Source organism: Psychroserpens sp. Hel_I_66, assembly GCF_000799465.1.
Lineage (GTDB): Bacteria > Bacteroidota > Bacteroidia > Flavobacteriales > Flavobacteriaceae > Psychroserpens.
In genome coordinates this window covers 230,687-288,357 of sequence record NZ_JUGU01000001.1, presented here as the reverse complement: position 1 = coordinate 288,357, position 57,671 = coordinate 230,687, and the positions used below count along the sequence as shown (strand labels likewise).

Sequence of the window (57,671 nt, the reverse complement as noted above, 5' to 3'; positions counted from 1 at the left end):
TGGTTGAGGATTTTTTTGAACCAGATTTTGTATTCTCCATACTAAGTATCTATTTTGTTGGGACACTAGTACCATGGCTGGCATTAAACGTGAGACGATTACACGACATCAATAAAAGTGGAACTTATGTGTTTATCAATTTAATTCCAGTAATAGGTCGCATTTGGTATATCGTTCTTGTTGCTACAGAAGGTGATTTTGGCACCAACAATTATGGTCCAGATCCAAAATTGGATTATTCTGATGACATTGATGACATTGGTAAGATTGAGCAAGAATATTAAACCTTTTTAACAATGCTTAACGTTTGCTCAGCAAATTTTGTGAATACTGAAACAGAGTTTGACGTTGTTAAATCGTATCTTACATATGAATCAAAAACATAGAAATCATGGGAATTATAAAAGATAATAAAAAATTTAATAGAAAAACGGAACAAACAACTCCAACTAATCCAGATGGAATTGCAAGAAAAACAGATACCAATAAATTTGATATCGATAAAAAAACGATAAAAGACCAGCAGAATAAAAAGTAATTTTTATTGCTGATCAAAGTAAAAGCCTAAATTATTAATTAATTTAGGCTTTTATTATTGTATGGCACTCAACATCGTTTTATTTGAACCAGAAATACCTAACAATACAGGTAATATTGGCAGACTAGCTTTAGCAACTGGCTCTAAATTACATTTGGTAAAACCATTTGGATTTGAGATTACAGATAGTAGATTGAAACGAGCGGGACTTGATTATTGGCAACATTTGGATATCACGACCTATGAGTCAGTTGAAGATTTTTTCCGAAGACATAAAAACGCAAAATTTGCATTCTTTTCAAGTCATGGCCATAAACTACATTGGGAAATTTCTTTTGAGGAGGATCTTTTTTTAATCTTCGGAAAAGAATCTGTTGGATTACCAAAATCGATCATTGATGCATATAAAGACCATCTCTATAAAATCCCTTTATATAGCGAACATATAAGAAGTTTAAATCTTGCTAATGCTGTAGCAATTGTCGTTTACGAAGGCTTAAGACAGCTATCGTAATTAATTGTTAAATCCTAAAGAATCACGTTAGGATTCATTACATTAATCTATAAAATTTAAAGAACAGTCATGAAATATCATATTATAATAAATAGCGTAAAAACCGTTGAAGAATTTAAAAATGCATGGACCAATGAAGATTACATTTATCTGTTAGACAAATTTGGCCTTGAAGATTCTGGGAATGCATCTACTCAAGAACTATTGGAATTATTGCAAATGGCAATTTCCGATTTTGAGCCAAATGAAGCTGCTGCTATTGTTTTGGAGTATAAATTGAGTGATGATCTCAACGATAATCAAATTGATCAAATGTCTCACGATATGTTGCTTGATAAAATTTCCGAAGAATACGCAGATATCAGTTTGCACCATCAATTATTCAACATCAACCAACTGCTCCATAAAGCTTACAATGGCACATTCCCAAGTGCAAAAGCCACTGTAATAGAATTTGAGATTACGCCAAATAAAGAGGTTACTAAAGAAGTTATTCTTAAAGCATTTGATAAAACCTTGGCTGGAAACAATGTGATTAAACGCCTATTCTCAAATCAATTAGCAGGAAAAGAATCTTTTGAAGAAGCTGAGGATATAATTTGGGACTTAAAAGCTACTGGAGATACGTCTTATGTGTTGACTACATCAGAATATTGGATAAGCAGAGATGAATTTAAAGACGCAGAGTTTGACGCTACAGTTATAGAATTTGGGGAAGAAGATGAAGATTAAAAACCTTAAAGCTAGCTAATAAAATTATACGTAAAAAAAAGCTCCCAATCGGGAGCTTTTTTTTTATAGTCTGTTGTTGTTCTTTAGCATTTTTAAATACATATCTTCAACTTTCGTTCTTGCCCAAGGTGTTCGTCTCAAAAATTTCAAGCTCGATTTTATAGATGGGTTATCGTTAAAACATCTAATTTTTATTTGATGTCCCATATATTCCCAACCGTAATGCGCTTGCAAATCGGTAACGATTTGTTCCAATTTTATACCGTGGAGCGGATTGTTCTTTTGAGTTTCCAAAATAGTTAGGCGATCATGTTTTTAATTTTCAATGCTTTCTCGAAATGATCAAGTTGGTGTTTTTCTATCCACCATGTTGCAGCTTCCATTAATAATTTAGGATTATCATTTTTATTTTTAAAAAAAGCATAAAATGAAATCCCAACGTTTTCTCCTTTTTGAGCCATCTTTTTATGGCAAACCTCTAGAATTTTTTCCTTTAATTCTGAAGTCATGCCTAGTTTCTTCTATCGTTACGACGTCTAGAATTACTGCTTTTATTTCTATTTCCACCTGTATTTCCTCCCGAATTTCTAGGACTAGAATTACGACTTCGGTTTCTGTTTCCGCCACCTTGTCTGCCACCACCTTGCTTAATTGGCTCGGTTGAAGCATTAGGATCTGGTTCAAAACCTTCCACAATTTCGACTTCAATTTTTTCGCCAATCAATTTTTCAATATCGCGTAAATACGTTGTTTCATCTGCACTCACCAACGATATGGCTTTACCATCTGCTCCTGCTCTACCTGTTCTACCAATTCGGTGAACGTAATCTTCAGAAATATTTGGCAGTTCAAAATTCACAACATGTGGCAATAACGGGATATCAAGGCCACGAGCTGCAATATCGGTCGCAACCATAACTCGTACTTTACCAGTTTTAAAACCTTCAAGTGCTTTGGTTCTCGCACCCTGGCTTTTATTTCCATGAATCGCTGCAGCTGTAATTCCTGAGGAAATAAGCTTTTTAGTCAATTTGTTAGCGCCATGTTTTGTTCTCGTAAAAACGAGTGCTTGTTTCCAGTTTCCTTCGGAAATGAGCTTCACCAACAAATCTGGCTTTTTCCCTTTAGCAACTCTAAACACCTTTTGTGAAATGGCTTCTACAGTTGTATTTTCGGGAGTTGCCTCAACTTGCACAGGATTATTTAAAATACCATTGGCAAGCTTTCTAATATCTTTTGAAAAGGTTGCAGAGAACATCAAATTTTGGCGTTTCTCTGGCATGATCTTCATTACGCGCTCAATGTCCCGTAAAAACCCCATGTCGAGCATACGGTCTGCTTCATCTAAAATAAAAACCTCAACGCGGTTTAGCGCTAATAGATTTTGATTGTGCAAATCCAGCAAACGTCCTGGTGTAGCCACCAAGATATCCACACCACGACGAATCGTAGCTGCCTGTGGTTTTTGATTGACACCTCCAAAAATCACAGCGCTTCTAATTTCCAAAAACTCACTATAATCCTTAACACTTTCGTGTACTTGCGCAGCAAGCTCACGGGTTGGTGTTAAGATCAATGCGCGAATTGGTCTAAACTTTGCCTTTGGGTTTTCAGAAAGATAATGTAATAATGGCAATGTAAAACCAGCGGTTTTACCAGTACCTGTTTGTGCTGAAGCCAATACATCGCGTCCCTCTAATACTGGAGGAATCGCTTTTTCTTGAATTGGACTTGGTGTAGTGTATCCTTTTTTACTAATAGCTCTTAGTAAAGGCTCAGATAAGCCTAAATCTTTAAATGACATATAATAGTTTGGTCAAATTAGTGTTTAAATGACCGTCTGTTTGATAAGCGTCATTTTCTGTTTGGCGCAAAGGTAGTGTTAATTTATGCGATAGCAGTCATTCTCTTGACTTTCTCAAAAAAATAGTATAACTTAGTTTAGAGATTTGTTAAAAAACATTGAAACGATTTTTGATCATAGCATTAACAGTAATTAAAATTAAAATAATGATAAAAACTAATCTATTTAAAACTCATTTAATAGCTCTACTTACTTTGACACTAATTAATTGTAATAGTGATGACTCTTTAAATAATGAGTATGAAAATTATACAGGAAATTATGAAATTATATCATATAAATCGAACGTCGCTGTTGACCTAAATAATGACAATATCACTTCTTTGGAACTTACAAATGAAATAGATTCTTTTGGTTCTAATGATTTAGAAATTAAATCAAATATTATATCATTGTTCTTACCAAAAACATGGATAACTTTTCAATATCCTAGTAGTCCCGAGGGCAGTGTTGAATTTATAGATTATGGTTTTGGAACTAATTATCAATATGAGGACAATTCATTTTTAATTGAAACCAAAAGTTATGTTGAAAAATCCTATATAGATAATATCGAAAATGATAAAAATGTAACGCTTACAAGTAATTTAAATGTGGTTGACAGTAACCATTTAAAAATGTCTATCTCAAAAGAATATTACGATTTTAGCACAAATGAATGGATTATGTTGAACATTGAAATTGTCTTTGAAAAAAATAATATTTAAATCATAATACTAGTAGCAATAAGGTGCATAATTAATTGCTTTGGCAGGTGCTTGTTTGTAAAATTACTTCGGAATTTTCTTGCATTCGTTTTTGTTTACTAAATGAGTTTCTTAAACATAAACAAATTCGCTAAACAAATTTCCCAAGATTAAACATCTAAAAAACGCTCTTCAAAAGCAAAATCGCAAATAAACTATGCAAATTTTTAAATTTCCGAAGAAAAATAACATCTCAAAATACACTTGATTATCATTTATTAGTGAAAATCAATTGATTTGTTAAAACCTATACCATTTCCGTCTTTCTACAGAAAATTGTCGAACTTCGTGCAGTAGAACTGGAGGTATTTCAGTAAAATCAATACAGAAAATATAACATATCATCTCATGAGGAGTTTTAGCATTATTTTATTAACTCTTTTCTTCAATTCTGAAATTATGAGCCAAGAAAACGAAATTACCATGGTATGTGACCCAGTAACTGGTCTCTGTGAATTACCAGATTTTGAGTCTGAAGCAACCAAGCAAGACTGGAACGATGACGAGGAGATTTTTTACATTGGTGATCCCATGTGTAGCTGGTGTTGGGGCATTTCCCCTCAGGTCAATGCGCTTAAAAGGTTTGCGAACCAGCAGCATATTAATATGGAACTAATTATGGGCGGTTTAAGACCTGGTGGTGGACAAGAATGGGATGCGAAATTTAAGAGCTTTCTAAAGCACCATTGGCAGGAAGTGAATAAACGAAGTGGTCAACCTTTTAACATGGACTTACTCGATAAAGAGGTTTTCCATTATGATACTGAGCCTGCTTGTCGCGCAGTTATAACGGTAAGAACGGTGTCTCCAGAAAAAACACTGCCTTTTTACGAACTTGTACAATACTATTTTTATGCAGAATCCAAAGATCCTAAACAACTAGACTTTTATAAACCTATTTGCGAAAAATTAGATATCGATTTCACTGCTTTTAGCGAAAAGTTCACATCTCAAACTATGAAAGATGCGACTCGAGCAGATTTTATAAAAACCAGAGAATTGGGTGTGAACGGTTTTCCCTCAATCGTTTACAGAAAAAAGGATAAATTCTACACGATTGCACGAGGATATACAGAATTTGATGACATTAAAAAGACAATTTTAAAGTTACGAAACAATTAATCATACTTTGTCTTTTCAGAATATATTGAAAAAACAATAGGCTTTTAAGATGATAAAGCCTGTTTTTGGACAAGTGTTAATACCAACACAAAATCGCATTACAATGCTTCGAAAAAATCTAATAATTGTACCTTTGCATGACCATAAAAATTGGACATTATGCAAGAGAATCATTTACTAAATTATATAAAAGACGTTATAAAAAACATCCCAGAAAACTGGCGAAATCTAACTACACACAGACTAGATATTTATAACGAAGACTTAGCTAAATTTGAGTTTTTACAAGAATTCGAATCTTTATATAAAAACGATAATGCCACGACATCTGCATTAGAAAACTTACCAACCGCATACGATTATATACGTTTAGGCCATCCTCTATCTTGTGTATTAGAATGGACGATCGCAAAACAATACCAAATCAAATCAAGTACAGTCATCAGTTTTGATTCTAAGACCATACCTGTGCTTGCTATTTTGAGAACAAATCTTTTAGAGCATAAAAACACACGTATTCTATATAGTGGGCAACTACCTGAACAATTTGATCCTGAAATCTTAAGACGCGTCTATGGTTACAGTTTTGAACTCCAGCAGGTGAAAAGTTTAACTGAAGTAAATAAATTTAAAGGGAGCACTGTTTTCATTTCTAATCAAACTGAAATAAACCAATTAAATCTTAACCCAAATATTGATTTCTACATCAATCTCTATGATTATTTAGGAAGTGTTCTCATCGTAAATGGAGAGCAAAATGACCATTACATTTCAGAGATTCAACATGTAAGACGTCGCGAGACTGTTGCAATGACCCCAACCAACTCTCTAGTGCTACTTAATGCGTTAGCAGAACAAAAACCTCTGGTATTTAACCGACCAAATATAGAATCAGAGAAAAAAGCGGTCTTGCATCATATTTCAGAAATCACCAATACACCTGAAAAACCTTTGGTGGCTTCAAGCGGGTTATCGATTCAATATGCGATAATGATGGGCTTGATACACGATGCTTTAGACAATCATAAAGGTAAAGCTATAAAAATAATTGTTCCACCAAATTGTTATGGTGGCACAAATGACCAGGCGAGACGTGTTGCTGCGTGTCTTAATAATGTGGATATTGTTGATTTACCAGTTGATGGCGATAATGATATGGTACAAAGTATCCATAGGGTTTTAGATGCTATTGCGAGTCAAGATGCTATCCCTTTTATCATCGCAGAGATTCCAACAAACCCAAGAGTTGAAGTCCCTAATCTTAAAGAACTACAACAGGCATTAACAAAAGAGCGTAAAACATTAAATGACGATATAGCGATTGATCCCGTGTTTATTTTGGACCAAACGTTTTGTCCAAATGTACAATTTTTGGGCAAGGGCAATATATTGTCTTCTGTAAGAACGATATCTTATGCGAGTGGATCTAAATTTCCGAGTGGTGGACGATGTACTGCTGGTTATTGCGTAGGGAATAAGCTTTCCAAAACATTGATGCAAACCATTGAAAAGCATTTGATACTTTGCGATAATGAAGCTACCGTTTTTCAATATAAAATCTTGGCAGAGCAAATGCCATCCATGATTCAAAGAATTGAAGATGCTTACAAAAACACCCGCGAGTTTGTGACTTTTATTGAGCATGCATTGCCACAGGCAAAGATTAATTTTGTATCTCAAGAACTAGCAAAACAAGGTTTTACACCTTCAGTATTTTCACTGGGTCTTCCTACAAAAGGCGATACCGAAGAAGCGCGTGAAGCTTACAAAAGAGAACTTAACTTAAAGCTCATTAATTTAATGATTACTGAAATTCCAGAGGAAAGTAAGTTTTGTGTAAGTTACGGACAATTAAAAGGCTGCTACTGGACGGTTCCCGCCACCTCTACCCAAGGCACCACCAAAGAAGGTGATAAAGATTATATCGTTCGTGCATCGGTATCTCCAGATTTGGATTTAGCAAAGCATAAAACGGTCTTTATAAAATTTGTGGAAAGTATCTTAAATTAGATTTTAGCTTTTTTCTTTACTTCGGAAATTTGAAAATCAACTTTTTAATTTTGCCTTTTGTCTCATCGCTCAAGCCCAATTGCGAGAATTCATTAAACAAAAGCGCATAAGCTAAAGGTTTGACTTTCTCAAAAAAATAGTCGAACTTCATCCAACTACGGATATCGACAATTGACACAGTTGATAACCAAATGCATTAGCATTAATTCAACAGAACAACTTGAAGTAAACTTAATTGTTTACTTTTTTTATTTTTTGTAAACACATAAGATTACTTTTTTGTATTTTTGTAAATTCATATGTTTACAAATATATTGTTTTGTAAACTTAAAGAGTTACAAAAATGAGAAATAAGCAAAAACTTTTAATTGAGCAATTGGACCAAAAACTTCAACCATTCTCTGAAACTAGAAAGGTCCTGGTCCCAGAACGAGGATGGATAAATACAATTCGGACATCACTTAATATGACAATGGCACAACTTGGTACCAAATTAAATATAACAAGACAAGGAGTAAAAAGAATAGAGGAAAGTGAAGCTAATGGTACGATAACGCTTAATTCTTTAAAAGATGTAGCCAATGCAATTGATTTGAAATTAGTATATGCACTGGTCCCACTAAATGGGACCATAAATGATTTAATTCAAATAAAAGCAGAAAAGCTGGCCCGAAAAATAGTTTTAAGAACTAACCAAAATATGAAATTAGAGGACCAAGGAATTGGAGATGAAAAGATAGCCAAAACCATAAAAGAGCTTGCTAGCGAAATAAAACGAGAGATGAAAAAATCATTATGGGATTAGAATTCGATTATAAAGATGGGCAAACACCTTTAGACGAAGAAGAAAAGGAAGGTCTTAAAATAAAGTCTATCACTACTCAAGGAGAACTAGATGAATTTGAGCAATTGAACATTGAAAAAGCAGTTGAATGGACTATTCATTCAAAATTCAAACTTAAAAAAATTTTAACTGAAAAGTTTGTGAAAGACTTACACAAAAAAATGTATGATGATGTATGGAAATGGGCAGGAGAATTTAGAAAGACTGAAAAGAACATCGGAATTCCGTGGACACAAATTGGAATTGAATTAAAAAATTTATTGGACGACACTAAATATTGGATAGATAACAACACTTTTCCACCTGAAGAAATAGCTATAAGATTTAAACATCGCATAGTATCCATTCATTGCTTTCCAAATGGAAATGGAAGACACTCAAGGATGATGGCTGATATAATTATGGAATCAATATTTAGAAATGAAATATTTTCTTGGCATCAATCAAATATGGTTAAAGCTAACGAAACAAGAAATCAATATATAAAAGCTTTAAGAGAAGCTGATAAAGGAAATTTAAAACAGTTAATTGAATTTGCAAAGAACTAATGCCAACAACGTATAAAATTAATTGCTAGTTTCTAGCCTGCTTACGAAAGTCCTCGCAGACTTTCTATTGTGATTTATTTGCTAACTTTAGTGTTAAACCACGTAACTAATATTATTCACAACACGTTAGACGAAACCCAAAAATTATCTTTTACCATTTCTATACTCCAAAAACTTAATAAAAGGATTGGTGTCCTTGTTTTTGGCACCATGAATTCCGCTACTAATGGCTAAAATTCCAGCAGCAGCAAAAGCAGTATAAGCAATTACAGTTTCCGAAGACATATTAGCAACTCCAATGGCTACAAGTGCCCAAGCACCAACGAGCGCGAATTCTCGCATGTTGCGTTTACAAGTAATGGTTAGATTGATAACTGTTGCGATGGCAATCATGATGAGCGTCCAAATTTCCGCAGAAATCCCGAATCCGTTCCAACCTATTTTTACCAAATAGGCAGAGACGTTTGCGATACTTGCTACGGTCACCCAGCCACTGTAAAATACAAATGGCCACCATAAAAAAGCAATTACCGTGATTGGTGCGTCCCATAATTCCATACGGTTGTTCCACACTATTTTGAGCAATGAAATAAGTAATAGAAATATGAATACGCAGGACAGACCTGTATAACCGTAAATCCAACTTACAACCCAAAAACTGTTTGCAATGCATGAGATTACGAACCACCAGCCTACCCGTAAAACAAAATCATCGTCACGAACGTTCACAAATAGACTTCTGCCCTGATAAATAGCAAACCCTAACAGCATTATATAGATCAATCCCCAAATAGAAAAGGCATAACCTGCTGGTGTAAAAAGTGTGTTTAATCCTCTGGAAACGTCTCCAATAGTTGTTCCGTTCATGGCACCTGTATTAGAGAGATAATTCATCGCTATAGTAGCTATAAGTGCAAAACCGTTGGCTATTTGTAATATTTTTTTCATAAAAATTGAATGCCACAAAGGTGACGTTTTGGTTGATATTTTCTACTTCGGAAGATATGCATTTCCCAAAAAAAAATGAGTGATTTTAGGCAAATACTTGACAAAATCAGCGCGTCTATTCTATTGGAAAATCAAAATAGGTTTTTGGAAATGGTTCCCAACGCAACGTGAAATGCCACCACTCTTTAGGATAATTTCTAAAATTATATTTAAGCATAACATGTTGCAGTAATTGACGGTTTGCCTCTTGCGTTTCGGTGAGATTTGGATGTTCGACCCACGATTCTTTTCCGAAGAAATCATAAGGACTTCCCATATCTAAAGGTTCACTCGTGTTACCATCAATTATTGTCAAATCTACTGTACTCCCGCGACTATGCCCAGATTTTGATGCAATATATCCATCTCTAAATAAATGTCTTTTGTTCACATTTGGGTAAAATTCCTGCTTTTGCAGTGTGTCATTCAAAAGTCTAGCCCATGACGAAAAATGGTCAACTGCGCGTTGCGGTCTAAAGCCATCGTAAACCAGTAAGCACAGGTTTTGTTCCTGCAAATGGGCTTGCACTTTTTTTAAGGCTTCTGCAGATTGCTTGGTCAAAATCAATGTATTTGCATTGTAACCCGTGATGGTATCTCCAACAAAATTGTGTGATGAAAAGTAGCGTAATTCTACGTTTAAATCTGGAATGATGTCTTTGACGTGCACAAAACCTTCGGGTAGCTTATTTTTCTGCGGAAATGTAAATCCGAAAACAATAAACACTGAGATTAAAAACAAAATTTTGTGGATCTTCATGATATAGCTAATTTAGATAAAAATTAAGTGATGGACTTATTTTCCGAAGAAAAAAGACTTTTTAATCTGCCAAATGCCCAATTGATCTACATTGAAAATTTTTACGATAAGGCAAAGGCAGATACTTATTTTGAGAGATTAAAGACTACTGTGCACTGGCAACAGGATGACATTAAAGTCTTTGGAAAAACCTATCAACAGCCAAGATTGACTGCTTTATTTGCCAATAACAACAAGCCTTACAGCTACTCCAATATTACGATGCAACCGAAAATTTTTACTTCGGAATTACAACAAATCAAAATGGACATTGAAAAAGAAGCACAACATCATTTTACTTCTGTACTTTTAAATCTCTATCGCGATGGTAGTGATAGCAACGGTTGGCATGCAGACAACGAAAAGGAACTTGGCAAAAACCCTGTGATTGCCTCATTGAGTTTGGGTGAGACGAGACCTTTTCATTTTAAACATCGTCGACTTAAGGACGAGCGTCATAAAATTAATCTCGATCATGGAAGTTTATTGATTATGAAGGGTGAAATGCAGCACTACTGGTTGCATCAAATCGCAAAAACAAAGAAAGATGTTGGGGAGCGCATAAATTTGACTTTTAGAACAATTATTTAGAACAAAAGTGTGTAAACGAAAAAACCAAGGTCCCTCAACCTTGGTTTTCCTAATTTGCTTTTGTTATGTGTAGATTTAGGGTCTCTAACTCTCGTCACATGCAAATATTAATTAATTAATCCATTGAACTAAAAACTAAATCTTAGTACACTTCAAATATAAAATCCTTTTTCAATATGAACGATAAAAAACATTATTAATCGATGAAATACACTTAATTTTAACATTTAAAGTTGAAATATTGCATTTCATCGATGAAATACAATCAATTGTTTTTTGTTTTGGAGGTCATTTCTAATGAATTTCAGTCAAAAATCTCTTTAATTTTTAATTAACTTTGGTACATGTATTGCATAACAACATTAAAATAACTATCATGAAATATTACTTAAGTCTCTTATCGCTTTTATTTTGTTTATATCTAAATGGACAAGACACAATGTTTACCTCTCAAGATATAGAAGTAAATGAATTTGTAGATGGCACTTTATTGCTTCCTAATAATACAGAAAAACCAAAATTAGCTATCATAATCGCAGGCTCTGGACCAACCGATAGAAACGGAAACCAGAATTTCATGAAAAACAATTCCCTAAAAAAACTTGCAGAATCCCTAACAAACAAAGGCATTGCAACCTTTAGATACGACAAACGTATTGTAAAGCAAATACGAAAGAACAAAGTCGATCCAAATATTAAGTTTGACGATTTTGTAACAGATGCCAAAACGGTAGTTGATTTTTTTAAAGATCAAAACACATACTCCCAGGTTTATGTGATAGGTCACAGCCAGGGAAGTCTGGTTGGGATGCTGGCTGCAAAAGATAGGGCAGACGGATTTATTTCACTTGCAGGCGCAGGACAAACCATTGATGAAGTGATCACAGAGCAAATAAGCGCTATGGATCCATCGCTTATTGAAGGCACAAAAAAAGCATTTCAAAGTATAAAGGACGGAAAACAAACTACAGATTATCCTGCAGCACTAGCTTCCATTTTTAATCCAAGTGTGCAACCTTTTATTACAAATTGGATGCAGTATAACCCACAAGATATTGTAAAATCGTTAGAAATTCCAGTACTTATCATTAATGGGACAAAAGATCTTCAAGTCTCAGTTGATGAAGCAAATCTTTTAAAAAACGCTAATCAAAAGGCCCAATTAAAGATCATAGAAAACATGAACCACGTACTGTTTATTATTGATGGTGATACGTTGGTCAATTCAAAAAGCTATAATGAGTCGTCACGTAAAATTTCCGAAGAATTAATTAGTACGATCTCCACCTTTATACTCAATTAAGTCATTTTTAAAATACTATAAAATAAAAACGCATCTCAAATGAGATGCGTTTTTTCTAACTAACCAACCAAATGTTAAATGTTACTCCGTTATGCGAGGTAATCACTCCTCTACTAACATCATCATAATCATTTACAATTACCTTAATGCAAATGGTGTGCCAAACTTGATTTGTAAGTTAAAAAGGTTTGATGTAAATTTGATATCAAAATAATATCATATTAAATTATTTAATCTAAAAACCAATCTCATGAATCAAGAAAAAACTATAGTTCCAGCAAATGGCTATCTCATGCTGTTTTTATTCCTTATTTTATTCTTCGGAAGCATAGCTGCCATGATCACTCTCCAAAGCCCATGGTTTATCATATCGATAATCATAGCTATTTTTATAGCGCCAGGATTTATTATGGTACAACCCAACGGATCTCGCGTATTGCTACTGTTTGGTAAGTATATGGGAACCGTTAAAAAGAACGGTTTCTATTGGGTAAATCCATTTTACACCAAAAAGAAAATCTCATTACGAGCTAGAAATTTTGATAGTGAACGTTTAAAAGTCAATGATAAAATGGGTAATCCTATTATGATTAGCACTATTTTGGTTTGGCGCGTTCAAGACACTTACAAAGCTGCATTTGATGTCGATATTTACGAGAACTTTGTGCGTGTACAAACCGATGCTGCTGTGCGTAAACTGGCAAGTATGTACCCGTATGATAATTTCGCAGACGAAGGTGTTGACGAAGATATCACATTGAGATCAAGCGTCAATGAAGTAAGTAATGCATTGGAAAAAGAAATTGATGAGCGTCTAACTATTGCAGGCATTGAAGTTTTGGAAGCTCGTATCGGTTATTTGGCATATTCAAATGAAATTGCAAATGCCATGCTAAAACGTCAACAAGCCACTGCAATCGTTGCTGCAAGACATAAAATCGTAGAAGGTGCTGTAAGCATGGTAGAAATGGCAATTGAGCAACTCGAAAAAAAGCAGATCATAGAATTAGATGGAGAACGAAAAGCTGCAATGGTAAGCAATCTCATGGTTATTCTATGTGGAGATAAAGACGCATCTCCTGTTTTAAATACAGGTACGTTAAACCATTAAGATGAAAACCAACAGACCTAAAATTAAGGTGCCTCTGCAGCCATTAGACATTGTTTTGGATTTGATTTCAGCAACCCTAATTTTGATAACAATCATATATACTGCGATGAATTACGGCGATTTGGCAGAAACCATTCCAACCCATTTTAATGCAGCTGGAGAAGCAGATGGTTATGGTAGCAAGTCAATGATATGGATGTTACCGGTAATAGGGGTTTTTACATTTCTATTATTGTTCTTTCTGAATAAATATCCGCACATTCATAATTATATGGTCAATATCACAGAAGAAAATGCCTTAAAAAATTACAGGTTTAGCACAAGAATTATTCGCTTTACCAATCTATTTGTAGCCATACTTTTTTTGGTTATTCAATATATGATGATTGAGGAAGGCAAAGGAAACAATGTTAGTTTTGGATCTTGGTTTACCTATTCAATTATTGGTGCTAGTTTGATTTTACCAATATTTATATTGATCTATCAGCAAAAAATAAATAAATCATAAATAATTTAGATAGTTTATTTTCTTAGGGAATGATTTCTAAAATTAAGAACTTTTTAAAATAATATAATGGCTAAGAAAAAAGCATTCGCATTACGTATCAATGAAGATATGATCAAAGCAATTGAAAAGTGGGCTGCAGACGAATTTAGGAGCACCAACGGACAAATTGAATGGATGCTCATGCAATATCTCAAAGAACAAAATAGGGCCCCAAAACCTAAAAAAAATGAAGACAACAACAAAAGCGATTCTAAATAGAGTCGCTTTTTTTATGCAGTTTAATTTTGGTATTTTGCAATACAATTAAAATCTAAACATGGACACAACACCACTTTTTACAAATGACACTATAGTTTTTGGACTTTTAATGCTTTCATTGGGTTTTGTATTTTATACCGAATCAATTGAAACAGGATTTTGGCCAAAGTTCTACAAGATTGTTCCAGGTTTATTTATGGCCTATATGTTACCTGCAGTATTGACCACATCAGGATTAATTGCCCCAGAATGGAAAACAGTTTCAGAAACTGGAATAGAAACCGAAAGCAGTTCAAGCTTATATTATATGGCAAGTCGCTACCTCCTCCCAGCAGCTCTCGTGTTAATGACATTGAGCATTGATTTAAAGGCAGTTTTCAATTTAGGCTGGAAAGCACTCGTTATGTTTTTTACAGGAACAATAGGCATCCTTATTGGAGGACCAATCGCTATTTTGATTATTGCATCATTTTCTCCTGAAACGGTTGGAGGTGCTGGAACAGATGCTGTTTGGAGAGGTCTATCAACATTAGCAGGTAGCTGGATTGGTGGTGGTGCCAACCAAACTGCAATGTTAGAAATCTACGAATATAACCAAGCAAAATATGGAGCGATGGTATTTGTAGATATTGTTGTTGCAAATATTTGGATGGCAATCATTTTAATAGGAATTGGAAAACGCAACAGGATCAATAAATGGCTAAAGGCAGATATTACCGCCATTGAAGATTTGAAAGAACGTGTCTCGACGTTTTCAGAGAAAGTAAAAAGAAATCCGTCACTAACCGATATTATGATTATTGGCGCCATTGCCTTTGGTGCAGTTGGTTTTGCGCATTTATCTGCAGATTTTTTAGCGCCATTTTTCGATAATTTGGTTGCCAGCATAGAATCCCAAAAAATTAGAAACGTGTTTACCTTTTTAGGCTCATCTTTCTTTTGGATGATTAGTATCTCTACTCTAATAGCGGTTTTGTTGTCCTATACCAAAGCAAAAAATTATGAAGGTGCAGGTGCCAGTAAATTTGGGAGTGTATTCATTTACATTTTAGTTGCCACCATTGGTATGAAAATGGATCTAACCCTCATTTTCGAAAACGTTGGCCTTATTGGCATCGGTATAATTTGGATGTCTATTCACGCACTACTATTAATAGGTGTTGCCAAACTAATTAAAGCGCCTTACTTCTTTTTAGCGGTTGGTAGCCAAGCCAATGTTGGTGGTGCAGCCTCTGCACCTATTGTGGCATCGGCTTTTCACCCTTCGTTAGCGACTGTTGGTGTATTGCTTGCAGTTTTTGGTTATGCCATTGGTACCATTGCTGCAATAGGTTGTACAATGTTGATGCAAATAGCTGCAGGAAGTTAGTATTTCTATAATATTTATAAGATATTTGCGCACCTTAAAACTGATAAAATGAAGCAGATTATTTTTGCCTGTATTGCACTTTTATTTCTTTCCTGCGGAAATGAAGAAACTCATGATTTTACGCTCAACGGATATGTAAAAGGCTTAAAAAAAGGAACCGTTTACCTCCAGAGACAGAATGATTCTGTGATGGAAACCATAGACTCTTTAGAAATCAATGGAAGCCCAAATTTTGTTTTACATGCAGAACTTTCCGAACCTGAAATTCTGTTATTAAAACTGAATAAAAATGACAATGACGAAGGCACTGTCGTCTTTTTTGCAGATAAAGGTATTACCGAAATTAATTCTACATTAAAAAACTTCAACTTTGATTCAAAAATAAAAGGCTCTAAACAACAAGAAACTCTTGAAGAATATTTGGTGATGATGTCAAAGTTTAGCGACAAAAACCTAGAACTTATCCAAGAAAGTCTAGAAGCAAGCAAAGCCAATGACACTACGGTTTCTTTTGAAGATAATTACAATAAACTCATCAAACGTAAATATCTCTACACGATTAATTTTGCAGTAAACCACCCAGATAGTGAAGTGTCTCCTTATTTGGCAATTAGTGAAGTTTCCAATACAAGTGTTCCTTTTTTAGAAGAAATCTATAAAGCACTTACCGAAGATATAAGGAAATCGAAATACGGTATCCAGCTTAAAGAATTAATTGATGAACGTAAGGCAGAATTAAAGTAGCCTTTAGCGTAAACTCAAATCTGATATAGTAGTTAGTTTTTCACGATAAAGGTCTATTAAAATCAAAAAAGTCCCAATCAAGAAGATTAGGACTTTTTTTTTGAGCCGATGGAGGGACTCGAACCCACGACCTGCTGATTACAAATCAGCTGCTCTAGCCAGCTGAGCTACATCGGCTGTTTAAGTGTCGGCAAATATAATATAGCTATTTAAATCTGCAAGCACTCTGTGAAAAAATTTAGCTTAAATTATTCAATTTTTCGATTAACGCTCTTCCTTTCGTTTCAAGATCGTTATTAATTGCTTTAAAATGAGCTTTTTTATCCTCAACACTTCTGTTATTTACTCTAACAATTAATTCGTCAAACGTAACGATTGCTTCGTCAACGATTGCTTCACTCTTTTTTGTGTCTTTATCTGGGTTGTTATATTCCCATACATACACAGCTTCTATAATATCACCTAAAACAAAATTAATGTCTTTTTTTAGGTCTCTAACATTTGCCATAATTTATTTTATTAATTTGGATGCAAAATTAAACATAAACTTCTAATAGTCTTACATTAGTAGAAGTTATTTTAAAGGTTTCTATGGCTGCCGGAAGCAAGATGGTCTCTCCTTTTTTTATAAATTCTGAAGATTCTTCGGTTTCTATTAAAGCCTCTCCTTCTACGCATATATAAATAAGAAACGAATCTTTAGAATTTAACTTTAGAATAGAATCTGTAACGTGAAGAAAATTAGTTGTAAAATATGGGCAACTCACCATTTGATTAGAGGCATTTTTTTTCTTTGAGTAATTTACTCTAAAATTATCTGGCATGTTAAAATCAAATGCATCTATTGCCAGATCGTTGTGCAATTCTCTCTCATTACCCTCATCATCCACGCGGTCCCAATCATAAACCCGATATGTGATATCACTGGTTTGCTGTATCTCTGCAAGCATAACTCCTGCTCCTATGGCGTGAACACGACCTACTTCTATAAAATAAGTGTCTCCTGTTTTTACCTTGTCAAAGTTTAGAATCTCGGTTAAGGTTTTGCTTTCAAGATGACTAAGGTATTTTTCCTGGGTCATTTCTTGATTGAACCCAACTATTAAATTGGCGTCATCATCTGCTTGCATAACGTACCACATTTCTGTTTTTCCGAAGGAATCATGACGCTCTGCTGCTAATTCATCATTTGGGTGTAACTGGATTGATAAATCCTGTTTGGCATCAATGAATTTTATGAGTAATGGGAATTTATTTCCGAAGATATTATAGTTTTTATCGCCTATTAATTGTGCTTTGTAGGTTTCTAAAAGCGTCTTGAGTGATTGGCCTTTTAATGGGCCATTTGATACGATTGATGTGTTTTCTTCAACGTCGCTGAGCTCCCAACTTTCTCCAATATTTGGTAGGTCTGAACTTTTATGCAATAGTTGGTTAAGCTTTCGTCCGCCCCAGATTTTATCTTTCAAAATTGGATCAAACTTTAAGGGATACAATTTATTTTTCATCTCCAGAATAACTTACGAAGTTTCGAGGTGTTTCATAAAGTATGACTTCTATGTCTAGGTGTGCACTTAATTTTGGCTTTATTTTATTGTAAATGACTACTGCGATATTTTCGGCTGTAGGGTTTAATTCTTGAAATTCTGGAACTTCTATATTGAGATTTTTATGGTCGAAGGCATCTTCAACTTCAGATTTGATGATATCCTTTAAGATTTTCACATCTATAACGAAGCCCGTTTCTTGATCAATTTCTCCAGTTACACTTACGATGAGCTCGTAATTATGACCGTGGAAATTTGGATTGTTACATTTCCCGAAGATATCATTGTTTTTCTCAAAGCTCCAATCTTTACGATATAACCGATGTGCTGCGTTAAAATGTGCTTTTCTGCTTACTGTTACTCGCATTACTTTGTGATGTTTATATGTTCGTAAAACTTATCGAAAATGATCTTAAACCATGCTGTGTACAATTCTGGATGTGATTCAATATCCATTTTTACGTTTTCTAAAGGCATCCATTTCCATGACTCTACTTCGCTGGGATTGATATTTGGCTCATTGTTGTAATGACCAACCATAATGTGGTCGTATTCATGCTCTGTGAGGCCATTATCAAAAGGTGCTTTGTAGATGAAAGAAATTGTTTCTTTTAAGTCTGTTACAAAACCCATTTCTTCCATTAAACGACGTTTTCCTGCCTCTATATTACTTTCACCAACTCTTTGGTGACTGCAGCATGTGTTTGTCCACAGTAACGGAGAATGGTATTTATGCTTAGCTCGTTGTTGTAGCATTAACTCATTTTTGTCATTAAATACAAATACTGAAAATGCACGATGTAACAAGGCCTTTTCATGAGCTTCCATTTTTGGCATTGTACCAACTTGCTCATCGTTTTCGTTAACTAAAATTACGCGTTCTTCTGTCATAGCTAACAAAAATAACAACTAAATTTCACAATAGCACCACAAATAAAAAAGCTGCCTTAAAAAAAGACAGCTTTTAACAAATTTTAATATTTATACTTAGTGATTAATTTTTCTCTGGGCATTTTTTCCCGTTGATACTTGTTACTATAAATTCACTACGTCTGTTTAATTGATGCTCTTCTTCACTGCAATTAGTATCATCTGTTGTTTCACATCCACAATCATTTACCAATCTGGATTCTCCATAACCTTTTGCGGTTAAACGATCTGCATCGACACCTTTATCTACTAAATATTGACGTGTTGATTTCGCTCTACGCTCAGATAGTTTTTCGTTGTAAGACGCTGTTCCCCTACAATCTGTATGACTGCGAATATCGATAGTCATGGTAGGATATTTGTTTAATACTGCTAATACTTTTTGTAGTTCTACTTCAGCATCATATCTAATATTGGATTTATCAAAGTCAAAATATATAATTGGAATATCTAATATTTTAGCTAAATCGGCACATGGCTCCAACTCAACTTCATCTCTTTGAAGATTAGATTTAATCTCAAGCTTTTGTGGTTTTTTAGGCGTTGTGAAACGTTCTTCTATTGTAGCATATTGATCTGCTTCTATTCTAATTAAGTATTCCTTTTCACATTCAAGATTCTCAAATTTGTAAGCACCATCTGCTCCAACAATTTGTTGTTCTAATTGATTACCATCTTTATCTAATAAAGTGACTTTTGCGCCAACTATTATCTCTTCTGTTTCTTGATCTTTTACAATACCTTCTACGATTTGCTCACATTCTGGAATCATGAAACTATATATGTCATCGTCTCCTTTTCCTCCATCTCTATTGGATGTGAAGAAGCCTTCTTTTGTACCTAGATTCTCATAGTATGCAAAATCATCCATAGGACTGTTAATTGGCCTTCCCACGTTTTCTAATGCCATTGGCTGACTTAGTTCTTGCTTGTTTTCAAAATCTCTAATCACAAATACGTCCAATCCACCTAAGCCATTAAAGCCATTTGAGGAAAAATATAAATCGCCATCTGAGTTTACAAAAGGAAATGTTTCTTGACCTTCAGTATTTACAGAAGGACCCAAATTTATTGGGTCACCTAGAGTACCATCTGCGTTGATATCTACCATAAATATATCAGACATCCCTAATGTACCTTCCATATCTGATGCAAAGTATAATTTAGTCCCCTTTACATTAATGGTAGGATGTGCAACACTGTAAGCATCATCATTGAAATGTACAGATTCTATATCATCCCATTCTCCATCATCATTTAAAGTTGCTTTAAAAATTTTCAAACGGTTTGTACCTTCTTCATCTTTCTTGTATTTTTTATTGAAATAATTATTTCGTGTGAAATACATGACTTGGTCATCTGGAGTAAATGCTACAGTAGACTCATGAAATTTTGTATTGATTTCGCTATCTAGTTGTTTTGCATTTCCGTAGGAATTATTTTCTTGTTTATCTGCGGAATATAAATCAAGATATGGTTGCTCGTTCCACTTGTATTCTTTACCTCCTCCTCGAGTAGAAGCGAATATAAGCTGGTTTTTGTATTGCGTTGCCCCAAAATCTGAAACATCTGTATTGATCTCTAAATTTTTAACTTCGAAATCCCTGCTTGCCTCTTCAATCATAGATAGGTAATCTACAGTTGATAAAAATGCTCTACCTCTTAAATCACTTCGATCTGACTCAGCGAATTTTTTCATCCATTTATCAGATTCAGAATAATTCTCAATAGATTTTAAGGCTTGACCATATCTAAAATAGTATTCTGGGTCAAGATCTTCATTTTCATTCATAGCCATAAGCTCACCATACCATTTTGCAGCCTCTTCCATTTTATTGTTAAAATAGAAGGAGTTTGCAAGCTTTTGCAAAAGGTTAACGGTTTTGTAGCCATTTTCTGCAACTTCCAAAAGGATTTCACTCGTCTTTAAATAGGCTAAATTGTCGTAAGCTTCATTGGCTTCCCTTACTTTTCCCTTTTGGGAATATCCCATAGAAAATACAAGAGTTAAAGCTAGAGTACATATAATTTTATGTGTTTTCATAATCTTTTTTTTAGAAGAATCTTGGTGATAATATTCTACCTATTTTCTGTAATTCAAAACGTAACATGATTTCATGTGAACCACTATTATAGTTATTCAGGTTGGTTGTTGTGGCATCATAAGAGTACCCTATAAAAAGTCCGTCTGTAACTTGAATTCCTGCCAAACCACTAACTGAATCATCCCACCTGTAGGCAACACCTAAGGTCAATTTGTCATTGAACAAAAAGTTAGCAGAAACATCTGCAATTATTGGTGCACCTGAAACTGCTTTCACTAAAGCTGCTGGTTTTAATTTGGTTTTTTCTCCCAAATTAAATACATAACCTGCAATTAAATAATAGCTCATTCGCTCTTTAGCAATAGATACTTGACTATCATCAAAATGTTCTGTCCTTAAAAAATTTGGTACCGACAATCCTACGTACCATTTTCTATTATGTAAATATAAACCAGCGCCAATTGTTGGTGAGAAAACGCTTAAATTGTCTTCAAATGTTGGGTCTCCTAATTGCTGAATTACACCTTCACTCCAATCTGAAGTCAAGCCATGAAAACCTCCTTTTGCACCAAAAGATAATTTTGTATTATTATCACTTACTTGGATCGTATAAGAGAAATTAGCATCTATATAATATTCATTTACAGGCCCCAAAGCATCATTAACAATAGATAAACCTAAGCCTAATCTATTATCTCTAAGTGGTGAATGAATACCTAATGTTTGGGTTTGTGGAGCTCCATCAATCCCAACCCATTGCGTACGATGTAATCCTGTCACACTTAATACCTCTCTCTGCCCTGCATAAGCTGGGTTGATACTCATTGTATTATACATATACTGAGTATATTGAGGGTCCTGCTGTGCAAAACTAGTATTAATCATTAGCGCACTAAACACTAATAGTATTAATCCTTTAAATAATGATGATTTCTGTATCATTTTAATATTGTTTTTAATCTTGCCTTATTAATTATCTGTTTAGATATAACCATCCTACTCGTGGCTCTGATCCGTCTTTTAAATCAATTACATAGTAGTAAGTTCCAACTGGTAATTTATCGCCTTGATTTAGAACAGCTCTTCCATTTGAAGTTCCTTCCCAGTCATTTCTATAACCTTTAGTTTCATAAACTATATTTCCCCATCTATTGTAAATCTCTAATGTATTATTAGGGAACGTTTCTATACAATCAATATTAAAGAAGTCGTTAATACCATCACCATTTGGAGAGAACTCATTATAAATAGTTAAACATATTGGTTCTACATCAACAGAATCAGTATTGTTCTCTTCATTTCCGTCATCACCTCCTGTGAATTCAATTATGCTAGCAGTATTCAAATAATCTCCAAAGCCAAGAACTTCAACAGTAATTTCTAGTATTTCTGCTTGGCCAGGATTTAATTGTCCAACAGACCACAGTCCATTTACTTCGGAATAAGTTCCTTGTGTTGCTATAAAAGAATCGAATGTATATCCACTTGGAAGTATATCTTCAACGACAACACCATTTGCTGTTACAAAGCCATCATTTGCAATCGTAATTGTAAATGTTACAAAATCCCCTATTAATGGCTGACTAATATCTACTTCTTTAGTAACAGATAATTCAAAACCAGAATCTGTAAAAGTTTCTGTTGGATCATCTTCCGTATTACCATCAGTATCATCACCATCATCACTTGTGTCACTCACGTCTCCATTATCTGGATCAGTTCCACTAGCATTAACGCTATTAATTACTCCTCCTGCATCCACATCACTTTGAGTTATAGTGTATGAAGCTGTATACGTTGCTGTTTCTCCAACTAACAAGCTACCTTCTAAACTTCCAGCATCTGAACTTACATATGTAGGCCCAGAATCTAGAGTTAATGGTATTCCATTAGCATCTGTAAATGTATCTATGATAGTAATATTATTTAATATGACGTTTCCAGCGTTATTTACAGTAATAGTATATGTGATAATATCACCTACACCTATCACACCATCGCCATTATCAAATATGTCTGCAACTTTAACTACATCCAATAAAGGAGTAGGAGTTATAAACGTATCTGTCGGATCGTCTGGGTCGCCATCACCGTCAGGGTCAATGTTCTCCGGATCGTTGGGGTCATCACTGTCATCTGTTACAGTTGTATCATCTGGACTATCACCCGATGCCAATACCGTATTGCTCACGCCTCCTGCATCTACGTCATCCTGTGTGATCACGTACGTCGCCAAATATGTCGCTGTCTCACCGACCTGTAAAGTGCCTTCTGAACTTCCTGCATCTGCACTGTCAAATGTAGGACCTGTCGTCAAGGTCAGCACGTTTCCGTCTGCGTCAGTTAAGGTATCTGTTATGGTAACACCATCTAAAGTGACATTTCCGCTGTTCGCTACTGTTATTGTATAGTTGATCGTATCGCCCGTTCCAAGAACGCCATCACCGTTGTCCGTGACCGATGCACTCTTCTCTGCTATGATCCTTGGGTCCTCTTCGATCAGCGTATCCGTTGGGTCATCTGGATCGCCATCTCCGTCAGGGTCAACGTTGTCATCATCGTTAGGGTCGTCACTTACGTCAGTAACGTTCGTGCCATCAGGGCTGTCGCCATCCGCAAGTACCGTGTTGCTGATACCGCCAGCATCAACGTCGTCCTGTGTGATCACGTAAGTCGCCAAATATGTAGCGGTCTCACCGACCTGTAAAGTGCCTTCTAAACTTCCTGCATCTGCACTGTCAAATGTAGGACCTGTCGTCAAGGTAAGCACGTTACCGTCAAGGTCCGTCAAGGTATCGACGATACCTACACTAGTCAGAACCACATCTCCAGTGTTCTCAACGGTGATCGTGTAGTTCACCGTATCGCCCGCTCCAAGAACGCCATCACCGTTGTCCGTAACTGATGCACTCTTCCCTGCAAGGATGCTAGGGCTTTCAAATAATGTATCGGTCGGATCGTCCGGGTCGCCATCACCGTCAGGGTCAATGTCCTCGGGATCGTTGGGGTCATCACTGTCATCTGTTACAGTTGTATCATCTGGACTATCACCTGATGCCAATACCGTATTGCTCACGCCCCCTGAATCAACGTCATCCTGTGTGATCACGTACGTCGCCAAATATGTCGCGGTCTCACCGACCTGTAAAGTGCCTTCTAAACTTCCTGCATCTGCACTGTCAAATGTAGGACCTGTCGTTAAGGTCAGCACGTTTCCGTCAAGGTCCGTCAGCGTATCCAATATCGTAACACCGTCAAGGGTAACGTTACCTGTGTTGGCAACTGTTATCACATAGTTTATAGTATCCCCTGCTCCAAGTGTTCCATCTCCATTGTCCGTGACCGTTGCCGATTTCTCAGCTATGATCCTTGGGTCTTCATCTATTAACGTATCGGTCGGATCATCTGGATCGCCATCGTTATCTGGATCAACGTTATCATTATCGTTAGGGTCATCACTGTCATCTGTTACAGTTGTATCATCTGGACTATCACCCGATGCCAATATCGTATTGCTCACGCCTCCTGCATCTACGTCATCCTGTGTGATCACGTACGTTGCAAGGTAGGTCGCTGTCTCACCGACCTGTAAAGTGCCTTCTGAACTTCCTGCATCTGCACTGTCAAATGTAGGACCTGTCGTCAAGGTCAGCACGTTTCCGTCTGCATCAGTTAAGGTATCTGTTATGGTAACACCATCTAAAGTGACATTTCCGCTGTTCGCTACTGTTATTGTATAGTTGATCGTATCGCCCGTTCCAAGAACGCCATCACCGTTGTCCGTGACCGATGCACTCTTCTCTGCTATGATCCTTGGGTCCTCTTCGATCAGCGTATCCGTTGGGTCATCTGGATCGCCATCTCCGTCAGGGTCAACGTTGTCATCATCGTTAGGGTCGTCACTTACGTCAGTAACATTCGTGCCATCAGGGCTGTCGCCATCCGCAAGTACCGTGTTGCTGATACCGCCAGCATCAACGTCGTCCTGTGTGATCACGTAAGTCGCCAAATATGTAGCGGTCTCACCGACCTGTAAAGTGCCTTCTAAACTTCCTGCATCTGCACTGTCAAATGTAGGACCTGTCGTCAAGGTAAGCACGTTACCGTCAAGGTCCGTCAAGGTATCGACGATACCTACACTAGTCAGAACCACATCTCCAGTGTTCTCAACGGTGATCGTGTAGTTCACCGTATCGCCCGCTCCAAGAACGCCATCACCGTTGTCCGTAACTGATGCACTCTTCTCTGCAAGGATGCTTGGTTTTTCAAATAATGTATCGGTCGGATCGTCCGGGTCGCCATCACCGTCAGGGTCAATGTCCTCGGGATCGTTGGGGTCATCACTGTCATCTGTTACAGTTGTATCATCTGGACTGTCACCTGATGCCAATACCGTATTGCTCACGCCCCCTGCATCAACGTCATCCTGTGTGATCACGTACGTCGCCAAATATGTCGCGGTCTCACCGACCTGTAAAGTGCCTTCTAAACTTCCTGCATCTGCACTGTCAAATGTAGGACCTGTCGTTAAGGTCAGCACGTTTCCGTCAAGGTCCGTCAGCGTATCCAATATCGTAACACCGTCAAGGGTAACGTTACCTGTGTTGGCAACTGTTATCACATAGTTTATAGTATCCCCTGCTCCAAGTGTTCCATCTCCATTGTCCGTGACCGTTGCCGATTTCTCAGCTATGATCCTTGGGTCTTCATCTATTAACGTATCGGTCGGATCATCTGGATCGCCATCGTTATCTGGATCAACGTTATCATTATCGTTAGGGTCATCACTGTCATCTGTTACAGTTGTATCATCTGGACTATCACCCGATGCCAATATCGTATTGCTCACGCCTCCTGCATCTACGTCATCCTGTGTGATCACGTACGTTGCAAGGTAGGTCGCTGTCTCACCGACCTGTAAAGTGCCTTCTGAACTTCCTGCATCTGCACTGTCAAATGTAGGACCTGTCGTCAAGGTCAGCACGTTTCCGTCTGCGTCAGTTAAGGTATCTGTTATGGTAACCCCATCTAAAGTGACATTTCCGCTGTTCGCTACTGTTATTGTATAGTTGATCGTATCGCCAGCTCCAAGAACGCCATCACCGTTGTCGGTGACCGATGCACTCTTCTCAGCAAGGATGCTAGGGTCCTCTGGGATCAGCGTATCCGTTGGGTCATCTGGATCGCCATCTCCGTCAGGGTCAACGTTGTCATCATCGTTAGGGTCGTCACTTACGTCAGTAACATTCGTGCCATCAGGGCTGTCGCCATCCGCAAGTACCGTGTTGCTGATACCGCCAGCATCAACGTCGTCCTGTGTGATCACGTAAGTCGCCAAATATGTCGCGGTCTCACCGACCTGTAAAGTGCCTTCTAAACTTCCTGCATCTGCACTGTCAAATGTAGGACCTGTCGTCAAGGTAAGCACGTTACCGTCAAGGTCCGTCAAGGTATCGACGATACCTACATTAGTCAGAACCACATCTCCAGTGTTCTCAACGGTGATCGTGTAGTTCACCGTATCGCCTGCTCCAAGAACGCCATCACCGTTGTCGGTGATCGATGCACTCTTCTCTGCAAGGATGCTTGGTTTTTCAAATAATGTATCGGTCGGATCGTCCGGGTCGCCATCACCGTCAGGGTCAATGTTCTCCGGATCGTCGGGGTCATCACTGTCATCTGTTACAGTTGTATCATCTGGACTATCACCTGATGCCAATACCGTATTGCTCACGCCCCCTGCATCAACGTCATCCTGTGTGATCACGTACGTCGCCAAATATGTCGCGGTCTCACCGACCTGTAAAGTGCCTTCTAAACTTCCTGCATCTGCACTGTCAAATGTAGGACCTGTCGTTAAGGTCAGCACGTTTCCGTCAAGGTCCGTCAGCGTATCCAATATCGTAACACCGTCAAGGGTAACGTTACCTGTGTTGGCAACTGTTATCACATAGTTTATAGTATCCCCTGCTCCAAGTGTTCCATCTCCATTGTCCGTGACCGTTGCCGATTTCTCAGCTATGATCCTTGGGTCTTCATCTATTAACGTATCGGTCGGATCATCTGGATCGCCATCGTTATCTGGATCAACGTTATCATTATCGTTAGGGTCATCACTGTCATCTGTTACAGTTGTATCATCTGGACTATCACCCGATGCCAATATCGTATTGCTCACGCCTCCTGCATCTACGTCATCCTGTGTGATCACGTACGTTGCAAGGTAGGTCGCTGTCTCACCGACCTGTAAAGTGCCTTCTGAACTTCCTGCATCTGCACTGTCAAATGTAGGACCTGTCGTCAAGGTCAGCACGTTTCCGTCTGCGTCAGTTAAGGTATCTGTTATGGTAACCCCATCTAAAGTGACATTTCCGCTGTTCGCTACTGTTATTGTATAGTTGATCGTATCGCCAGCTCCAAGAACGCCATCACCGTTGTCGGTGACCGATGCACTCTTCTCAGCAAGGATGCTAGGGTCCTCTGGGATCAGCGTATCCGTTGGGTCATCTGGATCGCCATCTCCGTCAGGGTCAACGTTGTCATCATCGTTAGGGTCGTCACTTACGTCAGTAACATTCGTGCCATCAGGGCTGTCGCCATCCGCAAGTACCGTGTTGCTGATACCGCCAGCATCAACGTCGTCCTGTGTGATCACGTAAGTCGCCAAATATGTAGCGGTCTCACCGACCTGTAAAGTGCCTTCTAAACTTCCTGCATCTGCACTGTCAAATGTAGGACCTGTCGTCAAGGTAAGCACGTTACCGTCAAGGTCCGTCAAGGTATCGACGATACCTACATTAGTCAGAACCACATCTCCAGTGTTCTCAACGGTGATCGTGTAGTTCACCGTATCGCCCGCTCCAAGAACGCCATCACCGTTGTCCGTAACTGATACACTCTTCTCTGCAAGGATGCTAGGGTTTTCGCACGGATTTACAGTTGGATCTGTCGAACTAACATCATTTTGTTGTAACGAATTCATAGCTCCATCTTGGGGAACACCATTAGCATCAACATTGTCTCCTAAAGAATCATCTGTATCTAAATCTGAGAAGGTAAGACCTCCATCACCTTCTAAAGCATCTGGACAACCATCATCATCACTATCTGTATCTAAATAATCAGGAATCCCATCGTCATCTGTGTCAGGGTCTGTAGTTATTGGGTTTGTAAAATTATCGACACAAGCAAACTCAATACTATGGTATCTTACTACATCATTGATTGCGTTAGTAGCCTTAACCCCTAATCTCATTGTGTAGTTGTTAAAATTCACATAACGGGTTGACACATTTAAATTGTCATTTACGTTTGAAGTACCTGGGAAGTCAACATTTCCTGATGTCACCAATAAAAAATTAGGCTCATTTTCAACATTTACATCTGTGGGATTACTTACAGTATAACTTATTGGTGTTTGTACCCTATCTCTTTCTCTTAAGTCTGGTGTTCCATCGATATCATTCAAATTAACAAACACTTCTGCAGCTTCAGGCGCTAAAGTGGTAGTTCCCGAAACAACAAATTGAATATTGAATTCTACATACCCTTCTTGATTAGGGTTTAAGCTTGTAAATCTAGTACCAGGCTTAAAGTATTCAGTATTTTCAGTGTTATCATCCAAAACATCAACTTCTGCATTAACAAAATCAACAAGTGTCACTAAGGCGTCTACTCCAGTCTGAACATCTGCAAATCTGAACACTTCCCCTTCGAGCAGTGTTGCAATATTGCCATCACCAACTTCTTCCGTAGCGAGAGAACTAAAATCAAAACTTGTCTCGCTTCCACATGCAGGTTGGCCATTTGTGGTTACACCTTGTTCATCAATATCTAATAAACCGTCATTATCATCATCATCATCACAACCATCTGGAATTAAATCACCATCGGCATCTGCATTATCATTAAAACCATCACAGGTATCTGCAGAATTAACAATACCATCACCATCACAATCGTTTGTTGGATAATCTGCGCATGCATTAATGATAATAATTGCAGTTGCAGTATCACATATTGTTGGATTTGCTTCTAAGCAAATTGTATATTGTATATTATATGTTCCTGGTAAGGATCCTGAAGGAACATTGATTGTACCATTAGGACTGATCGTTACATCTGTAAGACCATCATTATCTGCAATTGATATATTATTAGAGATATTAGCATCGGTTGCGGGTAAACCATCTGCCAAATCTGTTCCATTTCCATTGTCATCAAAAACAGATCCGGTTGTACCACCTGTAACTGGATTAAATGGTGTACTACTAAAATCATCATCCAATGCATCAATTGTTAATGATGCATCTACGGTAAGTGTAGCACTATTTTGCTCATTGATACAAATATTATTAAAATGAGAAACAATTACATTATAAATATTGCCATCAAGTCCTGTTACATCTACTATTGTTAACTCTTGAGTGGTTGTACCAATATAATTTCCTCCTTCAGAAATATCTATTCCATTTTCTTGCCACTGATAAACCAAACCAGCATTAGCATTTATATCATAATTTGGAATACCACTATTAAAGGATGATGCCTGTAATGCAGTCACATCTACAGTAAACATGATACTATTTCCTTCTATGACAGTTTCATCTATTGGTACGGTATCAATTGTTATATCTACAGCAGTAATATATGCTGGATCAGGTTGACCGTAAGGTGCTGCATTAACGATACCATTCTCATTAACTCCTGTTGCATTAGTTGGGTCTCCAGGATTATAAGGATCTATAACACCTCCAAAAGAACCATCATCATTACTATCAATGTCAGCCGATGTAAAAGCTTCATTGGCATCAACGCAACCGTCATTATCACTGTCTTGATCAACATAATCTGGTGTTCCATCATCATCAGTATCTATTGCATTAAAGAAAATATGTGATGGATCATTGTATAAGTTAATCCTACATTCATCAAAACGAATAGAATAAAAACGATCTCTTAGATTTGTTGATATTTTATCTGCTCCAATTGTAAATCTAAATAAATTAACATCTCTTTTCTGAAAGAAAATACGATAAGGATTTGACGTATCTATAGGATCTATAGGTGCGTTCCCTGAACCATCAGCCTCAAAACGTATAACGCCAGCACCAAGATTAGTAACATCAATTAATGAAGGATTCCCAACGCTATAGCCTACAATATCTTGAACTCTGTAAAACTCTTTCAAAGTATTATCTCCATCTATATCTTGGATAAATCCACCGACACGATCAACAGTTGCACTATTGGTTGTACCAGCATCTACAAATCTAATTTCGAATTGAACTGTTAATTCGCCGGTTGCAGTTGGATCGTAAGTTAAATTAGGCTGAAGTGCATCATCATCACCTAAGTTTTGATCTATACTCACAATATTTACACCTGGGCTAATTTGAGAAATTCTTAATATGGCATCCAAACCTGCAGCTACTGTTGAAAAACGATATTCTGCATTTAATGTACCTGCTCCTGAACCAGTTGTTGGCACATAAGTTCCTCCATTAAAATTATAAGCTAAACCTGTACATATACCACCAACAATTCCGTCTGTATAAAAACCGTAACCTTCTGTAATGTCTGAAATACCATCATTGTCATCATCTGAATCACAACCGTCTGGTACACCATCTAAATCTGCATCTAATGCATCATCAAAACCTTCACAAACATCAGCAGAATTGATAACACCATCGCCATCACAATCATTAGTTGGAAAATCTGAACATAAACCGACAACTACTATTGCTGTTGCAGTATCACAAATAGAAGAATCTGCCTCTAAGCAAATTGTATATTGTACATCATAAGTTCCTGCAGTAGCTCCAGAAGGAACGTTAATTGTCCCGTCATTATTAATTGTTACACCTACTAAACCTCCATTATCTGCTATAGAAATATTATCTGAAATATTAGCATCGTTTGCTTCTAAACCATCAGCTAAATCTGTCCCGTTTCCGTTGTTTGCAAAAACGCTTGCTGTATTGCCTCCATCTGGATTTATAGGTGTTGTACTGAAATCATCGTTTTCCGCAGAGATTGTTGGCAGTACAACTACATTTAAAGTAGCGCTATTTTGAATATTGGCACAAGCATTGTTTAAATGCGTAATTATCAAGTTATATACATTTCCGTCTAAACCTGTAACATTTGATATTGTAAGTGTATTTGTATTTGATCCAGAGTACACTCCTGAATCTGTCAAATCAATGCCATTTTCTTGCCATTGATATCCTATATCACCAGAATCATCTGTTGCTGGTGGTATATTATAATTTGGCACACCTGCTGCAAAAGTGGTTGTATTTACCGCTGTCGCTGATGTAATTGTAAATGTTGTGCTAGTGCCTTCTACAACGGTTTGATCCATTAGTGCGGTTGCGTCAACTGTGATTTGAGTAGCAGTTGTGACATCTATATTTGTACCTGTATATGCTGTTGCTGCTCCGGTAACTCTTCCAGTATTTGGTTCTACACCTGTACCATCTACCTGACCGTTATCATCTACATCCAAGTGTCCTGCCTCTATTGTATCATTACAGCCATCGTTATCTGAATCTATATCATAAATATCAAAAATACCATCACCATCTGTGTCACAGTCTGGAATAACTTCTGTTAAATAAGCAATAAGTTCACTTTCAACAATACCTTGAGGACCTCCCCAAAATTCTCCTCTAATTTGTATAAACTCTAGATTTGCTAGAATAGCATTGTATTGCGCTGATGTTCCAGAAAAATTAGCCTGATTTATTGTAAATTCTATTTCGAAAGTTCCGAAAGTTTGAGTGTCTAAAAATGGATCTGCATTAACCTGTGCCTCTATTTGATCGCCACCATTACCAACCAATCTAAAATCATTGGCTCCGGGTACAATATTAGAAAACCAACTATTACCCGCTGTATTATCATCAATTTGCAACCTCATATATACTGTACGACCATCTAATCCAGAAAAATCAGCACTTCCGAAGCCAATTTGATAATATGTAATACCTAAATCTTGATCTATGTACCTTAACCCAAGTTCATTATTACCAGGACCTGCATCGTTAACAACTGGGGTACCTGATGCACCACCTTCTACAACTGTTGCTGTACCGTTGGATATAGCATCTGCCAAAAACGAATTACTTATTACTATTTCGTTACATTCATTTATATCATCAATACCATCATTGTCATCATCTAAATCACATGTATTATTAATACCATCTGCATCTGGGTCATTTGCAGTTACTGTACCAGCAATTGCACCATCTGTACAAGGATCAATCATTCTTAAATCTAAATCGTCAACAAAATTCCATGTTCTTGCACATGAACCTCCTGAGAAAAACTCAAAAAGAGAAGAACCAGTAGTTGGAGCAATAAATGTTGCTGTAGTTGTTACCCAAATATTTTCTGATGCTGGTGGTGGAATAATTGCCACTGGAGTACCATTAATCCTGATTTGAAGTTCAGGAGTACATGGTGTAGTTGAACCATCTTGCCTAGTTTGAATTAAATATTCAAAAGAAAATCTATAAGTTTCTCCCGCTACTAAATTAACGTTTTGACCAATACCCTCAGGATTACCAGCAAGTGCTCTAAAACCAAAATAGCATCCTCCACTTGGCGATGGTGTACTTGGAGCCTCAAAACTATCCCAAGCTCTTTGAAAATCTGTAGATCTATCTGGAGTATTTGTTTTAATCCAACCATCTGGCTGTTGATCTCTCTGTGCATCACTACCATCACAAGTAGCAATAGCAACATCGAGTCCTGGATTTGTTAAAATATTTTGCGAATTTCCGTTCCAAGAAAATATTATTATAACTAAGAGCAAAGCCCTAGTTATCAATGAAACGTTTGTAAACGAGAATCGGGTAAAGATTTTCATATTATCTTAAAGTAAAGTTATTTATCTATATACTATTCGTTATTCTATATTAATAGACTAATAGAATTTATTTGAAAAAACTTCAAAGGCAACAAAACCTTTATCACATATATATAAATTTACATATATACGATACTTATGAAAATCAAAATTATTGCTATTAATCTTAGTTCAAAAATAATATTAATTTTTTAGAAATTATTATTAAAGTAACATTTATTTTATCGTTGAAATGCCATTATTTGTTGACAAAACGCGAATTTAGACCAATATTTTAAGTCACTCTAGTTTTATTGAAAAAACGTTTGACTTTATCAGAATTTAAAGCGTAATAAATATGATAGTAATCGCCTCACAACTATTTTTTTTTATAGCCTTAAAAAAGGTTTTTGATGTCATGTTGAAAATAATAAATACTGAAATTTATGATAAACTAAATCCATAGATTAAATTTTAACTTAAAAAATATACAAGCGGTTTTTAATTTAAAATAATTAATTACAATTATATTTGCATCTACTAAAAATTAATATGAGTTTTAAGAAAGAAATCCAAAGGAGACGTACGTTCGGCATCATTTCACACCCAGATGCTGGTAAAACAACATTAACTGAAAAACTACTTCTATTTGGAGGCGCGATACAAGAAGCTGGAGCTGTAAAAAGCAATAAAATTAAAAAAGGTGCTACTAGTGATTTTATGGAGATTGAACGCCAAAGAGGTATATCTGTAGCCACTTCTGTTTTGGCTTTTGAATATGATGGCATAAAAATAAATATTCTTGACACTCCTGGCCACAAAGATTTTGCTGAAGATACGTTTAGAACATTAACTGCAGTAGACAGTGTAATAGTAGTGATTGATGTAGCTAAAGGCGTTGAGGAACAAACTGAAAAACTCGTTGAAGTTTGTCGCATGCGAAATATCCCAATGATCGTCTTCATCAATAAGATGGATCGCGAAGGAAAAGATGCTTTTGATTTATTAGATGAAATCGAACAAAAATTAGGGTTGCGAGTTGTACCGCTAAGTTTCCCTATAGGAATGGGATATGATTTTAAAGGTATTTATAACATCTGGGAAAAGAACATCAATTTATTTAGTGGAGATAGTAGAAAAGACATAGAAGATACTATAGAAATTAATGATTTATCTTCTTCGGAATTAGATAAACTAGTTGGAGAAAAGGCTGCCAAGACATTAAGGGAGGAAATTGAACTTGTAGACGGAATCTACCCACAATTTGATAAAGAAGAATATCTCAACGGACATTTGCAACCAGTATTTTTTGGATCTGCATTAAACAACTTTGGGGTTAGAGAACTTTTAGATTGTTTCGTAGAAATTGCTCCAAAGCCAAGACCAAAAAAGAGTGAAGAACGTTTGGTCAAACCAGACGAAGATAAATTTACCGGATTTGTATTTAAAATTCATGCCAATATGGATCCCAACCATAGAAATAGATTGGCATTTATTAAAATAGTCTCTGGTGAGTTTAAAAGAAACACACCTTATTTGCACGTAAGGCACGATAAGAAACTAAAATTTTCTAGTCCTAATGCTTTTTTTGCTGAAAAGAAAGAAATTGTAGATATTTCATATCCTGGAGATATTGTAGGCTTACAAGACACCGGGAATTTTAAAATTGGAGACACTTTAACCGAAGGAGAAGTACTCAACTATAAAGGTGTACCAAGTTTTTCACCAGAGCATTTTAGATATATAAATAATGCAGATCCTTTAAAATCCAAACAATTAAATAAAGGGATTGACCAACTAATGGATGAAGGAGTTGCGCAACTTTTTACTTTAGAACTCAACGGAAGAAAAGTGATTGGTACCGTTGGTGCACTTCAATATGAAGTTATACAATACCGTTTAGAACATGAATATGGTGCAAAATGTACTTACGAAAATTTAAATGTTCATAAGGCCTGTTGGATAGAAACAGATAACAAAAAGAGTGAAGAATACAAAGAATTCTTAAGAGTTAAACAACGTTACTTAGCTAAGGACAAGCGTGGGCAATTAGTATTTTTAGCCGATTCACCTTTCTCTTTACAGATGACTCAACAAAAATATCCAAACATAAAATTTCATTTAACTTCGGAATTTGACTAATTAAAAACATGCAGTTCATCTAAAAAATTTCAAAAAAATTTGTTATTAATCGGTGATTTAATACATTTAAACGTTGATTAAATTACGATAACGTTTTAGCTGTCTAAATTTAAAATAGATTCAAACCCCAAAATTGATCTACTATGAAAACTTCAACTCCCAATGTTTTCAGTAATAATGATATTACTGTAACCTACAGCCCATGTAAATGCATCAATGCAGAACGTTGTGCCAGAGAACTTTCTAATGTATTTAGACAATCTGTTATTCCATGGATAGATCTAGAAGGTGCTTCTACGAAAAAAATTATAAGACAAGTTAAAAAATGTCCTTCTGGAGCTTTAAAATTTCATGCCAACCAAGAAGTAGCATAAACTAATTTTAACATAAACAAATTAGCGTTTTTATAAAAAAATCGAAATAAAGCGTTTTCAACCACTTTAGTTATGCGACGCATAATGAACTATAAAAATTTATACTTTATAAAAGAAATCCATCTAAAAAACAGCAGATTTTAACTAAGCATAATTTATTTCTATTTACTTAAACTTAAGCAATAGAATTTTTCTATTAAAAAAGCCTTTGATTTCAAATTAATGAAATAAAGGCTTTTTTAACTTTCATTTAGTGAACCAAAATTTATAGAAATTGCATCTTGCTCACAAAGATATTTTGAGTAACTCTTAATTAACTATACTCTAATTTGTAATTGCTATTATGCTTGACCTGTTGGTCCGAAATTTAAGGGTATTGGAGCTTGCTCGTAATCCTTAATCTCTCCGTGAGCTTTCTCAAATCTTTTAACGTTATCTCCCAAAGCCTTTAATAATCTTTTGGCGTGTTGTGGTGTTAGTATGATTCTCGATTTTACTTTACTTTTTGGAGTTCCAGGCATGATACTCACAAAATCAACAACAAATTCTGAAACTGAATGGTTAATGATCGCTAGGTTGGAATAAGTTCCTTCAGCAATTTTCTCATCTAATTCAATGTTTATTCCTGGTTTTTTATTTTTATTATCTTCTGCCATTTTTTTGTTTTAATATTTCCGAAGAAATAATTATTGTGTTTAATAGTTATTAAAAAGCCTTCAAACAATTTAATGTGTGAAGGCTTTAATTTATAGATTAGCTTTGCTGAATCTTAGATTTCCTGCCTCCGCAGGAATAACAAATTAGTTATAATTCATCTCTTCTTTTGCTTTCATCATTTCATTGAATTCTTCTTTAGAACCTACGATGATGTTATCAAATTTTCTAACACCGGTTCCTGCTGGAATTCTATGACCAACAATTACATTTTCTTTTAATCCTTCAAGATCATCCACCTTACCATTTACAGCTGCTTCGTTAAGAACTTTTGTAGTTTCTTGGAACGATGCTGCAGATATAAACGATTTAGTTTGTAATGAAGCTCTGGTAATACCTTGTAAGATTGGCGTCGCAGTTGCAGACTTCGCATCACGCGCAGTTACTAATGCTTTATCTTCTCTACGTAGTATTGAGTTTTCATCTCTCAATTCTCTTGATGTCAAGACCTGACCTGGTTTTAAATTTTGAGAATCTCCAGCGTCTTCAACAACTTTTAATCCGAAAATTTTATCATTTTCTTCAATAAAGTCTGCCTTATGCACCAATTGGTCTTCTAAGAAAATTGTATCTCCAGAATCGATAATTTTTACCTTACGCATCATTTGTCTTACGACAACTTCAAAGTGCTTATCATTAATCTTAACACCTTGTAAACGATATACTTCTTGAACTTCGTTTACTAAGTATTGCTGTACAGCAGCAGGACCTTTGATGTTCAAGATATCGTTTGGTGTGATTGAACCGTCAGATAATGGCATACCAGCTTTTACATAATCGTTTTCTTGAACAAGAATTTGATTAGATAATTTTACTAGGTATTTCTTAACCTCACCAAGCTTAGACTCAATGATAATTTCACGGTTACCACGTTTTATTTTTCCGAAGGAAACAACACCATCAATCTCACTTACAACAGCAGGGTTAGAAGGGTTACGCGCTTCAAATAATTCTGTTACACGAGGTAAACCACCTGTAATATCACCTGCTTTAGCAGATTTACGAGGAATTTTAACTAAGATTTTACCAACCTTAATTTTTTCTCCGTTATCAATCATAAGGTGAGCTCCAACCGGTAAATTGTACGAACGTATAGTTTCACCTTTAGAATCTTCAATATGAAGGGTAGGAATCAATTTCTTGTTTCTAGACTCTGAAATTACTTTCTCCTGGAAACCAGTTTGCTCATCAATCTCTACTTGGTACGTGATACCTTGCTCGATGTTTTCATATTTTACCTTACCAGCAAACTCTGAAATAATAACACCGTTATAAGGATCCCAATCACAAATCACCTGTCCTTTTTTAACTTTATCACCTGGTTTTACATAGATGTTAGAACCATAAGGAATGTTGTTTGTACTTAATGTGATACCTGTTTTAGCATCTACCAATTTCAATTCTGAAGTTCTTGATATAACTACGTCTACATCTTTTCCTTCTTTATCTGAGCTTTTAACGGTCTTAAGATCTTCAATCTCTGCAATACCGTCAAACTTAACAGTTAATTTATTTTCTTCGGAAATGTTACCCGCAATACCACCTACGTGGAATGTACGAAGTGTAAGCTGTGTACCAGGCTCACCAATTGATTGTGCAGCCACTACACCAACAGCTTCTCCTCTTTGTACCATCTTACCTGTCGCTAAATTACGACCGTAACATTTTGAACAAATACCTTTTTTAGCTTCACAGGTTAATGCAGATCTTACTTCAACAGAGTCTAAAGCAGACGCCTGAATACGTTTTGCAATATCATCATAAATATGACCACCTGCTTCAACCAATAACTCTTCGGTAATTGGATCGTACACATCATTTAATGACGTACGACCTACAATTCTAGCCTCAAGAGTTTCTATGATTTCTTCATTTTTCTTTAAAGGATTAACTTCAATACCTCTTAATGTTCCACAATCTTCTGTGTAAATAATAACATCTTGAGATACATCCACCAAACGACGAGTTAAATAACCTGCATCGGCAGTTTTAAGTGCTGTATCGGCAAGTCCTTTACGTGCACCGTGAGTAGAGATAAAGTACTCTAAAATTGAAAGACCTTCCTTAAAGTTAGAAAGAATAGGGTTTTCAATAATTTCTCCACCACCTGCATTAGATTTTTTAGGTTTCGCCATTAATCCACGCATACCTGTAAGCTGACGAATCTGTTCTTTAGATCCACGAGCCCCAGAATCAAGCATCATAAACACCGAGTTAAATCCTTGTTGATCTTCTCTAATACGCTTCATTGACAATTCTGTCAATTCTGCATTTGTTGATGTCCAGATATCGATAACTTGGTTATAACGTTCGTTATTTGTAATCAATCCCATATTATAGTTACCCATAATACCGTCAACTAAGGTATTAGCTTTGTCAATCATGCTTTGTTTTTCCGCAGGAATAATAATATCACCTAAACTAAATGATAATCCACCTTGGAATGCGAACTTATAACCTTGAGTTTTAATTTCATCTAAAAACGCAGCTGTTTCTGGTACACTTGTCTTTTTAAGAATACCATGAATAATATCTCTTAATGATTTCTTGGTTAATACCTCATTTATATATCCTGCTGCTGCTGGAACTTTTTCATTAAAAAGTACACGACCAACGGTAGTTTCTATAATTTGAGTTGTTAATTCACCTTCCTCATTAAAATCTTGAGTTCTTACTTTTATACCAGCATTCAATTCTACTTTTTTCTCGTTGTAAGCTATTGTAACTTCTTCTGGAGAATAGAATGTTAAACCTTCACCGATAACTTTATAATCATCTGTAGATATTCTGTGCTTGGTCATATAATAGAGACCAAGTACCATATCCTGAGATGGTACAGTTACAGGAGAACCATTTGCTGGGTTCAAAATATTATGTGATGCCAGCATTAATAATTGTGCTTCCAAAATTGCTTCTGGACCTAAAGGTAAATGCACAGCCATCTGGTCACCATCAAAATCGGCATTAAATGCAGTACACACTAATGGGTGTAACTGGATTGCTTTTCCTTCAATTAATTTTGGTTGGAAAGCTTGTATACCAAGTCTGTGTAATGTAGGAGCACGGTTTAGTAATACTGGATGTCCTTTAAGAACATTCTCCAAGATATCCCAAACAACAGGCTCTTTTCTATCTATAATTTTCTTTGCAGATTTTACAGTTTTTACAATTCCTCTTTCAATTAGTTTTCTAATAATAAAAGGCTTGTATAGTTCTGCTGCCATATCTTTTGGCAATCCACATTCAAATAATTTTAATTCTGGTCCAACAACAATTACAGAACGTGCAGAGTAATCAACACGCTTACCAAGTAAGTTTTGACGAAAACGCCCTTGCTTACCTTTAAGTGAATCTGATAATGATTTTAATGGTCTGTTAGAATCTGTTTTTACTGCTGAAGCTTTACGTGTGTTATCAAATAATGAATCTACAGATTCTTGTAACATACGCTTCTCATTACGTAAGATAACTTCAGGAGCTTTAATTTCAACTAGACGCTTTAAACGGTTATTACGAATAATAACACGACGATAAAGATCATTCAAATCTGATGTTGCAAAACGTCCACCATCTAAAGGCACTAATGGTCTTAATTCTGGCGGAATGATTGGAATAGCCTTCATGATCATCCACTCCGGTCTATTCTCTCTATTTGCATTTGAGTCTCTAAAAGCCTCAACAACTTGCAAGCGTTTTAAAGCTTCGGTTTTACGTTGTTTAGACGTTTCTGTATTTGCTTTATGACGTAATTCAAATGATAATTCGTTTAAGTCGATTCTTGCTAAAAGATCGATTAAACACTCAGCTCCCATTTTAGCAATGAACTTATTTGGGTCTGTATCATCTAAATGTCTATTTTCCTGAGGAATACTTTCTAAAATATTAAGATATTCTTCTTCAGTTAAGAAATCCATTTTTTGTAAAGGATCTCCTTCAGCATTTTTAGCTTCACCAGGTTGGATAACTACATAACGCTCGTAATAGATAATCATATCTAAACGCTTAGACGGTAAACCGAGTAAGTATCCTATTTTATTTGGTAAAGAACGGAAGTACCATATGTGAGCAACAGGTACAACAAGATTGATGTGCCCTACGCGATCACGACGTACTTTCTTCTCTGTTACTTCAACACCACAACGGTCACAAACAATACCTTTGTAACGTATTCTTTTATATTTACCACAAGCACATTCGAAATCCTTTACAGGACCAAAAATTCGCTCACAGAATAAACCATCACGTTCTGGTTTATGTGTTCGATAATTTATAGTTTCTGGTTTTAAAACTTCACCACGAGATGCTGCCAAAACAGATTCTGGTGATGCTAGACCAATAGAAATTTTACTAAACTTCTGTATTGTATTCTTATCTTGTCTTCTTGCCATTTTCTTTATAGTCTTGAGTCTTTAGTCTCTAGTCGATAAAACTCTACCGACTAAAGACTACTGACTATTTTTATTCTTCTAATCTAATATCTAATCCTAATCCTTTCAATTCGTGCATAAGTACGTTGAAAGATTCAGGTAGTCCTGGTTCTGGCATTGGCTCTCCTTTTACGATTGCTTCGTAAGTTTTAGCTCTACCTATCACATCATCAGATTTCACTGTTAAGATCTCACGAAGTGTTGCTGAAGCTCCATAAGCCTCTAGTGCCCAAACTTCCATCTCTCCAAAACGCTGACCACCAAACTGTGCTTTACCACCAAGAGGTTGTTGCGTAATAAGTGAGTACGGCCCTATTGAACGTGCGTGCATCTTATCATCAATCATGTGACCTAGTTTGATCATGTAAATGACACCAACAGTTGCCGGTTGGTCAAAACGATCACCAGTTCCACCATCATAAAGGTAGGTATGACCAAATCTTGGCACGCCAGCTTCATCAGTAAACTCGTTGATTTGATCCAGTGTAGCACCATCGAAAATTGGTGTTGCATACGTACGACCTAATTTTTGTCCAGCCCAACCAAGAACAGTTTCGTAAATCTGACCTATGTTCATACGAGATGGTACACCTAATGGATTTAATACAATATCAACAGGAGTTCCATCTTCTAAGAAAGGCATGTCTTCTTGACGAACAATACGAGCAACAATACCTTTGTTACCGTGACGTCCTGCCATTTTATCACCAACTTTTAATTTACGTTTTTTAGCAACATAAACCTTAGCCAATTTGATGATACCAGCTGGCAACTCATCACCAACAGAAATTGTAAACTTCTCACGACGTAACGATCCTTGTAAATCATTCTCTTTAATCTTGTAGTTGTGAACTAAGTCTGCAACCAAGTCATTTAAATGATCATCTGTTGTCCAAGTTCCTGACGTTAAATGTGAATAATCATCTACAGAATTTAACATCTTAAGTGTATATTTCTTTCCTTTAGGAATGATTTCCTCACCTAAGTCATTATAGATACCTTGAGCAGTTTTACCATTTACAAGAGCAAATAATTTATCAACTAATACAGCTTGTAAATCATCAAACTTCTTATAATAGATATTTTCTAATGCTTCAATATCTTCTTTATCTTTAGCTCTCTTACGTTTATCTTTAATGGCTCTTGAGAATAATTTTTTCTCAATAACTACACCATGTAATGATGGAGATGCTTTTAAAGATGCATCTTTTACATCACCTGCTTTATCACCAAAGATAGCACGTAATAATTTTTCTTCTGGAGTTGGATCAGATTCTCCTTTTGGCGTAATCTTACCAATAAGAATATCACCTGGTTTGATTTCTGCTCCAATTCTAATCATACCGTTTTCGTCAAGGTCTTTTGTTGCCTCTTCTGAAACGTTAGGAATATCATTAGTTAATTCTTCGTTACCTAATTTGGTATCTCTAACTTCTAATGAATATTCATCAATATGAATTGATGTAAATATATCGTCACGAACTACTTTTTCTGAAATTACAATAGCATCCTCAAAGTTGTAACCTTTCCATGGCATAAATGCCACTTTCATGTTACGACCCAATGCTAACTCTCCTTTTTCAGTAGCATAACCTTGACATAGTACTTGTCCCTTTTTAACTTTATCACCTTTCTCAACGATTGGTTTTAGGTTAATCGATGTACCTTGGTTGGTCTTACGGAATTTAACTAATGGATATGTTTTGGTATCACTATCAAAACTAACCATTGCAGCTTCTTCCGATCGTTCGTATTTTATTGTTATTTCATTGGCATCAACATACTCAACAGTTCCGTTTCCTTCTGCATTAATCAATACTCTAGAATCTGAAGCTACCTGGCGTTCAAGACCTGTACCAACGATTGGTGCTTGTGGACGCAATAAAGGTACTGCCTGACGCATCATGTTAGATCCCATCAATGCACGGTTGGCATCATCATGTTCTAAGAACGGAATTAAAGATGCCGAAATAGATGCAATCTGGTTTGGAGCAACATCTGTATAATTTACATTTGCTGGATCAATAACCGGAAAATCACCTTCTTGACGTGCAATAATTTTATCTTCGAGGATTTTACCTTTTTCATCAACATTAATGTTTGCTTGCGCAATTAACATGTTCTCTTCTTCCTCTGCACTTAGGTATGTTGGTATATTCTTGATATCTACAACTCCATTATCAACTTTTCTATAAGGTGTTTCAATGAATCCCATTGAATTTACTTTTGCAAAAACTGATAAAGATGAAATTAATCCAATGTTTGGTCCCTCAGGAGTTTCGATTGGACAAAGTCTTCCATAGTGAGTATAGTGAACATCACGTACCTCGAAACCTGCTCTTTCTCTGGATAAACCTCCAGGTCCTAAAGCTGATAGACGACGTTTGTGTGTAATCTCTGCTAATGGATTGGTTTGATCCATAAATTGAGATAATTGGTTTGTTCCGAAGAAAGAATTAATAACCGAAGACAATGTCTTAGCGTTAATTAAATCTATTGGTGTAAACACTTCGTTATCACGAACGTTCATACGCTCACGAATGGTACGAGCCATACGTGCTAATCCAACACCAAACTGAGATGACAATTGCTCACCAACAGTTCTAACACGACGGTTAGATAAGTGGTCAATATCATCGATCTCTGCTTTAGAGTTGATTAGCTCAATTAAATATTTTATAATTGTTATGATATCTTCTTTGGTAAGCACTTGCTTATCCATGCCAATATCCAATTGTAATTTTTTGTTCATTCTATAACGACCTACTTCTCCTAAAGAGTAACGTTGGTCTGAAAAGAATAATTTATCAATGATACCTCTTGCTGTCTCCTCATCTGGCGGCTCAGCATTACGTAATTGACGGTAGATGTGCTCAACAGCTTCTTTTTCAGAATTTGTTGGATCTTTTTGTAATGTATTGTGAATAATTGCGTAATCTCCTTGTTGAGATGTTTCTTTGTGCAATAAAATAGTTTTTACTCCAGCTTCAAGGATTTCTTCAATATTATCTTTGTCTATAACAGTGTCACGATCTAATACAATTTCGTTACGCTCTATAGATACTACTTCTCCAGTATCTTCATCTACGAAATCTTCATGCCATGTATTTAATACACGTGCTGCAAGCTTACGATCGATAACTTTTTTAAGTCCAGATTTTGATACTTTAACCTCTTCAGCTAGATCAAAAATCTCTAGGATATCTTTATCGCGCTCAAAACCGATAGCTCTAAATAATGTTGTTACAGGTAATTTTTTCTTTCTATCAATGTAAGCGTACATTACTTGATTGATATCTGTAGCAAACTCAATCCATGATCCTTTAAAAGGAATTACTCTCGCTGAATATAGTTTAGTACCATTTGCGTGAAATGATTGACTAAAGAATACACCGGGAGATCTATGTAATTGAGATACTACTACACGTTCTGCACCATTGATACAGAAAGTTCCGCTAGGTGTCATATAAGGAATGGTCCCTAAATATACATCCTGAACAATTGTCTCGAAGTCTTCATGTTCTGGATCTGTACAATAAAGTTTTAAACGTGCTTTTAAGGGCACACTGTAAGTAAGTCCTCTTTCGATACATTCTTCAATCGAATATCTTGGTGGATCAATAAAATAATCCAGAAATTCTAATACGAATTGATTACGCGTATCTGTAATTGGAAAGTTTTCCATGAAGGTATTGTATAGACCTTCATTTCCTCTTTGATCTGATTTTGTCTCTAACTGGAAAAAATCCTGAAAGGATTTAATTTGAATATCCAAGAAATCTGGATATTCAGTTTTGTTTACTATGGAAGAGAAATTTAATCTTTCAGCTTTATTTGCTAACATCGATGAACGAGATTTTGATTAAAAAAATAACTAGTTTATTTGTATACTATTCTATACACAAAAGGGTTTAGGTCTTTTCGAGCATATCGAAAGACCTAAACCAAAATTTGTAGGTTAGGCAAGCTTACTTAAGCTCAACCTCTGCTCCAGCTTCTTCTAATTGAGCTTTTAGAGCTTCTGCTTCGTCTTTAGTAACACCTTCTTTAATTGGGCTAGGTGCTTCATCAACTAAACCTTTTGCTTCTTTTAAACCTAAACCAGTTAATTCCTTAACTAATTTTACTACAGCTAGTTTAGAACCACCTGCTGCTTTTAAGATTACATCAAATTCAGTTTGCTCCTCAGCAGCGTCACCACCACCAGCAGCTGGACCAGCCATAGCTACTGCAGCAGCAGCAGGCTCGATACCGTACTCATCTTTTAATATTGTAGCTAATTCGTTAACTTCTTTTACTGTTAAATTAACTAATTGTTCTGCGAAATCTTTTAAATCTGCCATTTTCTATCGTTTTAATAATTTTAATAAAATATAATTTGTTTAAGTGCGTACTTTTTTGATTATCCTTCTTTTTCGGATAATGTTTTGATTAAACCTGCTATTGTGCTACCGCCTGACTTAAGGGCTGAAATAACATTCTTAGCTGGTGATTGTAATAATCCAATAATATCTCCAATAACTTCTTCTTTAGACTTGATATCTACTAACATGTCTAATTGGTCGTCACCAATGTATATTGCTTCTTCAATAAAGGCTCCTTTAAGCAAAGGCTTATCAGATTTTTTACGGAAGTTTTTAATAACTTTAGCTGGAGCATTACCAGTTTCAGAATACATTACAGAGGTATTACCTTTTAAAACTGTTGGAAGTGCTCCGAAATCTCTTTCTGAAGCCTCCATAGCTTTAGTTAATAATGTATTTTTTACTACATTTAATTTTACGTTTGCTTTGTAACAAGCACGACGCAAATCTGAAGTGTTACCTGCATTTAGTCCAGAGATATCTGCTATATAAATATTTGGATTATCTGCTAGTTGAGCAGTTAACTCTTCAATTACTTGTGATTTTTCTTGTCTTGTCATAATAATAAAGATTTAACTACTTATGCGAATTTTGGATCAATTGCTATACTCGGGCTCATTGTACTAGACATGTAAATACTTTTCATGTAAATACCTTTTGAAGCAGTCGGTTTCAATTTGTTTAAAGTAGTTAAAAGTTCCAATGCATTTTCTTTTAGTTTATCAGCACTAAATGATGCTTTACCTATTGGAGCATGAATAATTCCCGTTTTATCAACTTTAAAATCAATTTTACCAGCTTTAACTTCAGCAACTGCTTTAGCAACATCCATAGTAACTGTTCCCGTCTTTGGGTTTGGCATAAGACCTCTTGGTCCTAACACTCTACCTAATGGACCTAATTTACCCATGATAGCTGGCATAGTAACGATAACGTCAACGTCTGTCCAACCATTTTTAATTTTTTCGAGGTATTCATCTAGTCCTACATAATCAGCTCCTGCAGCTTTAGCTTCTTCCTCTTTATCTGGAGTAACTAATGCTAGAACTTTCATGTCTTTACCTGTACCGTGTGGAAGAGACACTACGCCTCTTACCATTTGATTTGCTTTACGAGGATCAACCCCCAACCTTACTGCTAAATCAACAGAGGCATCAAACTTTGTATAGGTAATATCTTTTAATAATGCTGAAGCTTCTTCAAGAGAATATAGTTTATTCTTCTCTACTTTAGCTTGAGCTTCTTTTTTGTTTTTTGTAATTGCCATTTCAAAAATTTTTTAGTTAGGTGCTTCTCCACCTTTAACTGTGATTCCCATTGATCTTGCTGTTCCTGCAACCATTTTCATAGCTGAATCGATTTCAAAAGCATTTAAATCAACCATTTTATCTTCTGCAATAGCTTTCACTTGATCCCAAGTTACTTTTGCTATTTTTTTCCTGTTCGGTTCACCAGATCCTTTTTTTACTTTGGCTGCTTCCAATAATTGTACTGCAGCTGGAGGAGTTTTAATAACAAAGTCGAAAGACTTGTCTTTGTAAACTGATATTACAACCGGAAGAACTTTACCAGGTTTATCCTGCGTTCTAGCGTTGAATTGCTTACAGAATTCCATGATATTAACTCCAGCAGCTCCTAAAGCGGGTCCAACCGGTGGCGACGGATTCGCTGCACCTCCCCTTACTTGTAATTTAACTACTTTACCTAATTCTTTTGCCATTTTTAAATTTTTAGTTTTGTATCTCTTTCAATATGGAAGCAAAAAGAAATACTATCTATATATGTAACAATTATTTTACTTTATCAACTTGCATATAACTTAACTCTAATGGAGTTTTTCTTCCGAAGATCTTAACCATTACTTCAAGTTTACGCTTTTCTTCATTTATCTTTTCGACAGTACCATCAAAGCCATTAAAAGGTCCATCTATTACTTTAACTGTCTCACCAATCGTATAAGGTATTGCCATATTAGAATCGGCATCTACAGATAATTCATCTACTTTACCTAACATCCTGTTTACTTCAGATTGTCTTAACGGAACAGGATCTCCTCCTTTTGTTTCTCCTAAAAAACCAATTACATTTGTAATAGATTTGATAATATGGGGAATTTCTCCACTTAAGTTTGCCTGAATCATAATATAACCAGGAAAATAAACACGTTCTTTATTTATCTTCTTACCATTACGAATTTGGATAACTTTTTCTGTTGGAACCAATACTTGATCCACAAAATCTTCTAAACCTAATCTAGAAATTTCATTCTCGATATACGTTTTGATTTTGTTTTCCTGACCACTTACAGCCCTAACAACATACCATTTTTTATTTACACTAGTTTCAGACATTATCTGTATTGTTTTAGTTACATTAAATTAAAGTAAGCCTTAATCACTTTACTAAAAACAGTATCAACTCCCCAAATAGCCAATGAGAATATTATTGAAAATACAGCAACCAATACAGTTAAACTTTGTGCTTCGGCCAATGTTGGCCATGACACGTTGTTTCTTAACTCGTCAAAAGATTCTTTTATGTAATTAATAATTCCTGCCATTTGATTTTTATATTAAAAACACTTTGCTTTGCTTAGTGTAAACTTTATTAAAAGATTAATAATCTTAACCTCAATTATACTTTTGCACGGGTTGAGAGACTCGAACTCCCGACACCTGGTTTTGGAGACCAGTGCTCTACCAACTGAGCTAAACCCGTAAATATAAATCAAGGCGTTCGCCTTTGACGAACACCTTAATCCATATTTATATTCTAAATATTTAGTCTAAAATTTCAGTAACCTGACCAGCACCTACTGTTCTACCTCCTTCACGGATTGCAAAACGTAACCCTACGTTCATTGCAATTGGTTGGATTAAATCAACAGTAATAGTAAGGTTATCTCCAGGCATTACCATTTCAACTCCATCAGGAAGCATAATGTTTCCAGTTACGTCAGTTGTACGAACGTAAAACTGTGGACGGTAGTTGTTATGAAATGGAGTATGACGTCCACCTTCTTCTTTTTTAAGGATATAAACCTCAGCTTTAAATTTAGCGTGTGGTGTTACAGATCCTGGCTTAGTAATTACCATACCTCTAGAGATTTGAGACTTCTCAATACCTCTTAATAGGATACCAGCATTATCTCCAGCCTCACCCCTGTTAAGGATTTGACGGAACATTTCAATACCTGTTATAGTAGAGTTTAATTTTTCAGCACCCATACCAATGATCTCAACTGGATCACCTGTATTAGCAACTCCTGTTTCAATACGACCTGTAGCAACAGTTCCACGACCAGTAATTGAGAATACATCTTCAATTGGCATTAAGAAAGGCTTATCCATATCACGAACAGGCTCTTCAATCCAGTTATCAACAGCTTCCATCAATTCCATTACTGTATCAACCCACTTTTGTTCACCGTTAAGTGCTCCTAAAGCAGAACCAGCAATTACAGGTCCATTATCACCATCATATTCATAGAAAGATAATAAATCTCTAATTTCCATTTCTACTAATTCTAGTAATTCCTCATCATCAACCATATCCACTTTATTCATGAATACAACAATTCTTGGAATACCAACCTGACGTCCTAAAAGGATATGCTCACGAGTTTGTGGCATTGGACCATCTGTAGCAGCTACCACTAGGATCGCACCATCCATTTGAGCAGCACCAGTAACCATGTTCTTTACGTAATCGGCGTGACCTGGACAGTCAACGTGAGCGTAATGACGATTTGCTGTTGCATATTCAACGTGTGATGTATTAATTGTGATACCTCTTTCTTTTTCTTCTGGAGCGTTATCAATTTGATCGAATGATCTTGCTTCAGATAAACCTGCATCAGCTAATACTTTAGTAATAGCAGCAGTTAAAGTTGTTTTACCGTGATCTACGTGTCCAATAGTACCTATGTTAAGGTGTGGTTTTGAACGATCGAAAGTTGCCTTTGCCATGTTTAATTTATTTAATCTTAATTTATATTAATGTTCAATTTTTATTTATTCTAAAAAAAAAAAAGAGCCAATGACGAGAATTGAACTCGTGACCTCTTCCTTACCAAGGAAACGCTCTACCCCTGAGCTACACCGGCTTAAAAGGTTGTTATCTTAAACAGAAACGTTTACTATAGAATCAAATCATTTCAAAAATTTGATTTGATTTAGAGCGAGAGACCGGGTTCGAACCGGCGACATTCAGCTTGGAAGGCTGACGCTCTACCAACTGAGCTACTCTCGCATTATTCACAACCACGCTAATAGTTGAAGGTTTCAATATGATTTCTAACGCAATTTTACAAAAGCAAACTTTTGATAATTACTTATTAGAAATTATTTGTGGGGAGAGCAGGATTCGAACCTGCGAAGACGTAGTCAGCAGATTTACAGTCTGCCCTCGTTGGCCGCTTGAGTATCTCCCCAATTTTAAAGAACTTTTGCTAAAAAATTATTTTCTTAGACTTTTTTTGAGCCGATGGAGGGACTCGAACCCACGACCTGCTGATTACAAATCAGCTGCTCTAGCCAGCTGAGCTACATCGGCTTTTCTATAACTTTTTCGCTATAAAAAAAGCCCGCTATTTCTAACGGACTGCAAATGTAAAGATTTATTTATTTATTCAAAACATTTTTTGAAAAATTTTATCACATATATGCTCTTAATTTCTCTTTTCTACGTTTTAGCTGTCTTTCTAATGATGAAACTGCCATATCCGTTCCTTCTTCAAAGGTCTTACATTGCTTTTTTACAATAAAACTATCTCCTGGTACTTTTACTCTAGCTTCAAAGATTTTATTTTCTTTATCACTTGTATTCTCTACTTTTAAATACACATCAGACTGTATGACCTTGTCATAGAACAAATCTAATTTGTCCATTCTTTTTTGTATGAAATCAATTAGCTTTCTGTCTGCGTTGAAATTTACAGATTGAGTGTTTACTTTCATAAGTATTGTTTTTATTGGTTAAACAAAATTAATTTTTGCTTCTTGGATGTGTATTAGAATACACTTTTTTCAACTCTGCAATACTATTATGAGTATAAACTTGAGTTGCTGCTAAGCTTGAATGACCAAGAAGTTCTTTTACAGCATTTAAATTTGCACCTTGATTAAGTAAATGAGTCGCAAATGAGTGCCTTAATATATGCGGACTTCTTTTTACTTTTGAAGATACCTTACTAAAGTAGTTATTTATAATTCTGTAAACAAGAGTTTCATAAATTTTAACTCCTTTTTTTGTTAAAAACAAATAGGGTTTATCACTAATTATTTCAAGTTTATTTCTTTCTTCAGAATAAGATTTTATTGTCTCTATAACAGAGTCTAGTAATGGTATATATCGCTCCTTATTTCTCTTACCTAATACTTTTAAGGTTTTATTTGACAAATCAACATCGGTAAGTTTTAGCTGTACAAGTTCAATACGACGAATTCCTGTAGCATAAAACAACTCTATGATGAGTTTATTACGTATGGCTTCAAAACCAGTTTGAGAATCAAGTTGGGCAAGTGCTTCTTGCATTTCAGATTGTGAAAATGGCACTTGTACTTCCTTACTGATCTTTAATGCTTTGTGCTTTGACAATGGGTTAACCTCAATATCCTTCGTTTTTATTAGAAATTTGAAATATGTGTTAAGTGAAGATACTTTTCTATTGATGCTGCGGTTTGTAATTCCTTTTTCTACGAGATGAACTATCCAATTTCTTATTTGTTGGTAGTTGACATCATCAATAATAACAGTATTAAATTCTTCGGAAATGAAATTTCTAAATTCTTCTAAGTCTGAAGTATAAGCCCTCAAAGTTAGTTTAGAATAATTTTTTTCTAGCAATAAATAATCTGAGAATGCATTAAAAGCCATGCTTTATAATTTTCCGAAGTGAAAAATAAAAATACAATCTTTTATTGAGTATTCTAAAAAAAATCCTGTTCGATATGAACAGGATTTTTCAAATTTTAATTTGCAAATTATATTGTTTCTTGATCTCTAAGACCTTGAATATACTGTGCTTTTTGAATTTGCGATCTACGCGCTACGGAAGGCTTTGTAAATTGCTTGCGTTCTTGCAACTGGTTTTTAACCGTTGTCTTAACAAACTTGCGTTTGTAACGTTTTAACGCTCTATCTATATTTTCTCCTTCTTTTACTGGAATTATTAACATAGTTCTTAACCTCCTCTCTTTTAGAATTTTTAAGGGTGCAAATATAAAAACTAAATTAAAATGTCCAACAAAAAAATAAATTTATTTGACCGACCATACTGAATAACTCTTGGGTGGGGCTTGTATTTTTACCCACTTACCAGATTGTGTCGTTGGCTCCCAACCTGAATGACCTGTATAATCTTTTATAACGGTGTTTGACCAATTTGTTTCTACCCAGCGCTCTTGCCAAGTATTTGAATTATTGATGTAAACTACCAAACCTGGTCCTCCAGACCCATTTCTTTTCGCCACATATTCATCTGTATCTACATGAAGTATAGAGGTTGTGCCACCTGCGAGATTGTTATGAATCCAAATTAGGTTATTTAAACGTTCTTTATTTAACCACTCTTCATAATCTCGGTAAAATATTGTTGGATAACCTTCATGCGTCAAAATATAGGCATAGGCCAAGATTTTATTATTAATAATTTCGTCTGTGTCGTGATTTGCTACAAATGTTACTGCTTTAGAGGCATTTTGCTTCCAAAGCATATTGTCGTTAAGTGCATTTAAATTATTACCCATAAAGGCGTCTTTCATTTTATAGTAACATGCAAAGTCAAATGCACTCACTTCCGCAGCACCTGTCCACCAATCTAGGGTTGACACATTACTGTCCCAATATTCTCCAACCGAGAAACCACCTACTTCGTTTTTCCAATCTTTTACGACCCATGGCTCAAAACCTTTTACGTAATCAAAACGCCAACCGTCAAAACCGATAACGTCTCTATAGTATTTTGCGACACTATTTGGATTCTTCCATAACCAATCCTGTACATAGTTTTGATGATGGCACAAATCTGGAAAACCTCCAAATATTCCACTATCATTTGAGTGAATGTTATTTGCGTGGAAATCTCCAGATGATCTATAGAAGTTACCAGACATAGGATTAAAATCTGTGTACGTATTTCCTCCCGTATAAACGTTAGATTCACTATCTCCACCACTGTTATGGTTAATCACAATATCGGCAATTACACTTAAACCGTTTTGGTGTGCTGTGTTAATCATTCTAGTTAATTCTGTTCTGGACCCAAAACGCGTTTCTGTACTTCCCATTTGGTTGTATTCTCCAAAATCAAAATAATCAAAAGGATCATATCCCATTGAGAAAGGTCCGTTTTGAGCTTTAGAAACAGGCGGAAGCCAAATGGCATCTATACCTGCATTGCTCCAATCTGCTACTTTTCCATTTAGAGTGTTCCACCAGTTCCCGCCACCTGGAACATCCCAATAGAACGCTTGCATCATTACACCTTGCCCAATAGGCTTTAGTCCTGCGCGCTGCACAGATGTGTCACTTGTTTCTTTAATCTGGTTGTTCTGGGAAGGCTCTTCTAGTGTTGTGATGTCTTCTTTTTCACAGTTGAAAAGCATTGACATTACCATTGCTAAGCCAATAAATTTGAGGTTTTTCATATTTGATTTTATTTAGTTGAAGGAAAAAGTTAATCAAATATGCTGTAGAATAAAAACAAAAGTGTTTACGAAAACGTTTTCGTGTTGATAAATCGCAAAAATAATGGTTTAAAAATGCTAAATTGATAAAATACCAGCTTCTAAACTATCAATAATTTAAAATATTTAAATTCCGAAGATATAGAAATTTTAAATTAGAAGTGATTTTTGAATTGATGGGTTAATCTTTATAAAGCGACGCTTTTCTGCTCAGGTCCCCAATAAGCTTTTCATCTTCTTCGCTTTCTAAAAGAATATTGTAGTTTTTCCAGAACGACTTGTCATATGGTTTTGGAGAAAAGATATCCATATCCCACTCTTTATCCATTGCCATTTGGATGGTCTCTTTATCCAATATAATTTCAGAAAATAAAATCTCTTGAACCGTGTAGTAATATCGCTCTTCTTTATTATAACGCTCTTTCTCTTCATCTGTAACTTTTTCGTCAGACTTGAAACCTACATTAACAAGTTTTGGAGTTTCGTAATATATATAGTTAGGATACATTTTATCTTGATACTCCATATAGGTCATCACCAATTTATGATTCACTTGCGTATCAAACAGTCGCTTACTTCTTACTTTTTGTGCTTCGGAAGCTGCAACAAGCTCATACTCTATTTTTTTAATGGCGTAGTTATCATAATAAATGTACAACCACCCGTTGGCAGCATAGCCTGCATTGAATATGCCTTTAGTTTCCAGATCGACAAGGTCTTTGCTTTCTGAAATTTTAATTTTATAGATCTTGCGGTCGTTATCAACAAGTATTGTGTCGAGTTCAAATTGGTGCTTGTCTAAGATATTCTCTCCAAACAAAGCTTTTGCATCGTTGGCATTACGCAACAAGTTTAATTTGCCTTGAAATATGTTTTGAAGTCCGTTTACTCTATTGTCATTCCATTTGATGGATTTTACAAGCTCTTCGGTTTTTAATTGACTTCTTCTAACATCTTTTGGCTTTAATCTGTTTTTAAATGAATTTTGATTTTTATAGGACACATAGGAGAAAATACTGTCCACATCCCTAAGATCATAACTCTTACGCATTTGGTCAACGTTCACTTTTAAATACTCTGCGCTATTAGAGCCATATCCAGAATCATAAACTGTGATCGCACTTTCTATAAGCCATTTAAATTCTATCTTATTTCGCTCTTTGTGTCGAAGAAAACCTTTTTGAATGTATGAGGAATCTGGTAAATTAACTTCCAGCTTTTGCATTGCCTTGAGTACGATTTCGTTTCCTGTTTTTGGGCGTGTTTCTGCCACTAGGACTATTTCATCTAGTGAAGCGACATCTGCATCCAAGTAAATTTCCGCAGAATTATCAAACTCATTTACCGGTACTTTAAAACTTTTGAAACCTATTGAAGATATAATCAACGTATCTGTTGCAAACTCTTGTGGTACTTGAAGTAAAAATCGTCCATCGGAATTACTTACTGTACCAATTGTTGTGTTTTTTACATAAATGCTCGCACTTTCGATTGGCATCAAGGTACTAAAATCTACAATCTTGTTTTTCAATTCTATTTGGGAAAATCCTAAACTTGATACGCAAATTGCGAGAAAAATTAAAAGCTGTTTTACATTTTTATTGACCATACTACGTGTTCTTATTTAATTGCGAGGGAACAGTTTGGTGTTATATTTTCCGAAGAAAAAAATTTATGTTGCTGGTTTATAATCTTTATCGTCTATTACCATTTTAGCGATGATTTCTCTAAGAATCTCAGAGGTACCTCCACCAATTGGTCCCAATCTACTATCACGCAATAATCTTGCCATTGGATATTCTTCCATATAACCGTAACCACCTAGAAATTGAAGTGTTTGGTATATGACCTCGTCTGACATTTTTGTTGAGCGCAATTTAGAAATAGTGGCTTCCTTTACCACATATTCCCCATTATTGAGACGATCTGCGATGGCATAATTAAATTCCTTACACATAATCATATCTGCATAACAATCTGCAAAGGTATGTCTCAATGCCTGGAATTTATCGATTGATCTGCCAAATGCATAACGCTCACTCATATATTGTTTTGCATAATCCAATGCGAATTCTGCTCTCGCATGGGCATTGATTCCCATTATTAAACGCTCTAAAGCGAAATGTTGCATGATGTATGGAAAGCCTTTATTCTCTTCTCCCATTAAGTTTGAAGCTGGAATTTTGACGTTATCAAATGCAATTTCACCAGTATCTGATGCTCTCCAACCTAGTTTATCTAATTTGGTTGCTGAAATTCCCGGAGTATCGCGATCCATTACAAATATGCTAATCCCTTTGTTACCGAGTTCTGGAGTCGTTTTTGCGCAAACTACTAAGTAATCGCTATACACACCATTAGTTATAAATGTTTTAGAACCATTGATGACATATGTATCACCTTCCTTAACTGCGGTTGTGCGCATTCCTGCAACGTCACTACCTCCAAAAGGTTCTGTGATGCAAAGACATCCTATTTTCTCACCTGTGATACTTGGTGCCAAATACTTTTGTTTGATTGCCTCGTCACCTTCTTTATTGAGGTGCGTCATTGCTAAATAGGCATGTGCCCAAATTGCTGCTGCGAAACCTCCTGAATTTATTTTTTGAAGTTCTTCAAGCAGTATTACGGTGTAGAATAAATCGAGATCCAAACCTCCATATTCTTCTGGGTATGCTAACCCAAAAAATCCCATCTCACCAAATTTCTCCCAAATGAAACGTTCTATGTGACCAGTTTTCTCCCATTTGTCAATGTGCGGAACGACTTCTTTTTGTAAAAAGTCCTTCAAACTTTGTCTGAATAATTCGTGTTCTTCTGTGAAATATCTATTGGTCATAATTTGTCTTTTCTTAAATTCTATTCGAAGGTCAAATATAACTTAATTATCTCACTTTTTTTAATAGGAAAATCCTTAACTTTTGTTAATTCGTCAAATGTTTTAATGCCTTCCCTTAATGTTCTTTGCTCAATTATGTTGTGAGCAATTTCATAATCAATGTACTTAATTGTCACTAAGTCCTCTATTGAAGCCTTGTTGATATTGATTTTCACGATGGGCTTTGCGTCTTTTACGGTAAAGTCGTTTAGCACTCGTTCTAAAACTTCGGGAGACAGACCGTACACTTCCTGCAATTGCACATCTGCTATAAAATCTCCATATTTTGTGCGATAGTCAACAATACGTTGTGATAATTTCTCACCTATGCCATATACTTTTTGCAGCTGTGCTGGACTTGCTGTATTGAGGTTTTGCTTTTGCGCAAAGGTTTTTGGTTTGGAATCGTTAGAATAATTATTGGAATAACTGGTTTTTGGTTTAGGGTTTGTTACCCAGTCTGGAAACTTGAAATATGGCGAGATTACATTTAAAAGAGAATCTGATATTTTGGTTACCTTTTGAAAATCCTGTGCAGAATTTACCCATTGGTTTGTCTCTCTAAAGGCATGGAGTCTATCAATTTCCGCATTGGACATGCCTAAAGAATAGCCTTTATAATCGGTTATGTAATTTGGATTAAACGGAAATATTACAGGTTTTGAATTTTCAATTTTTGATAATCTCAGGGAATCCATTTCTGATTGAAACCTAATAACATCGTTGGTGTTTGTCTTGATTTCTTCCGAAGAAAAATCAATGAGATAATATGCACATTGAACAACGACAATTATGATTATCAATAAAAAAATCCCACTCCGTTGTTTTTTAGAAAATTGGAAGTGGGATTGCATATTTTATAGTTTGATATTACATTTTATCAGTTAAATCTATAGCTCCATCATCTATAGCTTCTTCTTTTTTATTAATGGCATTCATGTATTTTTTAAGTTCTTTTCTAATTACAGGCGATAGTATCACTACACCTATAATATTTGGAACTACCATTGCGAAGATCATCGCATCTGAAAAGTCAATTACTGCTCCCAAACTAATTGAGGCACCAACAACAACAAATACCAAGAACAAGAACTTGTAAACTAAATCTGTGATTTTACCTTTTCCGAAGAGAAAAATCCAACCTTGCATCCCATAGTAAGACCATGAGATCATTGTACTAAATGCAAATAAAATAACTGCAATGGTTAATACAATTGAGAAATGTGGTATTACCGTATCAAAAGCTGTAGCAGTTAATTCTACACCTTCTGTAACTTTTACTCCATACTCCATAAAACCACCGTCAAAGTTTGTAATTACAATGACTAAAGCGGTCATTGTACAAATGACAACAGTATCTACAAATGGCTCTAATAAAGCAACGATCCCTTCACTTGCTGGGTATTTTGTACGTACTGCAGAGTGCGCGATTGCTGCAGATCCAACTCCAGCTTCGTTAGAGAATGCTCCACGACGAATCCCTTGTATCATTACTCCTATCACACCACCTAATCCTGCTAAAGGAGTAAATGCTCCATTAAAGATTGCTGCAAAGGCGTCATCAATAAGCGTGAAGTTTGCAAACAATATTATTAAGGCAGCAAGCACATAAATACCTGCCATAAATGGCACTACTTTTTCTGTTACAGAGGCAATTCTCTTAATACCTCCAATAATTACAATAGCAACCAATACTGCCATACCTAAACCAAAAAAGAGACCTGCATTTTCTCCAGTAAGATTGAATAATTTGGTGAACTGAGCTGCTGCTTGATTGGCCTGGAACATATTACCACCACCAAATGAACCTCCAATTACGAAGATTGCAAATATTACAGCTAAGAATTTCCCAAATCCGCCAGCACCTTTTTCTTTTAGTCCTTTTGTTAGGTAGTACATTGGTCCACCGTAAACGGTACCATCTTCACCAACATCTCTGTATTTTACACCTAAAGTACATTCTGCAAATTTAGATGCCATACCTAAAAGCCCAGCAACGATCATCCAGAATGTAGCTCCTGGTCCACCAATAGACAATGCTACTGCTACACCTGCTATATTACCAAGTCCAACGGTTGCAGACAATGCAGCTGTTAATGCTTGAAAGTGTGATA

Annotated in this window: 48 protein-coding genes and 6 tRNA genes (2 of these 54 running past the window's edge); 18 read left to right on the top strand and 36 right to left on the bottom strand. The window is 35.9% G+C overall.

The features are described from left to right. The 4 genes from GQ40_RS01360 to GQ40_RS01350 form a co-directional block, all read left to right on the top strand. On the top strand, positions 1–284 hold the 3' portion of the coding sequence (locus tag GQ40_RS01360) for a DUF805 domain-containing protein (protein WP_047545066.1). It extends 130 nt beyond the left edge of the window; 284 of the gene's 414 nt are visible here — the last part of the coding sequence; the start codon falls outside the window, past its left edge; its stop codon occupies positions 282–284. A gap of 107 nt (positions 285–391) precedes the next feature. Further along, complete coding sequence (locus tag GQ40_RS17675; RefSeq protein ID WP_197052644.1) at positions 392–538, top strand: hypothetical protein; 147 nt, start codon at positions 392–394, stop codon at positions 536–538. Positions 539–599: 61 nt separating this feature from the next. After that, complete coding sequence (locus GQ40_RS01355; protein WP_047545064.1) at positions 600–1,052, top strand: tRNA (cytidine(34)-2'-O)-methyltransferase; 453 nt, start codon at positions 600–602, stop codon at positions 1,050–1,052. 69 nt (positions 1,053–1,121) lie between these two features. After that, positions 1,122–1,784 (top strand): hypothetical protein, encoded by a 663-nt coding sequence (locus tag GQ40_RS01350; RefSeq protein WP_047545062.1) that lies wholly within the window; start codon positions 1,122–1,124, stop codon positions 1,782–1,784. 63 nt (positions 1,785–1,847) lie between these two features. On the opposite strand, the gene GQ40_RS01345 is transcribed toward GQ40_RS01350, so the two are convergent. The 3 genes from GQ40_RS01345 to GQ40_RS01335 are packed head-to-tail and all read right to left on the bottom strand — an operon-like array spanning position 1,848 to position 3,588. Beyond that, positions 1,848–2,078, bottom strand: coding sequence for a VF530 family DNA-binding protein (locus tag GQ40_RS01345; protein WP_047545060.1), 231 nt, complete (start codon positions 2,076–2,078; stop codon positions 1,848–1,850). Positions 2,079–2,083: 5 nt separating this feature from the next. Beyond that, complete coding sequence (locus GQ40_RS01340; protein WP_047545058.1) at positions 2,084–2,293, bottom strand: DUF6500 family protein; 210 nt, start codon at positions 2,291–2,293, stop codon at positions 2,084–2,086. Between the two features lie 2 nt (positions 2,294–2,295). Continuing rightward, positions 2,296–3,588: a DEAD/DEAH box helicase gene (locus GQ40_RS01335; protein ID WP_047545056.1), complete on the bottom strand. Its 1,293-nt coding sequence runs from the start codon at positions 3,586–3,588 to the stop codon at positions 2,296–2,298. A 206-nt stretch (positions 3,589–3,794) separates the two neighbouring features. On the opposite strand from GQ40_RS01335, the gene GQ40_RS01330 reads away from it, so the two are divergent. From GQ40_RS01330 to GQ40_RS01310, 5 genes are all read left to right on the top strand, one after another. Next, positions 3,795–4,355, top strand: a complete 561-nt coding sequence (locus tag GQ40_RS01330) for a hypothetical protein (RefSeq protein WP_052184105.1) — start codon at positions 3,795–3,797, stop codon at positions 4,353–4,355. Positions 4,356–4,793: 438 nt separating this feature from the next. Beyond that, positions 4,794–5,516, top strand: a complete 723-nt coding sequence (locus GQ40_RS01325) for a DsbA family protein (protein WP_052184104.1) — start codon at positions 4,794–4,796, stop codon at positions 5,514–5,516. A gap of 159 nt (positions 5,517–5,675) precedes the next feature. Then, positions 5,676–7,526, top strand: a complete 1,851-nt coding sequence (locus tag GQ40_RS01320; RefSeq protein ID WP_047545054.1) for a PLP-dependent transferase — start codon at positions 5,676–5,678, stop codon at positions 7,524–7,526. 343 nt (positions 7,527–7,869) lie between these two features. Beyond that, entirely contained in the window at positions 7,870–8,331 is a 462-nt protein-coding gene (locus GQ40_RS01315) for a mobile mystery protein A (protein WP_047545052.1), read from the top strand. Beyond that, the gene (locus GQ40_RS01310) at positions 8,322–8,918 is read left to right on the top strand and encodes a mobile mystery protein B (RefSeq protein ID WP_047545050.1); all 597 of its coding nucleotides are present in this window, start codon (positions 8,322–8,324) and stop codon (positions 8,916–8,918) included. The genes GQ40_RS01315 and GQ40_RS01310 overlap by 10 nt, the downstream gene beginning before the upstream one ends. 144 nt (positions 8,919–9,062) lie before the next feature. On the opposite strand, the gene GQ40_RS01305 is transcribed toward GQ40_RS01310, so the two are convergent. Together GQ40_RS01305 and GQ40_RS01300 are read right to left on the bottom strand one after the other, a co-directional pair. Continuing rightward, the gene (locus GQ40_RS01305; protein ID WP_047545048.1) at positions 9,063–9,866 is read right to left on the bottom strand and encodes a hypothetical protein; all 804 of its coding nucleotides are present in this window, start codon (positions 9,864–9,866) and stop codon (positions 9,063–9,065) included. 115 nt (positions 9,867–9,981) lie between these two features. Continuing rightward, a complete protein-coding gene (locus GQ40_RS01300) occupies positions 9,982–10,665 on the bottom strand; it encodes a M15 family metallopeptidase (protein ID WP_047545046.1) in 684 nt (227 codons plus the stop codon). Between the two features lie 30 nt (positions 10,666–10,695). Here GQ40_RS01300 and GQ40_RS01295 point away from each other — a divergent pair, with 30 nt between their 5' ends. From GQ40_RS01295 to GQ40_RS01265, 7 genes are all read left to right on the top strand, one after another. Continuing rightward, a complete protein-coding gene (locus GQ40_RS01295; RefSeq protein ID WP_047545044.1) occupies positions 10,696–11,295 on the top strand; it encodes an alpha-ketoglutarate-dependent dioxygenase AlkB family protein in 600 nt (199 codons plus the stop codon). Between the two features lie 376 nt (positions 11,296–11,671). Continuing rightward, complete coding sequence (locus GQ40_RS01290; RefSeq protein ID WP_047545042.1) at positions 11,672–12,598, top strand: alpha/beta hydrolase; 927 nt, start codon at positions 11,672–11,674, stop codon at positions 12,596–12,598. Between the two features lie 250 nt (positions 12,599–12,848). Then, entirely contained in the window at positions 12,849–13,709 is an 861-nt protein-coding gene (locus GQ40_RS01285) for an SPFH domain-containing protein (protein ID WP_047545040.1), read from the top strand. 1 nt (position 13,710) lies between these two features. Beyond that, positions 13,711–14,217: a DUF1648 domain-containing protein gene (locus tag GQ40_RS01280; RefSeq protein ID WP_052184103.1), complete on the top strand. Its 507-nt coding sequence runs from the start codon at positions 13,711–13,713 to the stop codon at positions 14,215–14,217. 66 nt (positions 14,218–14,283) lie between these two features. Beyond that, a complete protein-coding gene (locus tag GQ40_RS01275) occupies positions 14,284–14,475 on the top strand; it encodes a hypothetical protein (protein ID WP_047545038.1) in 192 nt (63 codons plus the stop codon). A 58-nt stretch (positions 14,476–14,533) separates the two neighbouring features. After that, positions 14,534–15,844: a DUF819 domain-containing protein gene (locus tag GQ40_RS01270; protein ID WP_047545036.1), complete on the top strand. Its 1,311-nt coding sequence runs from the start codon at positions 14,534–14,536 to the stop codon at positions 15,842–15,844. A gap of 48 nt (positions 15,845–15,892) precedes the next feature. Then, entirely contained in the window at positions 15,893–16,588 is a 696-nt protein-coding gene (locus GQ40_RS01265; protein ID WP_047545034.1) for a DUF4369 domain-containing protein, read from the top strand. Between the two features lie 103 nt (positions 16,589–16,691). Here GQ40_RS01265 and GQ40_RS01260 read toward each other — a convergent pair. The 8 genes from GQ40_RS01260 to GQ40_RS01225 all read right to left on the bottom strand — a co-directional run bounded on the left by GQ40_RS01260 (position 16,692) and on the right by GQ40_RS01225 (position 32,937). Further along, positions 16,692–16,765, bottom strand: a tRNA-Thr gene (locus tag GQ40_RS01260). A gap of 61 nt (positions 16,766–16,826) precedes the next feature. Then, positions 16,827–17,096 (bottom strand): hypothetical protein, encoded by a 270-nt coding sequence (locus tag GQ40_RS01255; RefSeq protein ID WP_047545032.1) that lies wholly within the window; start codon positions 17,094–17,096, stop codon positions 16,827–16,829. 28 nt (positions 17,097–17,124) lie between these two features. Then, the gene (locus GQ40_RS01250) at positions 17,125–18,096 is read right to left on the bottom strand and encodes a type I phosphomannose isomerase catalytic subunit (RefSeq protein ID WP_047545030.1); all 972 of its coding nucleotides are present in this window, start codon (positions 18,094–18,096) and stop codon (positions 17,125–17,127) included. Next, on the bottom strand, positions 18,086–18,502 hold the full coding sequence (locus GQ40_RS01245; RefSeq protein WP_047545028.1) for a 6-pyruvoyl trahydropterin synthase family protein: 417 nt from the start codon (positions 18,500–18,502) through the stop codon (positions 18,086–18,088). Before GQ40_RS01245 ends, GQ40_RS01250 begins: the two co-directional genes overlap by 11 nt. Then, the gene (gene idi, locus GQ40_RS01240) at positions 18,502–19,026 is read right to left on the bottom strand and encodes an isopentenyl-diphosphate Delta-isomerase (protein ID WP_047551244.1); all 525 of its coding nucleotides are present in this window, start codon (positions 19,024–19,026) and stop codon (positions 18,502–18,504) included. Before idi ends, GQ40_RS01245 begins: the two co-directional genes overlap by 1 nt. 103 nt (positions 19,027–19,129) lie before the next feature. Continuing rightward, positions 19,130–21,109, bottom strand: a complete 1,980-nt coding sequence (locus tag GQ40_RS01235) for an OmpA family protein (RefSeq protein ID WP_047545026.1) — start codon at positions 21,107–21,109, stop codon at positions 19,130–19,132. A 10-nt stretch (positions 21,110–21,119) separates the two neighbouring features. Next, positions 21,120–22,052 (bottom strand): type IX secretion system membrane protein PorP/SprF, encoded by a 933-nt coding sequence (locus tag GQ40_RS01230; protein WP_047545024.1) that lies wholly within the window; start codon positions 22,050–22,052, stop codon positions 21,120–21,122. Positions 22,053–22,083: 31 nt separating this feature from the next. Then, positions 22,084–32,937: a T9SS C-terminal target domain-containing protein gene (locus GQ40_RS01225; protein WP_047545022.1), complete on the bottom strand. Its 10,854-nt coding sequence runs from the start codon at positions 32,935–32,937 to the stop codon at positions 22,084–22,086. A 585-nt stretch (positions 32,938–33,522) separates the two neighbouring features. On the opposite strand from GQ40_RS01225, the gene GQ40_RS01220 reads away from it, so the two are divergent. Beyond that, positions 33,523–35,112 (top strand): peptide chain release factor 3, encoded by a 1,590-nt coding sequence (locus GQ40_RS01220; protein WP_047545020.1) that lies wholly within the window; start codon positions 33,523–33,525, stop codon positions 35,110–35,112. A 143-nt stretch (positions 35,113–35,255) separates the two neighbouring features. Beyond that, complete coding sequence (locus GQ40_RS01215; RefSeq protein WP_047545018.1) at positions 35,256–35,486, top strand: (4Fe-4S)-binding protein; 231 nt, start codon at positions 35,256–35,258, stop codon at positions 35,484–35,486. Between the two features lie 341 nt (positions 35,487–35,827). On the opposite strand, the gene GQ40_RS01210 is transcribed toward GQ40_RS01215, so the two are convergent. The 23 genes from GQ40_RS01210 to GQ40_RS01100 all read right to left on the bottom strand — a co-directional run. Beyond that, positions 35,828–36,142, bottom strand: a complete 315-nt coding sequence (locus GQ40_RS01210; RefSeq protein WP_047545016.1) for a DUF3467 domain-containing protein — start codon at positions 36,140–36,142, stop codon at positions 35,828–35,830. 144 nt (positions 36,143–36,286) lie between these two features. Then, complete coding sequence (rpoC, locus tag GQ40_RS01205) at positions 36,287–40,588, bottom strand: DNA-directed RNA polymerase subunit beta' (RefSeq protein ID WP_047545014.1); 4,302 nt, start codon at positions 40,586–40,588, stop codon at positions 36,287–36,289. Positions 40,589–40,658: 70 nt separating this feature from the next. Then, positions 40,659–44,471 carry a DNA-directed RNA polymerase subunit beta gene (gene rpoB / locus GQ40_RS01200; protein WP_047545012.1) on the bottom strand — a complete coding sequence of 1,271 codons (3,813 nt, stop codon included), beginning with the start codon at positions 44,469–44,471 and terminating at the stop codon, positions 40,659–40,661. Between the two features lie 124 nt (positions 44,472–44,595). Then, positions 44,596–44,970, bottom strand: coding sequence for a 50S ribosomal protein L7/L12 (rplL, locus tag GQ40_RS01195; protein ID WP_047545010.1), 375 nt, complete (start codon positions 44,968–44,970; stop codon positions 44,596–44,598). 59 nt (positions 44,971–45,029) lie between these two features. Beyond that, the gene (rplJ, locus tag GQ40_RS01190) at positions 45,030–45,551 is read right to left on the bottom strand and encodes a 50S ribosomal protein L10 (RefSeq protein WP_047545008.1); all 522 of its coding nucleotides are present in this window, start codon (positions 45,549–45,551) and stop codon (positions 45,030–45,032) included. 20 nt (positions 45,552–45,571) lie between these two features. Continuing rightward, positions 45,572–46,258, bottom strand: coding sequence for a 50S ribosomal protein L1 (gene rplA / locus GQ40_RS01185; protein ID WP_047545006.1), 687 nt, complete (start codon positions 46,256–46,258; stop codon positions 45,572–45,574). A 12-nt stretch (positions 46,259–46,270) separates the two neighbouring features. After that, positions 46,271–46,711, bottom strand: a complete 441-nt coding sequence (gene rplK / locus GQ40_RS01180; protein WP_047545004.1) for a 50S ribosomal protein L11 — start codon at positions 46,709–46,711, stop codon at positions 46,271–46,273. A 70-nt stretch (positions 46,712–46,781) separates the two neighbouring features. Then, positions 46,782–47,342 (bottom strand): transcription termination/antitermination protein NusG, encoded by a 561-nt coding sequence (nusG, locus tag GQ40_RS01175; RefSeq protein ID WP_047545002.1) that lies wholly within the window; start codon positions 47,340–47,342, stop codon positions 46,782–46,784. A 17-nt stretch (positions 47,343–47,359) separates the two neighbouring features. Next, positions 47,360–47,551, bottom strand: coding sequence for a preprotein translocase subunit SecE (gene secE / locus GQ40_RS01170; RefSeq protein WP_047545001.1), 192 nt, complete (start codon positions 47,549–47,551; stop codon positions 47,360–47,362). Between the two features lie 85 nt (positions 47,552–47,636). Continuing rightward, positions 47,637–47,709: transfer RNA gene (locus GQ40_RS01165), tRNA-Trp, on the bottom strand. A 62-nt stretch (positions 47,710–47,771) separates the two neighbouring features. Beyond that, on the bottom strand, positions 47,772–48,959 hold the full coding sequence (gene tuf / locus GQ40_RS01160) for an elongation factor Tu (protein WP_047545000.1): 1,188 nt from the start codon (positions 48,957–48,959) through the stop codon (positions 47,772–47,774). 65 nt (positions 48,960–49,024) lie between these two features. Further along, positions 49,025–49,096 (bottom strand) — tRNA-Thr (locus tag GQ40_RS01155). A gap of 73 nt (positions 49,097–49,169) precedes the next feature. Then, positions 49,170–49,242, bottom strand: a tRNA-Gly gene (locus GQ40_RS01150). 99 nt (positions 49,243–49,341) lie between these two features. After that, a tRNA-Tyr gene (locus GQ40_RS01145) sits at positions 49,342–49,423 on the bottom strand. A 48-nt stretch (positions 49,424–49,471) separates the two neighbouring features. Next, positions 49,472–49,545 (bottom strand) — tRNA-Thr (locus GQ40_RS01140). A gap of 101 nt (positions 49,546–49,646) precedes the next feature. Continuing rightward, positions 49,647–49,949, bottom strand: coding sequence for a ribosome hibernation-promoting factor, HPF/YfiA family (hpf, locus tag GQ40_RS01135; protein WP_047544999.1), 303 nt, complete (start codon positions 49,947–49,949; stop codon positions 49,647–49,649). 28 nt (positions 49,950–49,977) lie between these two features. Next, positions 49,978–50,868, bottom strand: a complete 891-nt coding sequence (locus tag GQ40_RS01130) for a tyrosine-type recombinase/integrase (RefSeq protein WP_047544998.1) — start codon at positions 50,866–50,868, stop codon at positions 49,978–49,980. Between the two features lie 107 nt (positions 50,869–50,975). After that, complete coding sequence (rpsU, locus tag GQ40_RS01125; protein ID WP_047544996.1) at positions 50,976–51,170, bottom strand: 30S ribosomal protein S21; 195 nt, start codon at positions 51,168–51,170, stop codon at positions 50,976–50,978. An 81-nt stretch (positions 51,171–51,251) separates the two neighbouring features. Then, a complete protein-coding gene (locus tag GQ40_RS01120) occupies positions 51,252–52,640 on the bottom strand; it encodes an alpha-amylase (protein ID WP_047544994.1) in 1,389 nt (462 codons plus the stop codon). A gap of 220 nt (positions 52,641–52,860) precedes the next feature. After that, positions 52,861–54,210, bottom strand: a complete 1,350-nt coding sequence (locus tag GQ40_RS01115) for a carboxypeptidase-like regulatory domain-containing protein (protein WP_231565528.1) — start codon at positions 54,208–54,210, stop codon at positions 52,861–52,863. Positions 54,211–54,351: 141 nt separating this feature from the next. Further along, complete coding sequence (locus GQ40_RS01110) at positions 54,352–55,518, bottom strand: acyl-CoA dehydrogenase family protein (protein WP_047544990.1); 1,167 nt, start codon at positions 55,516–55,518, stop codon at positions 54,352–54,354. Between the two features lie 20 nt (positions 55,519–55,538). Next, the gene (locus GQ40_RS01105) at positions 55,539–56,411 is read right to left on the bottom strand and encodes a ComEA family DNA-binding protein (protein WP_047544987.1); all 873 of its coding nucleotides are present in this window, start codon (positions 56,409–56,411) and stop codon (positions 55,539–55,541) included. Between the two features lie 16 nt (positions 56,412–56,427). After that, positions 56,428–57,671 carry the 3' portion of an alanine/glycine:cation symporter family protein gene (locus GQ40_RS01100; RefSeq protein ID WP_047544985.1) on the bottom strand. It continues 448 nt past the right edge of the window, so 1,244 of the gene's 1,692 nt are visible here — the last part of the coding sequence; the start codon falls outside the window, past its right edge — the gene reads right to left on this strand; it ends in the stop codon at positions 56,428–56,430.

Excerpts from the sequence above, each read along its gene's own strand:
- GQ40_RS17675 (WP_197052644.1), top strand. The coding sequence starts at position 392 with ATGGGAATTATAAAAGATAATAAAAAATTTAATAGAAAAACGGAACAA.
- GQ40_RS01355 (WP_047545064.1), top strand. The coding sequence starts at position 600 with ATGGCACTCAACATCGTTTTATTTGAACCAGAAATACCTAACAATACA.
- GQ40_RS01350 (WP_047545062.1), top strand. The coding sequence starts at position 1,122 with ATGAAATATCATATTATAATAAATAGCGTAAAAACCGTTGAAGAATTT.
- GQ40_RS01340 (WP_047545058.1), bottom strand. The coding sequence starts at position 2,293 with ATGACTTCAGAATTAAAGGAAAAAATTCTAGAGGTTTGCCATAAAAAG.
- GQ40_RS01335 (WP_047545056.1), bottom strand. The coding sequence starts at position 3,588 with ATGTCATTTAAAGATTTAGGCTTATCTGAGCCTTTACTAAGAGCTATT.
- GQ40_RS01330 (WP_052184105.1), top strand. The coding sequence starts at position 3,795 with ATGATAAAAACTAATCTATTTAAAACTCATTTAATAGCTCTACTTACT.
- GQ40_RS01325 (WP_052184104.1), top strand. The coding sequence starts at position 4,794 with ATGAGCCAAGAAAACGAAATTACCATGGTATGTGACCCAGTAACTGGT.
- GQ40_RS01320 (WP_047545054.1), top strand. The coding sequence starts at position 5,676 with ATGCAAGAGAATCATTTACTAAATTATATAAAAGACGTTATAAAAAAC.
- GQ40_RS01315 (WP_047545052.1), top strand. The coding sequence starts at position 7,870 with ATGAGAAATAAGCAAAAACTTTTAATTGAGCAATTGGACCAAAAACTT.
- GQ40_RS01310 (WP_047545050.1), top strand. The coding sequence starts at position 8,322 with ATGGGATTAGAATTCGATTATAAAGATGGGCAAACACCTTTAGACGAA.
- GQ40_RS01305 (WP_047545048.1), bottom strand. The coding sequence starts at position 9,866 with ATGAAAAAAATATTACAAATAGCCAACGGTTTTGCACTTATAGCTACT.
- GQ40_RS01300 (WP_047545046.1), bottom strand. The coding sequence starts at position 10,665 with ATGAAGATCCACAAAATTTTGTTTTTAATCTCAGTGTTTATTGTTTTC.
- GQ40_RS01295 (WP_047545044.1), top strand. The coding sequence starts at position 10,696 with ATGGACTTATTTTCCGAAGAAAAAAGACTTTTTAATCTGCCAAATGCC.
- GQ40_RS01290 (WP_047545042.1), top strand. The coding sequence starts at position 11,672 with ATGAAATATTACTTAAGTCTCTTATCGCTTTTATTTTGTTTATATCTA.
- GQ40_RS01285 (WP_047545040.1), top strand. The coding sequence starts at position 12,849 with ATGAATCAAGAAAAAACTATAGTTCCAGCAAATGGCTATCTCATGCTG.
- GQ40_RS01280 (WP_052184103.1), top strand. The coding sequence starts at position 13,711 with ATGAAAACCAACAGACCTAAAATTAAGGTGCCTCTGCAGCCATTAGAC.
- GQ40_RS01275 (WP_047545038.1), top strand. The coding sequence starts at position 14,284 with ATGGCTAAGAAAAAAGCATTCGCATTACGTATCAATGAAGATATGATC.
- GQ40_RS01270 (WP_047545036.1), top strand. The coding sequence starts at position 14,534 with ATGGACACAACACCACTTTTTACAAATGACACTATAGTTTTTGGACTT.
- GQ40_RS01265 (WP_047545034.1), top strand. The coding sequence starts at position 15,893 with ATGAAGCAGATTATTTTTGCCTGTATTGCACTTTTATTTCTTTCCTGC.
- GQ40_RS01255 (WP_047545032.1), bottom strand. The coding sequence starts at position 17,096 with ATGGCAAATGTTAGAGACCTAAAAAAAGACATTAATTTTGTTTTAGGT.
- GQ40_RS01250 (WP_047545030.1), bottom strand. The coding sequence starts at position 18,096 with ATGAAAAATAAATTGTATCCCTTAAAGTTTGATCCAATTTTGAAAGAT.
- GQ40_RS01245 (WP_047545028.1), bottom strand. The coding sequence starts at position 18,502 with ATGCGAGTAACAGTAAGCAGAAAAGCACATTTTAACGCAGCACATCGG.
- idi (WP_047551244.1), bottom strand. The coding sequence starts at position 19,026 with ATGACAGAAGAACGCGTAATTTTAGTTAACGAAAACGATGAGCAAGTT.
- GQ40_RS01235 (WP_047545026.1), bottom strand. The coding sequence starts at position 21,109 with ATGAAAACACATAAAATTATATGTACTCTAGCTTTAACTCTTGTATTT.
- GQ40_RS01230 (WP_047545024.1), bottom strand. The coding sequence starts at position 22,052 with ATGATACAGAAATCATCATTATTTAAAGGATTAATACTATTAGTGTTT.
- GQ40_RS01220 (WP_047545020.1), top strand. The coding sequence starts at position 33,523 with ATGAGTTTTAAGAAAGAAATCCAAAGGAGACGTACGTTCGGCATCATT.
- GQ40_RS01215 (WP_047545018.1), top strand. The coding sequence starts at position 35,256 with ATGAAAACTTCAACTCCCAATGTTTTCAGTAATAATGATATTACTGTA.
- GQ40_RS01210 (WP_047545016.1), bottom strand. The coding sequence starts at position 36,142 with ATGGCAGAAGATAATAAAAATAAAAAACCAGGAATAAACATTGAATTA.
- rpoC (WP_047545014.1), bottom strand. The coding sequence starts at position 40,588 with ATGGCAAGAAGACAAGATAAGAATACAATACAGAAGTTTAGTAAAATT.
- rpoB (WP_047545012.1), bottom strand. The coding sequence starts at position 44,471 with ATGTTAGCAAATAAAGCTGAAAGATTAAATTTCTCTTCCATAGTAAAC.
- rplL (WP_047545010.1), bottom strand. The coding sequence starts at position 44,970 with ATGGCAGATTTAAAAGATTTCGCAGAACAATTAGTTAATTTAACAGTA.
- rplJ (WP_047545008.1), bottom strand. The coding sequence starts at position 45,551 with ATGACAAGACAAGAAAAATCACAAGTAATTGAAGAGTTAACTGCTCAA.
- rplA (WP_047545006.1), bottom strand. The coding sequence starts at position 46,258 with ATGGCAATTACAAAAAACAAAAAAGAAGCTCAAGCTAAAGTAGAGAAG.
- rplK (WP_047545004.1), bottom strand. The coding sequence starts at position 46,711 with ATGGCAAAAGAATTAGGTAAAGTAGTTAAATTACAAGTAAGGGGAGGT.
- nusG (WP_047545002.1), bottom strand. The coding sequence starts at position 47,342 with ATGTCTGAAACTAGTGTAAATAAAAAATGGTATGTTGTTAGGGCTGTA.
- secE (WP_047545001.1), bottom strand. The coding sequence starts at position 47,551 with ATGGCAGGAATTATTAATTACATAAAAGAATCTTTTGACGAGTTAAGA.
- tuf (WP_047545000.1), bottom strand. The coding sequence starts at position 48,959 with ATGGCAAAGGCAACTTTCGATCGTTCAAAACCACACCTTAACATAGGT.
- hpf (WP_047544999.1), bottom strand. The coding sequence starts at position 49,949 with ATGAAAGTAAACACTCAATCTGTAAATTTCAACGCAGACAGAAAGCTA.
- GQ40_RS01130 (WP_047544998.1), bottom strand. The coding sequence starts at position 50,868 with ATGGCTTTTAATGCATTCTCAGATTATTTATTGCTAGAAAAAAATTAT.
- rpsU (WP_047544996.1), bottom strand. The coding sequence starts at position 51,170 with ATGTTAATAATTCCAGTAAAAGAAGGAGAAAATATAGATAGAGCGTTA.
- GQ40_RS01120 (WP_047544994.1), bottom strand. The coding sequence starts at position 52,640 with ATGAAAAACCTCAAATTTATTGGCTTAGCAATGGTAATGTCAATGCTT.
- GQ40_RS01110 (WP_047544990.1), bottom strand. The coding sequence starts at position 55,518 with ATGACCAATAGATATTTCACAGAAGAACACGAATTATTCAGACAAAGT.
- GQ40_RS01105 (WP_047544987.1), bottom strand. The coding sequence starts at position 56,411 with ATGCAATCCCACTTCCAATTTTCTAAAAAACAACGGAGTGGGATTTTT.